Below are 49,788 nucleotides of genomic sequence, written 5' to 3'. Positions count from 1 at the left end.
ACCCAATCGAAAGTCTCGTCAAAACCGGACATCACATACCTCTCCTCAATGCCGCCAATTGAGCCCGGAAGCGTGCGGCGATCAAGGGCTTGGCAGGCCTATATCGCAGGGGCGCGGATTGGCGGATTGCCGAGGCGCACGGCGGTGCTAGACAGGCCCGATGAGCGAAGTTCCCCAGTTCGAAACCGTCCAGCTCGTCCGCAAGGGGCGCCGGCTCGACATCGTCCTAAACCGGCCTGACGCGATGAACGCGGTCAATCTGCAGTTGCACGACGAGCTTGCAGAGGCGCTGCACTTCGCGCGCATCGATGCTGCATCCGACGTGATTGTGTTGACCGGCGCTGGCCGGGCGTTTTCGGCCGGGGGCGACCTCGACCACATCCTGAAAAACGCGACGACGCCCGCGCTGTTCGACCACGAGGCAGAAGTTGCCAAGCGCATTGTCTATACCCTGCTCGATATCGACAAGCCGGTGGTCTGCAGGCTCAACGGCCATGCCGTGGGCCTCGGCGCGACATTGGCGCTGTTCGCCGACGTCATTTTCGCGTCGGAAAAAGCCAAGATCGGCGATCCACACGTTCACCTCGGCTTGGTCGCCGGGGATGGCGGCGCAGTGATCTGGGCAGCGCGGATCGGGCTTGGCCGGGCGAAGGAGTTCCTGCTTTCAGGCGATCTGCTAACGGCGCAGAAGGCTGCGGAGATCGGCCTGGTCAACCACTGCCTGCCGCTGGAAGAGCTGGACGGCGCGGTCGATGCCTTTTGCGACAAGCTGCTCACCGGCGCGCAATATGCCATCCGCGCGACCAAGGTCCTGACCAACATGGAGCTGAAGCGCGTTGCCCACTCGCTGATGGAAGCGGGCATCGCGATGGAATCGGTCAGCGTCCGCAGCGCCGATCATAGGGAAGGCGTGATGGCGCTGCGGGAAAAGCGGGCTCCGAAGTTCGGGGGCTGATCAGCCCTCCACCCGATCGCCGAATTCCTCGAACACCACGGTATAGGCATTGGCGCTGTCCGCTGCGTCGCACGGAGTCATCTTGCCTGACGCCGAAGCCGCACCGATCGCGCCCAGCGTCTGGCGGATGTCATCGCATTCGATGTCATAGATCGCCAGATAGGGCCGCTCGTCATAGCCCTGCAGCGGTGCGGCCAGCTTGTAGCGCTGGGCGCCGATGACGCCGGGCATCGCGCAGAGTTCGACCAGATGGACGTTCTGGTACCAGTCATTGAATTCCTCATCGCGGCCTTCAACGGCACGGGTCAGCGCTATCATCTTGTAGCGGGGCATTTGGGTTCCTCTCTCCCGGTTTCGGTGGCGAGACTACCCTGCGCCGGTCAATCGGCAAGCCGCTCCATGAGCGCTGCCGCCTGTTCCCGCCAGCGCGATACGCCGGCCTCCTTGACTTCGCCAAATCCGGCGACTTCGCGCGGAGATGCAGCAAGCTCGACCGCGAGGGCCAGTTTTGCCGGAGACAGCGATACGATCGCCGCGTGAAGCATCGCGAGATATTCGCCGGCCAGCGCGCGTTCCATGCGCCGCTCCGCCGTGTGGCCGAACGGATCGCACCAGCGCCCACGCAGGCCCTTCATTGCTGCGAGCACGCGGAAGAGCGGGAATATCCATCCCCCGAACGCGATCTTGCGCGGCCTGCCGGTGCGCGCGTCCTTGCCCAGCGGCAACAGCGGCGGGGCGAGCCAAACTTGCAATGTCGGCGCGCCGCCAAACCGGTCACCCAGCGCGGCGCGGAATTCCGGCGCGGTGTAGAGCCGCGCGACCTCGTATTCGTCCTTGTAGGCGATCAGCCGGGCAAGCTGGCGCGCCGCTTCGATCAGGAACGGCTCGCGGTCCGAAGTGCCCTTCGCCGCCAGCGCGGCATCCAGTTGCTCGATGTCCGAGCAGTAGCGCGCCGCCAGTGCCGCATCCTGCCACGCCGTCAGGTGCCGCGAACGGCTTTCAATCATGGCAGCAAGCGTCTTTGGCTCACCCGCGCGTTCCAACCGATCACCCGCCAGCGCGAACAGCGCCTGCGGATCGACTGCTGCCAGCCGGCCCATGGCGAAAGCATCGAGATTGTCCTGCACCTTGACGCCATTAAGCCCGATTGCCGCCTCAACTGCCTCAATCCCCACCGGCAACAACCCTTGCTGCGCCGCGAAGCCGAGCATCATCAGGTTGGTATAGATCGAATCGCCGCACAGCCGCGTTGCCAGAGACGATGCGCGCAGGGTGAAAATGCCTTCTGGCGCGATGCGTTTGCCGATGGCGGCGAGGAAGCGCGCCGATGACAGATCGAGATCGCGATTGGTCTGGAATTCGCCGGTCGGCTGGACATCGGCATTGGCCAGCAGCCGGGTATCGCCCCGCGCCATGGTCAGCACATCGGGCGCGGAGGCGACGACAAGATCGCAGCCGATGACAAGGTCCGCCTGTCCCGCGCGCAACCGCGCCGAAGGGATGGCTTCTGCAAATTCGGCGATCCGGACGTGGCTGGTCACCGCCCCGCCCTTTTGCGCCATGCCGGTCATGTCGAGCACCTTGGCCGCCTTGCCCTCCAGCTGCGCCGCCATCGCAAGCAGCGCACCCACGGTCAGCACGCCGGTGCCGCCGATGCCGGTGACAAGCATGGCGTGTGGCGCTGCGCTTACATCGATGACTGTCGGCACCGGCAGTTCAGTCACCCGCCGCGCCAGTTCATCGCGGTCGAAGCCATGGCGTGCAATCTTCGCGCCGCGCACGGAAACAAAGCTGGGGCAGAAGCCCTTGATGCAGGAATAATCCTTGTTGCAGCTCGACTGGTCGATCGCCCGCTTGCGGCCGAATTCGGTTTCAACCGGCTCGATCGACAGGCAGTTCGACTGCGTGGAGCAATCGCCGCAGCCTTCGCAGACCGCCGGGTTGATGAACAGGCGGTGGTCGGGATCGGGGGCCAGCCCGCGCTTGCGGCGGCGGCGCTTTTCGTTGGCGCAGACCTGATCGTAAACGATGGCCGAAGTGCCGGGGACTTCGCGCAATTCGCGCTGCACTTCGTCGAGGTGGTCGCGGTGCAGCACGCGCTGGCCGGGGGGCAGGTCGGCCGCCTTGAATCGTTCCGGATCGTCGCTGACCAGCACCACCGGATGAACGCCCTCAACCACCAGTTCGCACACGATCTGCTCTGGCGTCAGCGCGCCTTCAGCCGGCTGGCCACCGGTCATGGCAACCGCATCGTTGTAGAGGATCTTGTAGGTCACCCGGCTCTTCGCCGCGACCGAAGCGCGGATCGCCAGCAGGCCCGAGTGGGTATAGGTGCCGTCGCCCAGATTCTGGAACATGTGGGGCGCATCGACGAAATGCTGCGCGGCGAGCCAGGGCATCCCCTCGCCGCCCATGCCCACGGTCTGCATCGTGTTTCGCGAGGGCATGTAATGCGCGAGGCCGTGGCACCCGGTGGCGCCCATCGCAGCTGAGCCTTCGGGCACCAGCGTCGAAGTGTTGTGCGGGCAACCCGAGCAGAAATAGGCCGGGCGGCTGGCGGTGAGCGACAGACCCTTGGCGCCGTCCTCCAGCGCGGTCAGCGCAGCGTGACGGTCGCGCAAGTCAGCATCGGCCATGCCCAATGCTTCAAGGCGCTGGACCAGCGCGCGGCGCACTGATCCGGGGTCAAGCACGCCGACAGAGGAAAGTAGCGGCCTACCCTCGCCATCGGTCTTGCCGGTGAGGCGCGGAGCCTTGGCCTCGCCATAAAAGGTGTGGGCGAGTTGCTCCTCGATCACCGGGCGTTTTTCCTCGACCACCAAGACTTCCTCCGCGCCAAGGCAGGCCTCGCGCGCGAAATGCGGTTCCAGCGGCCAGACCATGCCGAATTTGGCCACGGCCAGGCCCAGCGCCTCGCACCGCGCCGCGTCCAGCCCAAGATCGTCGAGCGCCTGGGACACGTCGAGCCACGCCTTGCCCGCCGTCGCGATCACCAGCCGCGCGCCGGCCCGGCCATGGGTGATACGGTCGATCGCGTTCGCCCGTGCAAAGGCCTGCGCCATCGGCAGCCGGTGATCGACGACCAGCGCTTCTTGCTGAAGCGCGGTCATGCCCTGCCACAGGTTGAGCCGCACGCCGGACGGCGCATCGGGCATGATGATCGGAAAATCAGTTCCCGGCAGCGTTACCGTGCTCGTCAGGTCGAGCGTATCGGTCACAGCCTTGATGCCGATAAAAAGCCCGCTGGCGCGCGACATGGCGATGGCCAGCTGGCCAAGGCGTAGCAGGTCTTCGGTCGTCGCGGGATAGAGCGCCGGTACGAAACCAGCGATCAGCGTATGTTCGCTCTGGTGCGCGGTCAGCGAGCTTTTCGCCGCATGGTCATCGCCGGCAAGGATCAGCCCACCGCCCTTCGCCGCCGTACCTTCGAAATTGGCCTGCTTGATCGCCTCGCAGGCGCGGTCGACGCCGACACCCTTGGCATACCACAGCGAAAATACGCCATCGACGCGGGGCTTGCCGTACCAGTCAATCTGCTGGGTGCCGCGCAGTGCCGTCGCCGCCAATTCCTCGTTGAGGCCAGGCTCAAAGCGGATGTCGTGCGCGGTCAGCAGCTTTTCCGCTGCCCACAATTGCGCGTCGAGCGTGGTGATCGGCGATCCTCGATAGCCGGTGACATAGCCCGCCGTCTTCAGCCCCGCCGAGGCATCGCGCCGCGCCTGATCAAGCAGCAGACGCACGACCGCCTGCAGCGAGGACAGGGTTACCTGCCCTTCGCCCTGCAGAAACTTGTCGTCCAGCGATACGACATGCTTGGTCATTCAGAGCGCATCAGGGAAGCGCGATGCCGGTTTCATCATGCCCGGCGTCATTGTCCGCAAGCCCGCGATATTCACGCGGATTCTTGTTGAACACCCGCTTGAACATGCGGCTGAAATGCGCCGGGCTCTTGAAGCCGACGCCATAGGCGATCTCGCTGATCGAAATGTCGCGGGCATCGGTGGCGGTGAGCCACGAACGCGCCTTTTCCAACCGCTGCTCCCAGACCAGTTCGGAAAAGCTGGTGCCTTTGAGCCGGAGCAGGAACGAGAGGTAGCGAGGGCTTATGCCGCAGCCGCGCGCAACCATCGTGGTCGAAAGCTGCGGATCGGACAGGTGGACCTCGATGAAGCGCAGGACTTCCTCCAGCCGCCGGTCAGCGATGGTCTGGCGCGTGGCGATGCCTTCGCTGTCGGCCTTCACCGCGTTCCCGATGATCTGCAGCGCGCAATCGACCAGCGCGCGGGCGCTGTCTGGCGTCAGGTTGCCGTCGTCCTCGAACACATCAGTGAACAGGTTCTCGGCAATCGCCATTTCCGGCCGCTCGCAGTGCAGGAACAGCCCGGTATCAAAATCGCGGGTGATATGCGCGCGCAGGATGTGGGTGGGCACGGTGACGTGCAGCGTCTGGTTCACGCCTTCCTCGTCGACGTTGCATTCGATGAGGAACGGCGACATCGACCGGGTGATCGCGAAGTCGCCGGGATGGGCCACCTTGTTGCCGCACTGGTTGGACAGGCCCAGGCTGCCGCGCTTGACGAACCACAGCACGGCAAGATCCGTCGCATCCTCACGGATGTGCTGGCGGGTGCGGCGGAAGTAGCTCTTCGGGCTGGTGGTCATCCGGATGATCGAGATCGGCCCGACCGACTTGCGCTCGGCCTTGACCTCTACCGAGGGGCCTTCATCGAGCCAGTAATCGCCGAGGTAGTATTCCTGCGACCGTTCGCCGCGAAACAGTTTCTGGCATTCGCGGACGTTGCGTCGATCGAGTGAAAACAGTGTTTCTGCCATATGCCCTCTCCCAAAGGCGCCCTCTCCCAAAGGCGGTTTCAGTGCTTATCCCTTGCGACCCTTCATCGAGAGCCGCCATTCCGGGGGGTAATTGAGGTCATTGTTCTTCACCACCTTGCCGATGCCCTGCTCAAACGTGGCCCCCTTGCCGAGGTTGACGTCGTTCGCGCCGTCATCCTTCATCAGCGGCAACATGCCTTCGAGCCAGCCGGTCAGCAGGCTGCCGAAATATTCGCCGCGGTACTGCTTGTAGGCCTCGATAAAGGTCTTCTGCGCCACGACGACATCGGTTGGCCGGGTGATCGAGCAGGCATTGGCGTATTTCGCGGTCTCCGCCTCAAGGCTCTCGCGCGATACCACCGAATTGACGAAGCGGTTGCAGGTGAACATTTCGGCCGCGGTGAACGGACGGCCGGTGAACAGCATCTCCGAAAAGGCGCGCAGGCCCACGGTTTCCAGCCACTGCCACATGCGTGGCCCCCAGCCAGCATAGCGGAAGCTCGGGTGACCAAACAGCGCATCGTCCGAGGCGACGATGATGTCGGCATCGGCGCACTGGTAGAAGTGCCAGCCATAGCAATAGCCCTTGGCCTCAATGATCGAGATCTTCTTGAACTCCTGAAGCGGCCGGTTGCCCGAGCGCGCCTTGGCGTAATAGTCAGTCAGGCCATGGAGATAGCGGTAGGACCCCGGCGGCGGGTATTTCACGTCCTCATCGTCGATTTCGAGGTCGGTGAGAAAGCCGTCGCCCGGCTTGGGATTTAGATAGAGATCGCCGTGCTCGTCCAGATCGCCGCCCGAACCGAGGTGATCGCCATCGCCGCGAATCACTAGCACCTTGACGTCATCATCGATGTTCGCCTTGTGCACCAGTTCGCCAAACCGGGCGCGCATGCCGATTGTCGCCGTGTTGTGCTTGTCCATGCGGCTGAAGGTGATCGTCGCGATGCGCGTGGCTTTGTCCTTGACGTAAAGGACGTGCTGTTCGGCTTCGCGCTTGTGATCGGCGATCGTCTTCATGCTCAGGCTCTCCCTCTGGCACTATGTTTTCTTGAATGCTGGTCTGCCACAGCGCGAAAGGCAACCACCTGCAATTGGTGCAAGCCAATCGATAGCAGGCGCGGATGGCGCTGGACACGGCCCGTGCGCGTGATAGCTTCGTCGACAACAACCGGAGTCCCCGCGCAGGCGGGGTCCTCAGGCCGTGTGGCGCTAACGCGCCTGAGGTCCCCGCCGGCGCGGGGACTCGGGAGTGGCTCATGCCAGGCGAACCGTTTTTCAGTATCGATGGCCCGCTGGATGTATCCCCGGCGAGCGGACAGGTGCGTGCGGCCAACTTCGCCGGGCTGGCCCAACTGACCCGCACGCTGGGCCGCGATGCGCGTGGGATCATGGAACGTCACGGTATGGAGGCCCGCGTCCTCTCCGACCCGGAAAGCCACATCGGCGCGCAGCAACTGGCCGACGTGTTCGAATATTGCAGCGCCGCTTTCGACGACAGCTTGTTCGGGCTGCACTTCGCGCAGAACCAGGACCCGGACGTGTTCGGCTGCATCACCGCCCTCGCCCGCGCCGCGCCGACCGTGCGCGAGGGGCTCGGCGCCTTTGTCGAATACATGCCCGTAGTCCATTCGCCTGACAGCGAGGTCCTGCTGATCGAAGACAAGGAAACCGCCGAGTTCTGCTGGCAGGTCAACACTGACCTCGGCATCAACGATCAGGCGCATTACCAGGCGGCCATGCTCAACGTGAAGCTTTTGCAGATGCTCGGCGGGCCAAATTTTCGCCCGACATGGGTCAGCCTGTCCGCCGAACCGCGCGCTGCTGACCTCCCCGAGATGGAGCGTCTGCTCGGTTGCCGAGTCCACGCCCGGCGCAACCGCAATTCGATCGCCTTTCCGCTCCACACGCTCGATCAGCCGCTGCCGACGTCGAACCGGCTGCTGTATCGCCTGCTCGGCGGATATCTGGAACGGGTGCGCGACACGCAGAAGGTCGGGCTGGCCGAAAAGGTGGCCAGTTATGTGCGCGGTGCGCTGCCGGCGGGCAATTGCTCGGTCGAACGCTGCGCCGCCAAGCTGGGGCTGTCGGTGCGGACGCTGCAATCGCGGCTGGCCGAACAGGGGCTGCGGTTTTCGGAACTGGTCGAAGGCCAGCGCGAGGCCATCGCCCGCGATTTCCTGCGTGCCTCTGTGCTCTCGCTGGACGAGATTACGGAACGGCTGGGGTACGGCGACCAGACGAGCTTTGGCCGGGCGTTCAAGCGCTGGACGGGGATGACCCCGCAGGCGTTTCGGATTGCCGTGTGAAAGGAAACTTTGCCAAAGCCGTGGACGGCGTGCGCGTCCTCATTGGCATGGGTAAGCGCATGCCTGAGATTGCTCGCCGCTTGCCCTACAGTTACGCATACGCTGAACGGATCATTCTAGAGCGCTTGGACGCTCAGTTCCCTCGGGGCACTTGTGAGCGCCAACTCGTAGCCGACTTACAAAACCAAGGTTTCTGCCTTCAACACAGCGCTGACCACAAATTCGCAACGTTCAACGACAAGCGCTTCCCCGTCCAGAACGTTCTCAACATAGGCTGGCGATCCGTTGATGGCCGATTAGTTGAGATTTGGGCCGTCTTTGGAGGGCGCGGCCTTTAGCTAATCAGTCTCCATCTCCAGCACGACCCTGCCAGCCGCCTTGCCCGAGAACGCCAGTTCCATCGCCGCGACATAGTCCTCCAGCGCAAACTTTGCGGCTATCGCCGGGTGGAAGTGCCCCTCTGCGGCCAGTTGCATCACCTTCACCCGGTTCGCCGCCGCTTCCTCGGGCCGGTTGAGCGCATGGCCGCGCATCTGCACGCCGACGAGGCTGGCGCATTTGAGCAGCGGCAGGTTCGTCTTCAGCGCCGTAAGCCCGCCAGTGAATCCGATCACCAGATGCCGCCCGCCATAACCGAGTGTGCGGAAGGCAAGGTCAGTCGCCTCGCCTCCGACCGGATCGAAGACGATATCCACGTCCTTGCCGCCGTTCGCCGCCTTGACCTGATCGCGCCAGTCCGCCGCACCGGTCGTCACCACGGCATCGGCGCCGCCAGCTTTTGCAGCCGCCTGCTTTTCCGGGCTGGAGGCCGAGGCGATAACGTGAAGGCCAAGGTACTTGCCCACCTCGACCGCCGCATAGCCCGTACCGCCCGCCGCGCCGAGCACCAGCAGACTCTCGCCCGGCTTGGCAGCCGCGCGGTCGACCAGCGCGTGCCATGCCGTCTGGTAGTTGACCGGGAAGACCGCTGCCTCGGCAAATTCCATCCCCGCCGGGATCTTGCTGACATTGGCGGCATTGAACAGTGCGGCTTCGGCAAAGATGCCGCCAAGGCCCGAACCGAACACGCGGTCGCCCGGCGCGAAACCGGTGACGCCGGGACCGACAGCCTCAACCGCGCCGGCATATTCGCTGCCCGGAATGTAAGGCAATGGTGGCTTGAACTGGTATTCCCCGCGCGCGGTCAGGACATCGACGAAGGACACGCCCGCGGCCTTGATCGCTACGCGCAACTGACCTTCGCCGGGCTGGCCGGGGTCGTATTCCCTCACCGCATAAGTGTCAGGCGGGCCGAACGCTTCGGCGATCACGGCGCGGGGCATCAGTGTTGCCCCCCGTCACACCGTATCAGCGCGCCGGTGACGTTGACCGAAGCCGGGCTGGCGAGGAACAGCGCGGCAGTAACGATGTCCGACGGATCAGCCGCCACCCCGCGCGGGGTCGGGATCGGGCCTTCGCCCTTGTCGGGCCAGGCCTGCACGATATCCGTCTTGAACGCCCCCGGCGAGAGCGTGTTCACCCGCACGTACGGCGCATATTCGTGGGCAAAGCTTTCCGACATGGCGTTGAGCGCCGCCTTCGACGATCCGTAAGGCACCACCTGAGGCAGCGGCATCAGTGAGCCCGAGGAGGTCACGTTGATGATGCAACCGGAACCAGCATCGTACATCCGCTTGCCGATCTGGCTGGCGAGACGGAATGGGCCCTTGAAATTGAGGTTCACCACGGAATCGAACAGCGCCTCGCTTACCTCGTGGCTGGGCGCGCGCGGGCTCATACCGGCGTTCTTCACACGGATATCCACACGCCCGAACGCGGCATAGGCCTCCTCGATCAGCCGGTCGCAGTCGGGCCACTTGCCGACATGGGCGGAGATCGCCAGCGCCCTGACTCCCAGCGCGCGGCACTCCTCGGCGACGGCCTCGCAGTTTTCCAGTTTGCGGCTGGCGATGATGACGTCCGCGCCGCGCTCGGCAAAGGCCTTGACCATCTGGTAGCCCAGCCCGCGCGAGCCGCCGGTGACCAACGCCACCTTGCCGGTGAAATCGAACAGCGGGTCCATTAGAGGCGGTCCTGTCCAGGTACGCCCTCAGGCCGGGCATCGGGATAGCGTTCCAACGCCGCCTTGAGCCGTGTGGGGATATGTTCAGACGGGAACATACCCTCCACCGGTTTGGCCGTCTTGAGATAGGCCCGCGCGAGCTGGCTCTTGTGCGCGTCGGTCGGCCCGTCGGCAAAGGCGAGGCCCATGCCGCCGCCGAACCAGTTGGCCAGCGGCATGTCGAGGCTGATGCCCAGCGAGCCGTGGATTTCCAGCGCCTTGCCGATCACGCTCATCCACACATTGGCCATCGCGACCTTGCACATGCCGATGTGGTTGCGCGGGGTGCCGTGGGGCATCCGTCCGGCCTCGGTCTCGTCGATCAGCCATGCGGTCTTGAGCGTGAGCAGGCGAAACTGCTCGAGCTCGACCACGCTTTCAGCGATCTTGGCCTGGACCATCTGGTGATCGCCCAGCTTGCGCCCGCGCGTGACGCGGGAAACCGCGCGCTCCAGCATCATGTCGAGCGCGCGCTGGCACTTGCCGACCGTGCGCATGGCGTGGTGGATGCGCCCGCCGCCCAGCCGCGCCTGCGCGACCTTGAAGCCCTCACCCGGACGCCCAAGGATATGGTCCGCCGGGATGCGCACCTGATTGTAGCGCACGTGGCCGTGCGCGCCCTCTTCATACGGATTTTCGCCGGCAATCGCGACATTGCGGATGATTTCGATGCCGGGCGTTTCCGCCGGAACGACGAACATCGACATCCGCTCGGTCAGCGGCGCGCCCTCGGCGGTGACGGCGATGACAAGGAAAAACGTTGCAAATCGGGCGTTCGAGGAGAACCACTTCTCCCCTTCGATCACCCATTCGTCGCCGTCCAGCGTGGCCTTGCAGGTGAACACGCCCGGATCGGCCCCGCCTTGCGGCTCGGTCATGGAAAAGCACGAGACGATGTCCCCGGCCATCAGCGGGCCAAGGTAACGCTGCTTCTGTTCGGGCGTGCCGAACAGGGCGAGGATTTCGGCGTTACCCGTGTCAGGCGCCGCGCAGCCGAAGACGACCGGTGCCCAGTTGGACCGCCCGATGATCTCGTTCATCAGCGCCAGTTTGACCTGCCCGTAGCCCGGCCCGCCAAGGTTGGCGCCGAGGTGGCAGGCCCACAGCCCCTGCGCCTTGACCTGATCCTGCAAGGGCCTCGCATGATCACGCGCCGATTTCAGCGAGGGATCGAACTGGCAGCCCTGTTCCGGCCACAACAAGTCCATCGTCTCGCATTCCTCGCGGACGAATTTCGCCATCCAGTCGAGCTTGGCCTGGAACTCCGGCTCAACGCTGAAATCGATCATTTCAATCTCCGTACTTGGGCGGCAGTTTCCTTGAAGCAATTCTCGCTGATGCGGGCAAAGAAGCGGCCAACATCCTTGGGCAGGTGCCCAGCCTCGGCCGCAGCAACCTTGTACTCAAGCAGGCAGCCCGACTTGAACTTGGCGAGCACCGAGAGGTATTCGAAATCGCGGAAATCGCGACCCGTGCCGGCACAATAATAGCGGGCGAGTTCCTGCTTGGTCGGGAACAGGTTCGGGTCTTGCAGCGCGGTCGGGAACTCTTTTTCCGGATCGTCCTCGTCGCGCATGCCGCCGGTGAACCAGCCCATGTCGATCATCGGATCGCCGATGGTCGAAAGCTCCCAGTCGATCATCGCGGCAAGGCGCGGCGGCGGGCCGTGGTGAAACATCATGTTGGGCGTGCCGACATCGCCGTGGATGATGCCGGTCGATTCCTTCGCCGGGATGTTCGCGCGCAGCCACTCCTCGGTCTCGGTGAAGCCTTCGAAGTCCCGCGCTTCATAGCCGGCGTATTTTTCCGGATAGCTCTTGAGCTGACCGACCCAGCGATCGACCTGCCTTTCGAGGAACCTGCCGGGCTTGCCATAATCGCCAAGGCCAATGGCTTTGTGATCGACATTGGCCAGCTTGATCAGCCCGTCGACGATGGCGAAGGGGATGCCGTAGATATAGGGCATCCGGTCGAACGGCGGTTCGTTGTAGATCTTCTCGTCGCGCAGGTTGGGCGCCCAGCCCTTGACCATTTCCATCACGTAAAAGCGCCCGCCGATCACCTCGGGATCCTCGCAGGAGCCGTAGCAGCGCGGGTGCGGCACGTCGGTCTGGCCGAGCGCGGTCAGGATGCGCGCCTCGCGCAGCACGCCCTTTTCAGCACCCGGCGGCGGCACGGCGGGGGGCCGGCGCAGGACCATCGGCCCCTCGCCCCGGTCGAGCGTGAGAACAACGTTGGACGTGCCCCCCGACAGGATCGCCGTCCTCAACGCTCCCTTGCCGAGTTCGGGAACATTGGCATCGAGCCAGTCGGTCAGGGGACCGATCGGCGCGAGTTCGTCCAGGTTGTGCTCGATCTTGCTCATTCGCGGAATCCCAGCCCTTCGACATTTGGCGCATAGCCCGGCTGCGCAGGCTCGCGGTGCGCGGCGATGATCGCCTGATGCCGCCGCTCCACCAGCGGCGCGTGATCGGGGTGCGACATGACGTAAGGCTCGTTTGCCTCAACCGCGCGCACCACGGCGCGGCCCAGCCAGATCGGCTCCATCATGTTGGCGCTGAACACGTCCCATGAGGAATCGTCCATGCCGAGCTCTTCCTTCATCGCCATCGACATGCGGCTGCGGGTGAGGCCGGGGAACAGCACGGTTACACCGACGCCGCAGTCCTCAACCTCCTGCCGCAGCGAATCCGACAGGCCGAGCACCGCGAACTTGCTAGCGCAATAGGCGGCGAAAGTGCCGTGGGGCAGCAGGCCGTTGGTCGAGCTCGTGTTGACGATATGGCCGTTCCCGCGCGCCTTCATCGCCGGAAGATAGGTGAGCACGCCGTTGAACACCCCGCGCACATTGACCGCCATGACTCGGTCGAATCCCTCGGGCGAGAGTTCCTCCAGAGGTTCGAACTTCGTCGCAATCCCGGCGTTGTTGCACAGGATATCGAGATCGCCCGTCACCGCCTTCGCCGCTGCCCAGCTATCCAACGAGGTAACGTCGAGCGTGATGGCAGTTGCACCGATCAGGGCAGCGGTTTCCTCCGCCAACCCGCCTTCGATATCGGCGACGAAAACCCGCGCACCAGCCTCGGCAAAGGCCTCGGCCAGCCCGCCGCCGATGCCCCCGCCACCGCCGGTGACGAGGACGGTCTTGCCCGCGACCTTCACTTGCCCGCCAGCATCGCGCGCGACAGCGCCATGATCGCGTTCAGGTCATCCTGCGCCGATGGGATGCCCTTGCGGAAAGTGGCAAAGCCATGGATGTTTCCCTTGGCCTCGTAATAACTGACCGGCACGCCCGATTGTGCCAGCTTGGCGACAAAGGCGCGACCGCCGTCGCGCAGCGGATCGAAGCCGGCCGTGGCAAGAACGGTAGGCGGCAGGCCATGCAGGTCTGCTAGCAGAGAGGAATGACGCGGGCTTTTCACATTGGCGGCATAGGACTTGCCAAAATAGGCCATGTCTTCCTTCGTCAGGCCGTAATCACCCGAGAATGCGACCATCGAGGGGTAGGACCGCGACGCGTCAGTCATCGGATACAGCGGGATCATAAGCTTCACCGGCGCGGCCGCAGGCTTGTCGCGCAATGCGAGCGCGGTGAGCAGGGTGAGCGTTCCGCCAGCACTGTCGCCAGTGAGCACGAGTCCGTTGACCTCCCGGCCGAGCGCTGCGCCATTGGCGGCGATCCAGCGCGCGGCAGCCTCGGCATCATCTGGCGCCGCAGGCCACTTGTGTTCCGGCGCCAAGCGGTATTCGACCGAGACCACCGGCAAGTCGAGTTGCCGCGACATCTCAGCCGCCAGCGCGGCGTGCGTGCCGATCGAACCGACGACAAAGCCGCCGCCGTGATAGAATACCACAACTGGACCCGGCCCGCGATCCGCGCGGGAATCGAACAGACGAAGGTCCATGTTGCCGCCCGGTCCGGGCATGGTCAGCTTGCGATCGACCGCCAGCGTGCCCAGCGGCACTTCGGACGCGGCCATCATCTTTTCGATGACCTGCGGCGGTATCTTGCGCATCTGGGCGATCATCGCATCGCTCATCGGCGGGCGAGGCTGCTTCTTCAGGCCTTCGAGGTATGCCTTGGCATCGGAACGTAGCACCTGGGTTTCCGCCGAAGCGGCGGCAACCGGCTTGGCCATGACGGCGACCGGCATGGCGGCCGGAAGCAGGGCTGTGCCAAGCGCGGCAATTAGAATCGCAGTGGTACGCTTCATCAATTCTCTCCCTTGAATCGGGCCGCATCGGCCCCGCCCGCGCGCAATTGCGCTTCGAGCTGCTGGCGGAAGGCTCGCAGGCCATCGCTCAGCCTGCAAGCGGCATCGAGATCGAGCCCGGCAGAGAGCGCTTCGGCGATGGCTGCGGCGCGGGCATCTGCCTGACGCTTGAGCGCGGTGCCGGCTTCGGTTGCAACCAGCAGCGGCGCGCGCTTGTGATCGGGGTTGGGAGCAGTCTCGATCAGTCCCGCAACAACCAGCGCATTGGCCGCGCGCTGGACGATCTGGCGCGGCTGACCAAGCGACCGGCCGATCTGCGACACGGTCGGCGCGCGTTCACCCTCTACCACGGCGGTGAGGACGAGCATTTCGGATTCGCCCAGATCAACGCCGCGCCGCGCCTCGGCAAAGGCGCTCTTCAAGCGGCCGCCAAGGCGATGGAACTCGTCCATCAGGCCAATCAAAGGGTGGCGCGAATCGAAACGTCCGGACATGACCCGAACGTGTCATTTTGACATGATCGTGTCAAATCATCTCGGCGTGACCTCGATCGCCGCGACCACAGCCTTGCCGCCCTGCCCGCTGAAATCGAGCTTGAGCAAGCCGCCCTTCACCGTCACCGGGAAGCTCCTTGCCAGCCCCTTGAGCGCGCCGCCGGCCTCCTTGCCGATGGCGAAGGGCACGAGACCCGGCTTGCCGTTGGCAGTGACTGCCATGGTCGCGCTGCTGTCTGCCAGAGCGGCATCCGGCTGGAATGTGTGCACGGTCACGGTCCAGTTGCCGTCGGCGACCGGCAGGGCATAGGAAAATGCCTCGCCCTCACGCCAGTAGGCGTAGAGCTCGGGCCGGTTAGCCACGACCTTCTTCGATGGCGCGCGATTTGAACCGAAACCGCCCATGGACAGCGGAACCGTGCGCCCACCGGTGACGAAGGTGTCCGACCCGAACGGCTTGCCCGCCACTACCTGTCCGGCAAGATCGCCGGCATCGAGTGCCAGCCCGCGTGCAGTGTCCGGGCCAGTCCACACCGCCTCGTCACGCAGCACCTTACCGCCACTGTTCGCGGTAACCACCACGCGGTTCTCACCCTTGGCGAGGGCAACGCCCGGCCACAGGCAGATGCGGTCAGCACAGGCGATCTCACCCAGATCGCGCCCGTTGATGCTGAGCGAAGCTCGCTCCGCGTTGGAATAGGCCTTCACTTCGGCGGTCGGATAGGGCCGCAAGGCATGGCGTTTGCCGGTGATCCACACCATCGGTTCGGGATTCCAGTTGGCCTTCAGGAAGTAGAATGCATCCTTGCGCAGCTTGCGATCATAAGTGACCACGCCCTTGGTGTTGACGTCCACCGCATCGCCCTCACCGCGCAGGTCGCTGGCAAAGTCGAACATGTTCCACAGCCAGGTGGCGAACAGATACTTGCGGCCCTTCATCGCCAGCCAGTTCTGTTCGATGGCATAGGACTGGTATTCCTGCGGCTGAGGGCGGCCGATGAAGTTGAGGAAGCCGGACCTGATGTCATCGCTGTGCTGCGTGGTCGCACCGCCGGCGCCCCATTCGGAGATAGAGATCGGCAAGTTCGGATGTTTGGCGTGCAGGCGATCAAACTCCGCACCGGCTTGCGCCCGCGCGTCCAGATGCTGCGGCATGTACCAGCCGAAATAGCGGTTGTAGCCGATCAGGTCCGCAGCGCCTGCCAGCATGCTGCTACCATCCATGCCGAGAATTTTCAGGCCCTCGCAACAATCGGCAAAAGTCGTCGCCCTGCTGGGGTCTTCGAACTTCGCAATAGCGGCGAGATGATTCAGCAGCGGCAGCGGATCGCCCGCCACCTTGCCAAAACCTTTCGCCGAATCGACCTCGTTGCCGACAGACCACATGACGATCGAAGGGTGATTGTAGTTCTGGCGGATCAACTCCTTCAGCTGCTGCTCGGCATTGTCCCAAAGTTCCGTGCTGCCCTGTCCTCCAGCCAGTCCCGGGCTGGTGACATAGGGAATTTCGGCCCAGACAATCATCCCTGCCTTGTCCGCCTCGTCCGACCATTCGTCTGCGTGCTGATAGTGCGCATGACGAACGGTGTTGGCGCCGAGTTCCTTCATCAGCGCCATATCCTCGGCGTGATCCGCCGGGGTAAGCGCCGCGCCTTTGCCCAGCTTGTCCTGATGGCGCGATACGCCATGGAGCTGGACGTAGCCCGAACCGGGGCTCATCGGATGAGGGTTCAGGAAGAAGCCTTCGTTGGCATCGATGCGGAAGTCGCGGATGCCAAAGGTCTGGGTCACACTGTCGATCAGCTTGCCCTTTTGCCGCACTTCGACCGTGGCGGTATAAAGGTAGGGATCGCGCGTGCCGTCCCACAGCCGGGGATTGGTGATGGGCAGCGCCGCGACGGCCTTGCCCTCAACAAAACTCTCGGCGTCTTTGGCTTTTGGCGCTTCGGCAGGACATCCATGCAGACAGTCTGATGCTACGGTCACCTGAGGCGGATTGATCACCGATAGCATCGGCACCCGGTCCAGCACCAACTTACCGGCGGCATCGCGGATCGTCACCGTATAGAGTGGGCCCCGCCTGCTTCCTTTTAATGCCTTTTTCGGCGCGCGGGTGCGCGCGGAGACGTGAACAACGGCTTCGTCCGGCAGACCAGACTTGCGGAAAAGCTGACTTGTGCGCACGAACACGCCGGGTGAACCATAGTCAAGCAAGCTGATACCCGTCTCACTGGCCGTGATCAGCTGCACCTGCCGGTACAGCCCGCCATAGACGAAGAAGTCACCCGCCAGCGGGATCGTTTCACTTGTGGGCTTGCCCGATTCTGGTTTGGAATTGTCCGCACGCACGGCGATCAGGTTCGCTTGCCCCGGTTTCCACTGCAGCGTCACGTCAAAGCGGAAGCGGCCATAGGCGCCGCGATGTTCACCGACGAACTGCCCGTTGACCCAGACCCGCGCGATCTTCCCGACTGCCGCGAAATCCAGGTACTGGCGGCGGCCCTTGGCGGCGGGCGGCGCGTTGTAGGTCAGGCGGTACCAGCCGATGCCCTGCCGGTTGTCGCTCGCGGGATCACGGGTCGTGCCGTAGCTGCCGACCATGTTCCAAGTGTGAGGTACCGAGACCTTGTCCCACCCGGCATCGTCAAAACCGGATTGCGCCGGCGCATCGCCGACATCGCCGAACTGGAAGCGCCAGCCCTGCGATAACGAAACCACTTCGCGCGGCCCTGCCTCTGTTGCGCGTGCAGGCGCGCCTAGGCCGAACAGGGCGATGGTCAGAAAGACAAGGCGTCGCAGCATGGATCAGGCTTTCAGGCGCGAAAGGAAGGTGAAGCCCTTCGCCGCCGCTTCGATGCGCGGCATGGTGAACGGCGGCTCCTGCTCAAGGTAGAAATGCTCGACACCGGCAGCGCGCGCGGCGGGCAGAATACGCGCCCAATCGAGACGGCCTGAACCAACTTCGGTCGGGTCCATAGACAGCACGTAATTGGTCTGGGTGCTGGCCTTCACGTCCTTCACGTGCATCCAGCGGCAGCGGCCGGCATGCTTGCGCAGGAATGCCACGGGATCGAGTCCGCCAGCTGAGACCCAGCCGATATCGACCTCGAAATGCACGAGGCCTGGATCAGTCTCGGTCACCAGCACGTCCCAGCCGGTGGTGCCGTCCACGGGTGCGAATTCGATATTATGGTTGTGATAGCCGACCACAATGCCGAACGGCCGCAGCGCGGCGGCGCGCTCGTTCAGCGTTGCCGCGGTGCGCTGCCAATGCGCCTTGCCGGCGGCGGCAAAGCTGCGGCCGATGGCGGCCTTCATGTCCTCGCCCTGCTGCGGACGAAAGTTCGCGGGGAACGGCGCAATCGGCGCCACACCTTGAAAAATGCCCAGCGCCCCAAGATCGTCAGCGATCTTCTGCGGGTCGCTCATCAGCGAAAGCCCGCTGCCGCCCGGCATGCCTTGCAGCGGCAAATGGATTGAACTGAACCGCAGCCCGGTCCGGTCAGCCGCGGCCTTCAGCGCGGCTGGCGTCTTGCCCAGCAAACCGGGAAGCTCGAGATCGCGGTAACCGATCTGCGCCAGCCGCGAGAAGACGCCGTCGATGTCCTTCGCCGGCTCATCCCCCAGCGTGTAGAGCTGAATGCCGATGGGTTTGCCGATGCGTTCGAAAAAACCGCGCCGCGCCGCTGCCATTGCCGTCCCGGCCAACATCAATCCGGCGGCACCGGCAGATAGTCCCGAAAGGAAGTGGCGGCGACCAATTGCCGGTCTTGCGTTAGACTTGAGTGACATGCGCGCCTTATCCTCTCGACGAAAACTGGTTAGACCAGTTGCCGCATTACGCGAGGAGTCGCAAGCCCGCTTTTGCTGCCATCGCTCGCGGGCTCAGAGTGTGACCTCGATCAGCGTCGGCCCTGCCTCTCCGCAAGACCGGACCAGCGCGGCGTGAAAGTCTTCCGCCGTCTCCACCCGCGTGCCGGGAACGCCCATGCCTTTGGCCAGCGCCACGAAATCAAGCGTTGGCTGGTCGATCTCCATCATTTCCGCTGCGCGCGGGCCCGGCGTGCCGAAGCCCATATTGGCATATTCGGCCTCAAGGATCTTGTACTTGCGGTTGGCGAAGACGATCGTGGTCACGTCGAGGCTTTCGCGCGCCTGCGTCCACAGCGATTGCAGCGTGTACATCATCGAGCCATCGCCTTCGAGGCAGAACACCCGCCGTCCCTTGCAGGCCATCGCAGCCCCCGTGGCGACCGGTGTCCCAAAGCCGATTGAGCCACCCATGTTCTGCAGCGTTTCATGCGGCAACGCTCCCGCCGTCAACGTCATAGACGAGCGCCCGGTGGTGAGCGATTCATCGACGAGGATGCAGTTTTCCGGCAGCGCCGCCGCGATCGCATAGGCAATCGACACAGGATCGAGCGCGCCTTGAGGCACCGGAGTCTGGATGCGTTCCTGCCAGGCCGGCGCGATCAGATTTGCGCCCAGGGCATCGGCCAGCATGTCCAGCGCCGCCTTGCCATCCTCACCCGGCAAGGCCAGCGAATGGACCTGCGCCTCGGGATGCTTGAGCTGGCTGGGCCAGCCGGGATAGGCGAAGAAGGCAATCGGTTCGCCGGTTTCGACTGTCACGATGTGGCGGAACGGCTTGAGGTAATCGACCGCCGCTTCAACGAAATAGGGAATGCGCTCAAGCGTTACTCGGCCCGCGCCGCGCTCGATCCGGTTGGTGAAGAACTGCGTGGCGATGCTGCAGCCGGTGGCGGCGGCGATTTTTCCGGCGATTTCCGGCCCTCGCCCCCGGCAGGTCCGGTCGGCAAGCACCAGCAGGACCGGACCATCGGCATTGCGGATCATCCGCGCCACGTGATCGATGCGATCCGCCGGAGGCACGGCGCGAACCGGACCGGCAGCGGGACTGGAGCAAACCTCGCCCGCATCACCCCACGAGGCATCGCCCGGCAGGACGAGAGTCGCGATCTGGCAGTCACGAGCGGCGGCAACCGCCTGCGCCGCATCATGCGCCAGAGTGTGCGCGCCATCGGTGGTGCGCAGCCAGTGGCTAAGCGGGCGGGCAATGCCTTCAAGGTCGGAGGTCAGCGGCGCATCGTATTGCAGGTGCGTAGTCACGTGATCGCCGACGACGTTGACAATGCCCGACCGCGCCCGCCGTGCATTGTGGAGGTTCGCCAGGCCATTGGCGAGGCCGGGGCCGAGATGCAGCAGTGTCGCCGCCGGGCTTTCCTTCATCCGGAAATAGCCGTCCGCCGCCCCGGTCGCCACGCCTTCGAACAGGCACAGCACGCTTTTCATCCCCGGATTGTCGAGCGCGGAAAGGAAATGCATCTCTGACGTGCCGGGATTGGCAAAGCAGGTATTGACCCCTCCGGCAATCAGCGTCGAGACAAGGGCTTCCGCGCCGTTCATGGCAAAATCCGTTTCATCTGGAACCACATTGCCCGAGCCATAGCGGCGTGACGGCAATTGCCGCAAGCGCGGACTGAAGGCTGGGCGGCGCGCTTTGCTTACAACGACACAATTTGTATCGATCAGTTACAAAAAACTGATTGTCGCCAAGGAACAATCCGGGCCATGAATGCAGCGAAATCCAAGGAGGGTCTATGTCCTACAAGAAGCTTTTCGTGCTCGCCGCCGTTGCCGGCAGCCTTGGCCTTGGCGCCGTGACCATGGCCGCATCGCCGCAGCAGACGATTTCCGATCGCCAGGCCAATTTCAAGGTCATTGGCAAGTCTTTCAAGGCCATGCTCGATGAAGGCCGCAACCCCGCACCGAACATCGCGGTCTACCGCGTCAATGCCGATGCACTGGCCAAGGCCGCAGCGAAAATTTCGGGTCATTTCCCCAAGGGCACCGGCCCGGAAGCCGGCGTAAAGACCGCGGCCCTGCCGTTGATCTGGCAGAAGAATGCCGAGTTCAAGGGCGCCGCCGCAAAGCTGGTCGATGCATCAAAGAAGCTCAATGCCGCTGCCAAGTCTGGCAACCTTGATGCGACAAAGGCTGCGCTGATGGGCGTTGGTCCAAACTGCAAGGGCTGCCACGATCAGTTCAAGGCCAAGGGCTGATGCAGCCGCCGCTGCGCAGGACGCGGCTGTGGGATTTGCCAATCCGGCTGGTCCACTGGTCGCTGGTGGCGCTGCTGCCAGCGATGTGGTGGACGGCGGAGAACGATAACCTCAGCCTGCACATGACGCTGGGCTATGCCGTGCTCGCCATCGTGGCGTTCAGGATCATCTGGGGCTTCGTTGGCTCGTCAAACGCGCGTTTCAGCCAGTTCCTGAAGGGCCCCGGCGCGGTCGCAGGTTACTTGCGCGGCTTCTTTTCGGGCGGACCGGCCAAGGCCCACGCCGGCCACAACCCGGCTGGCGGCTGGAGCGTGATTATCCTGCTGTCGCTTCTGGCCGGTCAGGTCGGGGTGGGACTTTTCGCGCTCAATGAAGACAATGTCGGCAGTCCGCTGACCAGCTTGGTCGACTATGAAACCGCGCGTTCGCTGGCCGAAATCCACGAACTGGGCTTCAACCTGATCCTCGCTTTTGTCGTGATCCACCTTGCCGCCGTGCTGTATTATTCGCTGATCAAGAAGGACCGGATCGTGCCGCCGATGGTGACCGGATCGCGCGATCTGCCTGAGGATGTTGAAGCTCCGCGCATCGCACCGCTGTGGAAGGCCGCCGTTGTTATGGTGATTACCGCTGCCTTTGCCTATTGGATTGCCAAGGGCATGCCGACTTCGCTCGAGCAATTGACCCAACCGCCCCCACCGAGCGCTGAAGACTACATGTAATTGCGCGTGCAATATTGGCCATGCCAATTTTGCCTGTTCAGCGAGCCGAAAGTTCACTACGTCCATTGCGGCATTCAATGCCGACCCGAACTGGAGTCCCCCTCCCGATGATTACGCGTATCTTTGCCGTCTCGCTCGCGCTCGTCGCCGGTGCCTCTGGCCTTCCCGCTGCAGCTCAGGCCGGCGATCCGGGTGAAGCAGCGTTCAATATGCGCTGCAAGGCCTGCCACACAGTCGCTCCTGGCGGTGCTTCGACCGCGCTGGCGCCGAACCTGCGCGGCGTCGTGGGCCGCAAGGCTGGCGCGAGCACGTTCAAGAACTATTCGCCCGCGCTGAAGGCCGCTTCGATCACGTGGAATGCCGCCTCGCTCGATAAGTTTCTGACCGCGCCGACCAAGTTGGTGCCCGGCACCCGCATGGTGATGGCGGTGGGTGATGCCAATCAGCGCAAGTCCATCGTCGCCTGGCTCGCCAAGCAGCGCTGAGTTCAGCTTTTCAAAGGAAAACGGCCCTGCGAGAGTGGGGCCGTTTTTCGTTGGGCCATCTTTCGTCAGGCTGGCGCTGAGGCGAATTCCTCGGTGTCGATCGTCTTCTGCATATTATCGGGATAGCGGGGTCCTGAAACTGTCTGCTGGTTGATCAGCGCGCCGACTTCGTCGAGCAGCGCAGCATCGGCCTGCCAATCCTGCCGCGCCATGTTCTCGTGCAAATGGGCGATACTGGTGGTGCCGGGTATGACATGCACATTGTCTCCCCGCGACAGCACCCACGCCAGCGCCAGTTGCGCCGCCGTCACGCCTTCCCGCCGGGCGACGGCATTGAACTCATCGATCAGCGCCAGATTTCTGGGCCAGTTGTCCGCATCAAAGCGCGGGTGCGGATAGCGGATATCGCTTTCGAGCAGGGTCGAGGTATCGCGGATGCCGTTCGCCAGGGCACCGCGCCCAAGCGGCGAAAAGGCAACGAGCGCGATGCCGAGCTCAGCGCAGGTATCGCGAACCGCGATCTCGACGTTGCGCGTCCACAGCGAATATTCGGTCTGCACCGCCGCCATCGGGTGGACCACATGGGCCTCGCGAATATGCGCGGCGGACCATTCCGACACGCCGTAGGACAGGATCTTGCCCGCCTCGATCGCGCGGGCCAGAGCGCCAATCGAATCCGCGATCGGAACCGACGCATCGAAGCGGTGCAGGTAGAACAGATCGAGGTGATCTGTCTTGAGCCGCGCCAGACTTTCATCAAGCGACTTCAGCACCGCATCGGGGTGGCAGTTCGTTCCGCGCTTCGGCCCGTCAAACATGATGCCGGTTTTCGACGCGAGGAAGAACTCATCGCGCCGGTGCGCCAGCGTATTGCCGATCAGCGTCTCGCAGCGGCCGGCGCCATAGATGTTTGCCGTATCGAAATGATCGATGCCCAGATCGAGCGCGGCCTCGAGCACTTTTGCCGCATCTTCCGGCGCGGGCGGCACGCCATAGCCATGGGTCAACCCCATGCAGCCGAGGCCGAAGGGATTGACTTGCCGCCCCGCCAGAAGCCGCTTCATGACCAGCCGTCCTGCGCCTCAAGGCTGGTAGCGAGCTCACCGATCACGCGGTAGCAATCGAGGACCTGCGCGACGGACGAATTAGGCTCACGCCCTTCGCGGATGGCGGCGACGAATTCGCGGTCCTGCAGTTCGATGCCGTTGTTGCTGACCGCCACGCCGGTGAGGTCGATGGGTTCTTCCTTGCCGTTCACCAGATCGTCGTAGCGCGCGATATAGGTCGCGGTGTCACCGATGTAGCGGAAGAAGGTGCCCAAAGGTCCGTCGTTGTTGAACGACAGCGATAGCGTGCAGATCGCGCCGCTTTCGCTCTTCAACTGGATCGACATATCCATCGCGATGCCAAGTTCAGGATGCTTCGGACCCTGCATGGCATGGGCCGAAACAATTTTGCCCGCCTGATAGGCGAACAGGTCAATCGTATGCGCGGCGTGGTGCCACAACAGGTGATCGGTCCACGACCGCGGTTGGCCCTTGGCGTTCATGTTCTTGCGGCGGAAGAAGTAGGTCTGGACGTCCATCTGCTGGATGTTCAGTTCGCCCGCGACGATCTTGTTATGCACGTACTGGTGCGAGGGATTGAAGCGGCGGGTATGGCCGACCATGCAGGTAAGCCCGGTTTCCCTGGCCTTGGCGACAACCGCCTCGGCATCGGCCCAGGTATCGCACAGCGGGATTTCCACCTGCACGTGCTTGCCGGCATTCATGCAGGCAATCGCCTGTTCGGCGTGCATCTGGGTCGGCGTGCAGAGGATCACCGCATCAACATCGTCGCGCGCAAGAGCGTCGGCAAGCTCGGTCGACGAATGCCTCGCGCCGTACTTTTCGGCAACGGCAGCGGCCTGTTCGCCGGTGCGGCTGATGATCGAGACGATCTCCACGCCATCGATATTCTTCAGGCCATCGAGGTGCTTTTCGCCGAATGCGCCGGCACCAGCCAGAGCGATGCGGAGGGGTTGGGTCATAGTTCAGGCTCCAGAACGAGATGGCCGATGGCCGTATTGCTGCAAGGGATATGATAGTGGCGGTGAAGCGTTTTCACACGCTTGCCCAGCGCGCCGCGCATGATCAGCCACATGACCATTTCAATGCCTTCGCTGCCGGTTTCTCGCAGATACTCAATGTGCGGGATATGGCGCGCGTCGTCGGTGCCGGATTCCAGCATGTCCATGAAGCGGTTATCCCATTCCCGGTTGAGCAGCCCGGCGCGCGGCCCCTGAAGCTGGTGGCTCATGCCGCCGGTGCCCCAGATCTGCACGTTGAGATCCTCGGGGAAGCTGGCGACTGCGCGGGCAATCGCCTCACCCAGCGCCCAGCAGCGGTTTCCGGAAGGCACCGGGTAAGTGACGACGTTCACAGCGAGTGGGATGATCTTCGCAGGCCACTTTTCCGGCTGGCCGAACATCATCGACAGCGGTACGGTCAGGCCGTGATCAACGTCCATCTCGTTGATGATCGTCATGTCAAAATCGTCGAGGATCAGGCTCTGCGCGATATGCCAGGCAAGGTCGGGCGCACCTTCGACATCGGGCACCGGGCGCGGCCCCCAGCCCTCATCCGCCGGCTTGTAGCTTTCACCGCAGCCAATCGCGAAAGTCGGGATGATGCTGGCGTCAAAGGCCGAGGCGTGATCGTTGTAGATCAGCACGATGACATCGGGCTTCTCGGCCTTCTCCCACTCGCGCGTCCATTCATAGCCCTTGAAGATCGGGCCGAAATAGTCGTCCTGCCACTTGCCCTGATCAACCGCGACGCCGAGCAGCGGCACATGGCTGGAGCCTACACCGGCGGTAATGCGCGCCATGTCAGTAGCCTCCTTTGATCGACCGGTTGCCCTCAGGCGAGCGGCCGCCATCGAGCATCATCTGGCGGTATTCAGGGAATGTCATGTCGGTCATGGTCGAGCAGGCCTCGGCAAAGGGAATCCCGTCAGTCGAGAAGATCTTCGACAGGAAATAGATGTTCCCGCCCAGTTCCAGCAGCCGGTTGTAATCGCGCGCGAGCACGGCCTGCTTCTGGTCCTCGGTCAGCTTCCATTCGTCGAGGTAGGCGCGTTCGCCCGCTTTCCAGCGCTCGCGGTTGTCCGGCTTCATCAGGCTCATGGCGAATTGGTTGAGGTGATAGCCTTGCCGCGCGCGCGTCGCCGTGAAGACGCGCGTGCCGGGAATATCATCGAACTCGGCCAAGTAATCGTGGATCGAGACAGGGCCACTCATGCATCAAGTCCTTCGCTCTGGCGCTTCATCGCCCGGGTTATGATCTGGCGCGACCTGACGCCGCCTTCGTCGATCTCGTATGCCATCAGCCGCAGGCCGGGATTGTCGTCGATCGACTTTTGCTGCGCCTCAAGAATGGCCAGGTCTTCAGCAAAAACGCCCCCCTGCTGGCGCTTCATCCGCGCGGTCAAGCCGACATCGTCGATGTCGAAATTGCGCGCCATGCCCCAGAAATAGTGATGGGTGTTCTCGGTTTCAGGGGTCATGAAATCGACGACCATACCGCGCACACCGCTATCATGGTCCTCGATTGTCGCGCCGGCTTCGACCGGGGCCACGCCAACGTCGATCATCACGGCCGACGGCAAAAGGAAGCGGCAGACCTGCCAACGATCGACCGCGCCTTCCTTGCCGAGCGCAGAGCGCCAGAACGGCGGCGCATCGACACCCGGCATCCAGCGGGTGACGTAAACGTCCTCGCCCTCAACCCGCGTGGCAATCGGCGCCTCAAGAATTTCGGGCTGACCGATCGAGCCGACATGGACATAGGTTTCGTGCGTCAGGTCCATCAGGTTGTCGACCATCAGCCGGTAATCGCAGGCGATGTGGTAATAGTCACCGTCGAACACCCAGCCCTCGGCCGAGCATGGCCACAAGTCGGGGATCAGCGCGGGATCGGCCTTGTCGCGATCACCGATCCACACCCAGACGAAGCGGTGACGTTCGTGCGTGACATAGGCTTCGGCGCAGACCCGGCGGTTTACCGGCGCGTCCTTGAGCGGCATTTCCAGCGCCGCGCCATCGGGTCCGACCAACAGGCCATGGTACTTGCAGCGCAGCGAGTCGCCTTCTTTGACGCCCATCGACAGCGGCAATAGCCGGTGCGGACAGGCATCGCGCAGGGCGACAACCGAGCGGTCAAGCTTGCGGTAGAACAGCATCGGCACACCGCAGATGGTGCGGGCCAGCGGCGCGGAATCGATGTCGCTATCCCACCCGGCGACGTACCAGGCGTTGGTGACCCAGGTGGTCACTGTCCGCGATCCTTCAATTGGGCGTCGAGCCGCGGGAAAACCCGCCGCGCATTGCCTTCAAAAATCGCGTGCCGTTCGTCATCGGAGATATCCAGCGCGTCGACATAGCGCTTGGTATCGTCAAAATAGAACCCCGTCGTCGGGTCGATCCCGCGCACCGCGCCCACCATTTCGCTGCCGAACAGGATGTTCTTGTTGTCGATCACGTCAGCCAGCAGGTTCACCCCCGGCTGGTGATAGACACAGGTATCGAAGAACACGTTGTTCATCAGGTGACCCGAAAGGTCCGGCTTCTTGAGCATGTCGGCGAGGCCGCGGTAGCGCCCCCAATGGTACGGCACCGCACCGCCGCCGTGCGGGATGATGAAGCGCAGGTTCGGGAAACGGCTGAACAGATCGCCTTCAAGAAGCTGCATGAAAGCGATGGTATCGGCGGCGATGTAATAGGCGCCAGTCGCGTGCATCGCCGGATTGCACGATCCCGAAACGTGGATCATCGCTGGAACATCCAGCTCGCACATGGCTTCGTAGAACGGGAACCAGAATTCATCCGTCAGCGGCGGATGGCTGAAGTGGCCGCCGCCGGGATCGGGGTTGAGGTTGCAACCGATGAAGCCCTTGTCGACGCAGCGGCGCAGTTCGGCGATCGAACTCGTCATGTCCGCCTCGGGCGACTGCGGCAGCATGCAGACCCCGGCGAACACTTCGGGGTAGAGGCCGACCACCCGGGCGATAAGATCGTTGCAGACCTGCGCCCATTTCACCGCGACCGACTGATCGCCGACATGCGGCGCCATGGCCGACGCGCGTGGGGAAAAGATCGTCATGTCCGCGCCGCGTTCCTTGATCAGGCGCAGTTGGTTGGATTCGATCGTCTCGCGGATTTCGTCGTCCGAAATATCGGGATAGGGCGGCGCAGCCTCGCCCGCCTTGAACGCCGCCTTCTGCGCCTCGCGCCAGTCGTCGTGAGCCTTGGGGAGCACGGTGTAGTGGCCGTGGCAGTCGATGATCATGGTCATGCGGTCGGGCTCCTCTCGATCAGTTTTCCGGCCTGTTCACGCTGGCGGCGCACGGTGCCGGCGGTCATCACCGGCTCCACGCCGAGCCCTTGCAGGGTCTTGGCCGATTCTTCCATTTCAGCGGCGCGGCGCAGGCCATGAGTGACCATGCGCTCGATGTTGTAGTCGGCACGCTCTCGCCAAGGCAGCGCCTTTTCGCTGGCGTCGAGCGAGGCGAGCACCTCGTCCGTAACCTCGGCCTTTTCCGCGGCGAGCATCATTTCGGCGGTCAGCGCCTCGATGCCCTTGACCATGACCGAGCGGATCATCTTGATGGCGGAAGCCCGGCCGACCGCATCGCCAACCACGCGAATGTTGGTGAAGCCCGCACTTCGCAGCGCCACCTCAGCCTCAGACGCGGCCTTGCCAGCCAGCAGCAGGGAAACCGCTAGCCGCGCCGGTTCGACAGGGGCCAGCACGGCCACGTCAACATAACGCCCGCCCGCCGCCTCAACCGCCTTGGCCGCCGCCCGCTTCGTGTCAGGAGCAACAGAATTCATGTCGCACCAGATCGCGCCAGGCTGGAGCAGCGGCGCACAATCATTCGCCGCTACCAACGCCTGATCAGCAGTCACCAGGCAGAGAACCAGCTCGGCTTGCTCGAGCGCGGTGGCCGCATCAGCGCAAGCGGTAATCCCCGCCCCGGCCATTGCGGCGCGGCGTTCTGCGTGCAGGTCAAACCCGCGCGCGCCAGCGCCCCACTGCCCTGCGGCAGCAAACGTCGATCCAGCCTCTCCGAAGCCGACAAGTGCAAGCCCTTGCTTCATGGCAAGCGGACTGCGCCCTGCCCGCCTGTCGGGCAAATTCTTTGTGACCAAGCGCTATTAGATCAGGCTAAGCGGGTTCCGAATGCAGCGCTCGCGCCCTCGTTCTTGACCTCGATCAATCCGCTCCGCGTCCGCCGCGCTAGGCAGGGCCATCGGATCCCCATTCGAGGAGTTTCAGCCATGACTATTGCAGCGATGACCGGCGAACCCGGTAAGCCAATACCCGGCACCCACCTGTTCGATGGCGATGCGGCACAAAAGGGATATGCCCTCAATGCCCTGTGCTTTTCGTTCAACAGTGCCGAAAACCGCGAGGCATTCCGACTGGATGAGGCCAAATACTGCGCTCAGTTCAAGCTTACTCCCGAGCAGTTAAAGGCCGTGGCGGACCGCGACATCCTCGGCATGATCGCGGCTGGCGGCAACATCTATTTCCTCGCCAAGCTCGCCGGGATCTTCGGGCTTAACGTGCAGGATGTCGGCGCGATGCAGACCGGCCTGAGCGTCGAGGCTTTCAAACAGCGCCTGTACGATCAGGCATAAGGAGAAGCGAAATGGCGGAGATCGTCGGAGCCTATTTCACCAGCCACGTGCCCGCCATCGGCGGCGCGATCCATCGCGGCGCGCAGGAGGAGCCCTACTGGAAACCGTTCTTCGACGGCTTCCCCAAAGTCCGCGAATGGCTGGCCGAAGTGAAGCCCGATGTCGCGGTGTGCTTTTCCAACGACCATGGCCTGAACTTCTTCCTCGACAAGATGCCGACCTTCGCGGTCGGCGCGGCCGAGCAATATAGCAACGCCGATGAAGGCTGGGGCCTGCCGATCTACAAGACGATGCAGGGACATGCGCCGCTGTCGTGGCATATCATCGAACAGATTGTGGAGGACGAATTCGATCCCGTCACCTGTCAGGACATGCTGGTCGATCATGCCTTGTCGATCCCGTTCGAACTGGCATGGCCGGGTGCGGAGGAATGGCCGGTGCGGGTTGTGCCGATAGGCATCAACACGGTGCAGCACCCCCTGCCCTCCGCCAGACGCTGCCTTGCGCTCGGGCGTTCCGTCCACCGCGCGCTGCAAAGCTGGCAGGGTGCGGAGCGGATCGTCATCATCGGCACCGGCGGCCTTTCACACCAGCTCGACGGCGAGCGCGCCGGATTCTTGAACCGCGATTACGACATGTTCTGCCTCGATAATCTCGCCAGCGATCCCGATGTGCTGACCCGCGATTCAATCCATGAAATGGTTCGGATGGCGGGTACGCAGGGGGTCGAGGTGCTCAACTGGATCGCGGCGCGCGGGGCGTTGGGGCCGACAGCGCGCGAGATCCATCGCAATTATCACATCCCAATCTCGAACACGGCAGCGGCAACTCTGCTGCTTGAGACGGCCTAACCGACGGTCACCGCGTCCAGATCCTGCAGGAACTCAAGCTGGATGGCGGTCGGCCGCCACGAAGCACGCGTGGTGACCGCTATTGTGCGGTCCAGATCGTTTGGCAGGTCGGTAATTCGGTCAACCCAGCCAGCTTCTAACTCAACCGCCATTTGGTCAGGCGAAAGCAGGGTGAGGAGATCGCTCTCGATGAGCAACTGGCGGATGGTCATGACCGACCCGGATTCCACCGGAACCGGCGGCGGGGCAACGCCCGCACGGGCAAACAACTGCTCCCAGATCAGCCGCAATGGCGCACCGGGAGACGGCACGACCCACGGATAGGCGGCGAGTGCACGGGCATCTGGAGCAGTTCCGGCAAGCGGATGCCCCTTGCGCCCGATCACGACGAGATGGTCGCGGAACAGGCCTTTCTGGATCAGATCCGGTTCCAGCAGCGGCTCCCGGCTTGCGCCGATCATCAGGTCGATCGCACCGTTGCGTAGCGGATCGACAAGTTCGGCGCGCGAACCTTCGATGATCGTCACGCGCACTTGCGGATTGCGCTTGAGGAACCGCGTCACAGCGGCCGGTAGCACCCGCGCGCGCGACAGCGGCATGGCACCAATCGAGATGCGCCGCGTTTCATGCCCGCGCGCCGCGGCGAGTTCAGACAGGCCGGTCTCGATCTCCACCCGGGCCAGCCGGAAGGAGCGCGCCATGGCTTCGCCGGCATCGGTCAGGATAACAATCTTGCCGCGCCGTTCGGCCAGCGAGCGCCGGGTGGCCAGCGCAAGATCGCTGACCGCGCGGTGCAGCGATGGAAGCGACAGGCCTGTCACCATCCCGGCCCCTGAATAGCTACCCGAATCCGCCAGCGCGAGCAGCGCCCGCATCCGGCTCATCGTCACATGCGGGCTGGCAATATGGTCAAGCGCGGCCGCGATGCGCGGCACGAACAGGTCCGCCGCCGGGGTCGTCGCCATGCCGTTATGGCGCCGCTCGAACAGCGTCGCACCGAGCATCCCCTCGATCCGGCTGAGCGCCTGCGTTATCGCCGGCTGGGTGAGATTCACTGCCTGAGCTGCGGCATTCATAGTGCCGAGTTCCGCGATTTTCACGATCGCGCGCAGGTGCCGCAGGTTGAAATCCCAGATTTCCATGGCAACCATCTTAGCGAAATCTAATCACGACGCCAGACTTGTGCTTTCACCTGTCCCCGGTGAGGACTAAGCCTTGATCCAAAGCCGAACTTGCCGAGGAGAGAAGCCGTGAGTGGAATTGTCGTGCAGAAAATTGAGCGCGCGCCCATCGAGGTGGTCAACGGCCTGGCCGAATGCGGCGTTGCGACGGTCCACGAAGCTCAGGGCCGCACCGGCCTGCTCGCCAGCTACGTGCGCCCGATCTATTCCGGGGCGCGGATCGCGGCTTCGGCCGTCACGATCTCCGCCGCTCCCGGTGACAACTGGATGGTCCATGTCGCCATCGAACAACTGCAGGACGGTGACATCCTGCTGCTCGCGCCAACCTCCCCTTGTGAAGACGGATATTTCGGCGATCTGCTCGCCACATCGGCACAGGCGCGCGGGTGCCGGGGGCTGATCATCGACGCTGGTGTGCGCGACGTGCGCGACCTCACGGAAATGCAGTTCCCCGTCTGGTCGAAGGCCATCTTCGCGCAAGGCACGGTCAAGAACACGCTGGGTTCGGTCAACGTGCCGGTGGTCTGCGCCGGGGCGCTGGTCAATCCGGGTGACGTGATCGTTGCCGACGATGACGGCGTCTGCGTTGTCCCCCGCGCCAACGCCGCAAAGGTGCTCGAAGCCGCCCGCGCCCGCGAAGCCAACGAAGCCGACAAGCGCGCCCGGCTCGCCGCCGGGGAACTGGGCCTCGACATGTACAAGATGCGCGAGCGGTTGGAGGCTGAGGGGCTGAAATATGTCTGAGCCTGCCCCTTCAGGAAAAGTGGGAACCGGTTTTCCGCCCGGAAGGGGCAGCAAACAAGGACTCTCCGCACCATGCATGTGGATGCGTGGCGGTACGTCCAAGGGCGGATACTTCCTGAAGTCGGACCTGCCCGCCGAAACGGCGACCCGCGATGCTTTCCTGCTCGCCGTCATGGGTTCGCCCGACCCGCGCCAGATCGACGGCATGGGCGGAGCTGATCCGCTGACCAGCAAGGTCGCGGTCGTCTCGAAATCGGCGCGCGAGGGGATCGATGTCGATTACCTTTTCCTGCAGGTGTTCGTCGATCAGGCCATCGTCACCGATGCGCAGAACTGCGGCAATATTCTCGCTGGCGTCGGGCCATTCGCCATCGAGCGCGGACTGGTGGCGGCGACGGGCGACGAAACGCGCGTGGCGATCTTCATGGAGAACACCGGTCAGGTTGCCGTGGCCACGGTGCAGACGCCGGGGGGCATAGTGACCTATGCCGGAGACGCCGCCATCGATGGCGTTCCTGGAACCCATGCCCCCGTACCGACCCTGTTCAAGGATACCGCCGGCTCTTCCTGCGGCGCGCTGCTGCCCAGTGGCAATGCAGTCGATGTGGTCAATGGCGTGCCGGTCACGCTGATCGACAACGGCATGCCCTGCGTGGTGATGAAGGCCGCCGATGTGGGCATCACCGGCTATGAGGACCGCGACTGGCTCGATGGCAATGTCGAACTCAAGGCGCGGATCGAGGCGATCCGGTTGGCCGTGGGCGAAAGGATGAACCTTGGCGACGTGCGCGAGAAATCGGTACCCAAGATGATGCTCGTCGCTCCGCCGAAGGATGGCGGCGCGATCTGTGTGCGCAGTTTCATCCCGCACCGCGCCCATGCGACGATCGGCGTTCTCGGCGCAGTCAGCGTGGCGACGGCCTGCCTGATCGGCGGATCACCCGCTGCCGAAGTGGCCGTGGTGCCAGAGGGCCGCACCAAGACCCTTTCGGTCGAGCACCCGACCGGCGAAATGAGCTGCGTGCTTGAAGTAAACGAGGCGGGCGATGTCGTCTCCGCTGCCCTGCTGCGTACCGCGCGCAAGCTGATGGATGGAGTGGTTTTCGCATGACCGACCGTATCACTTCCTGGCACGCCAATCCCAGCAAGCCGCGCTATACGCCGCCACCGGGCGCGGTTGACGCCCATTGCCACGTGTTCGGCCCAATGGCGCAGTTCCCGTTCAGCGCGAAGGCCAAGTACCTGCCCGAGGACGCCGGCCCAGACATGCTTTTCGCCCTGCGCGACCACCTGGGGTTCGCGCGGAATGTCATCGTTCAGGCGAGCTGCCACGGCACGGACAATTCCGCGACGCTTGATGCCATTGCCAAGTCGAACGGAAAGGCGCGCGGCGTGGCCGTGGTCGATCCGGCGATCAGCGAGGCTGAGCTCGCCGCGCTGCACGACGGCGGCATTCGCGGCATCCGCTTCAACTTTCTCAAGCGGCTGGTCGATGATGCGCCGAAGGACAAGTTCCTTGAAGTGGCAAACCGCCTGCCGAAGGGCTGGCACGTGGTGATCTATTTCGAAGCCGACATCCTCGAAGAACTGCGCCCCTTCATGGACGCGATCCCGGTGCCGCTGGTGATCGACCACATGGGCCGTCCAGACGTGCGGCAGGGCCCGGATGGGCCAGACATGAAGGCCTTCCGCGCCTTCCTCGATGCGCGCGACGATGTGTGGTTCAAGGCTACCTGCCCCGACCGGCTCGACGCGATCAAGGAAGGCGGCGCTGGCGACCCGTGGAACGCCTTTGCCCACGCCGTCGCGCCGCTGGTTGCCGACTATCCGGGCCGGGTGCTCTGGGGCACCGATTGGCCGCATCCCAACATGGATACCGAGATCCCCGACGACGGCCATCTCGTCGACATGATCCCCCGTATCGCGCCAACTGTGGAACTTCAGCACAAGATGCTGGTCACCAATCCGATGGCGCTATATTGGTATGATGAATAGCAAAAACCGGAGAGTGAAATGACTGCACGCCCCTTCCGCGCTGACCACGTTGGCAGCTTCCTGCGCCCCAAGGCACTGCTCGAAGCCCGTGCCGCGTTCAAGGCCGGAACCATCGATAAGGCGGCGCTTCGCCTGGCCGAGGATGCGGCGATTGCCGATGTCGTGAAGATGCAGGAGGACCTTGGTTTCAAGGGCGTGACCGACGGCGAATTTCGCCGCACCTTCTTCCACACCGACTTCCTGCTGCAACTGGACGGCGTTGACGAAGCCGGCGGCACGCAGGTTCATTTCCACCGCCATGACGGTCACGAGCTGGAATATGCCCCGCCGGTCATGACCATCACCGGGCCGCTTCGCCACGCGCGTGACATTCAGCGGGCCGACTTCGAATACCTCGCCTCTTGCGCCACCCAGACGCCGAAGGTGACGATCCCTTCGCCAACGATGCTGCACTTTCGCGGCGGGCGCGAGGCGATCGATGCCGGGGCCTATCCCGATCTCGATCAGTTCTATGAGGACCTGTCCGCCGCATACCGCGCAGAAATCGCCAGTCTTGCCGATGCCAGGTGCCGCTATCTCCAGCTCGACGATACCAACCTCGCCTATCTTTGTGACGATACCCAGCGCGAAAACGCGCGCCGCCGCGGCATGGATCCTGACGACCTGCCCCGGCTCTATGCCAAGGTCATCAACGATTCGATCCGCGACCGGCCGGCCGACATGACCGTCTGCGTCCACCTGTGCCGCGGCAATTATCGGTCAAGCTGGGCCGCAGAAGGCGGTTACGAACCAGTCGCAGAAGTCCTGCTTAACGAACTGGCAGTCGACGGTTATTTCCTGGAATACGACGATGCCCGCTCAGGCGATTTCGCTCCGCTGCGCTTCCTGCCCAAGGGCAAGCGCGTGGTGCTCGGCCTCGTCACCACCAAGCTTGGCGAGCTGGAAGACCCGGCCAGCATCAAGGGGCGCATTGACGATGCGGCAAAGTTCGCGCCGCTCGACCAGCTGGCGCTGAGCCCGCAGTGCGGCTTCTCCTCGACCGTCCACGGCAACGAGGTCAGCTTTGCGCAGCAAAGCGCCAAGTTGCAGCTGGTAATGGACGTGGCGCAGGACGTTTGGGGCGAGGTCTGAAACCTCGCCCGCAAGGCACTCAAATCACACCGGAAGTCCGACGTAGTTCTCGGCAATTGCCGTCTGCGCGGCGACGCTTGAGGCGATGTATTCCAGCTCGGCGACCTGCATCTTGCGTTCGAACGGGCCGTCATCGGGGAAGCGATGCATGAGCTTGGTCAGCGACCATGAGAAGCGTTCGGACTTCCAGACACGGGCCAGCGCGCGCTCCGAATAGCCGGCAATTGCATCGGCATCGCCCCGCTTGAACCAACCTGCAAGCGCCTCGCAAGCATAGTGCACGTCACTTGCGGCAAGGTTTAGCCCCTTGGCTCCCGTCGGCGGCACGATATGCGCGGCATCGCCGCACAGAAGCAGACTGCCATGGCGCATCGGTTCGAAGACATATGAGCGGAGCGGCGCGATCGATTTTTCGAGTGCCGGCCCGCGCGTCATGTTCGCGGCGGCATCGGGGCCGAGGCGGATCGCCAGTTCGTCCCACAGGCGGTCGTCGCTCCAGTCCTCGACCTTTTCGGTCAGCGGCACATCGATGTAATAGCGGCTGCGGGTGTGGCTGCGCATTGATGCCAGCGCAAAGCCGCGTTCGTGGTTGGCGTAGATCAGCTCGTCATGGCATGGCGGCACGTCAGCGAGGATGCCGAGCCAGCCGAAGGGGTAGACCCGCTCAAAATCGCGGGCCGCGCTGGCGGGGATCGCCTTGCGGCTGGGGCCGTGAAAGCCGTCGCAGCCGACGATGAACCGCGCGTCAACGCGGCCGGCGCTGCCGTCCTTCATCCACGTGACATAGGGCGCATCGCTTTCGATTTCGTGCACCGCCACGTCGCCGACGCCGTAAATCACTTCCAGCCCGCGCGAGGGGGCGGCTTCCATCAGGTCGCGGGTGATTTCGGTCTGGCCGTAGACGACCACGGTCTTGCCGGTGAGGCCTTGGCAATCGATGCGGATCAGGCGTTCGCCATCGGCCAGGTTGAACCCGCCTTCGACCAGCCCTTCCGCCTTGAGCCGGGCATCGAGGCCGAGCCGTTCCATGAGGCCGACGGTCACCTGTTCGAGCACCCCGGCGCGGATGCGCGAAAGGACATGGTCGAGGGTCTGCCGCTCGATCACGACGCAGTCGATGCCCTCGGCCTTGAGCAAGTGGCCGAGGAACAAGCCCGCCGGTCCTGCACCGATGATGGCAACCTGGGTCTTCATGGCAAACTCCCGTCCGCTGCCGGCGCGCGCCGCAGCCTGTCATGCTTTCCAACAGCATGCCGGCGGCAAAGTCACGGCTATTAGGCATAGCGATCGCAGTTCTTATCGAGCCCCCTTGCCCGGCATCTCACTCGGCGTTATAAGAATACAAATTCTATTTATAAACGGGAGAGAGCGATGTTGCGTTTTTCACGCCAGCTTGATTACGGCCAGCCCGCGCCGGACTTCGCGCTCCCCGATACCGATGGCCAGATCCGCACTCTTGCCGATTTCGCTGGCGGAAAGGCGCTGCTGGTGGCCTTCATCTGCAACCACTGCCCGGTCGTGTTGCATATGCTGCCCAGCCTGTGCGACTTTGCCCGCGAATACCAGGCAAAGGGACTGCAGGTAGTCGCTATTTCGTCGAATTGGCCCGATGAGTTTCCGGAAGACGATTACCCGCACATGCAGGCCTTTGCGAGGGAATGGGACCTGCCCTTCCCCTACCTCCACGACGAAAGTCAGGACGTCGCGCTGGCCTATAACGCCATCTGCACGCCCGATTTCTTCCTCTACGATGGAAGCCGCAACCTGTCCTATGCTGGGCAGTACTGCCCTTCCCGGCCGAAGCTGCCGCACCCGCCGCTGCCCGGTGTACCGCCCATGCGGACGGACCTGCCGGTGACAGGCGAGGATATGCGCCGCGCGGTCGATGCCGTGCTGGCGGGCACATCGATCCCGGTCGAGGACCAGACGCCCAGTTCTGGTTGTTCGATGAAATGGCAACCCGGCAAGGACCCGTGGTGGGGCTGAGGCGGTGACCATCGTCGCGCGCCACTGGGTACCCTCCGCCGCCGTCGTCCCGCAGGAGCGGGGCAGCGAATTCCTCGCCGCGGTTGACGGGGCGGAATGGTCCGAAGGCATCGGCTTTCACCGGGGTTTCTTCTCCACCTTCCGTATTCGCGCGGGCAAGGCGGTGTGGTTCCACTTCCCACTGCCCACCCCGGTCGAACTGGGGGGCGAGCCGGTTTTCCTCGCCGAAGTCTCGCTGCTCTGGGAGTGTCTGGAAGGCGCCAAGATCGGCTGGATGTGCCTGCAACACGGCGGCATGGAGCGGATCGAACTGACCCCGCGCCTGACCGAGCCGGACTCCGTCGCGGTGCCCCACGAAGTGCCCGAGGAATGGCGCGCTTATCACCCGACAGGCGATCGCCGCCTGACCGAAATCACCCTGCCCGCGCCGCTTGCGCTGCGCTTTGGCGTGCAGCTTTGCGTGATGATCACCGCCGATGATGCCGATGCGACTGTCCGCTTCTATGGCGCAGGCGCCGCCTTTTCCAACCAGCCCTGATTCCGCACAAAAAACGGGCCCCCGCGAGGGGACCCGTCAGTTGCAGGAAATCGTTTCTGGAAAACGAGGGGACAGCGCCGAAGCGCCGCCCCCTGCCCCCATACGATCAGAAATCTACGCCGACGCGGATGCCGTAGGTACGCGGCGTGCCGAACTGCCAGTTGAAGATGTCATCCGGACCGGCCGATACGAAGCTGCCGTAAGTCAGCGGACGGGTGTCCTCGATGTTCTTCACATAGGCGGTCACGCTGAAGCGGCCATTCTCGGGCTTGTAGACAAGGCTGGCATCGGTCTGCGTGAAGGCCTTCTGCTGGCCATCGCGGTAGTTGTAGAAGTCGGTGAAATAGCTGCTCTTGAACGTGGTGTTCACGCTGGCGGTCACCGTGCCGGCATCAGCCAGGCGGAATACGTGGTCGTATCCTGCCGTGATGATGAACGAAGGCGAAAAGCCCGGACGGTTGCCCGCAAAGTTCGGCTGCTGCACGCCGGCTAGGTTCGGATCGAGATCACCGATGCCGTTCCGGTCAGCGCCCGTGCCGGGGACCGTATAGACGTTGAACTGGGCAAACAGTTCGCCGTAACGGGCCTTCAGGTAGTTGAACGAAGCGTGGAACGTATCGTTATCGCTCAGCTTGATATCTGCCGAAGCTTCGATGCCCCAGATCTTTGCGCTACCGGCGTTGAAGGTCTGGCCACCGATGGTGGTGTCCAGCAGGACCGAAACCTGCAGGTCCTTGTAGTCGTAATGGAACGCACCAAGGTTGAACTGGTGCTCGCCAGCCGGGCCGAAGCTCTGCTTCCAGCCGGCTTCAATCGCCATGTTGGATTCAGGCCTGTAATCGCCGACCGAGTCGAAGCCGCCGCCTTTGAAGCCGGTCGACGCCTTGGCGAAGAACAGCGTGTCGGGGTTGGGCTTGTAGTTGATGCCCGCCAGCCAGGTAGTCTTGCTTTCGTCCATGGCGAGGTTGAGCGTCGAGGCGAACTTCAGCGAAGAGAAGGTCTTGCGTCCCAGACCAGCGCCGAGCAGCGCGGAGTCCGGTGCACCTGGTCCAAAGGGCGAAGCATTCTGATAGACGGCCTTGCGGCTGTTGTCCGTGTAGCGCAGGCCGCCGACGAGGGTCAGCTTGTCGCCCAGCGGAACTTCGACCTGGCCGAAGACCGACTTGGATTCGCTGCTGACGTCGCGTCCGAAGTACGAAAGGCAGGTGCCAGCCGGTCCGCCGATCGGCAGGCCGAAGCACGATTCGCTGTAGACGTCTTCCTTGAAGTAGAACCCGCCGACCTGGTAGATGATGCCGCCGATGTCACCGTTGAGGCGCAGTTCGTGGCTCTGCGTATCGGTTTCGAACTCGTAGTTGATTGAGCGATAGGAGACCGGCAGCGTGATCAAGGCACCCGGGTTGCCCGACAGGCTGCGATAGCCGCCAATGTAGGTCAGCGTTGCCGCGTCGCTGAATTCATAAGCGAGACGACCACGAAGCGCCCAGGTTTCCTGTCCTGTCTTGCCAAGGCCGAAGCCCGGCGCCGCATAAGTGCTGCGGTTGATCGAAGCGAGGTAGTTGGTGCTGTTGGGGATGCACAGTGTCTGGCTGTAGGCTGTGGCAACGCGGGTGTAGCCGTTCAGGTTGCAGCCCGGGCCAACGGGGGCCCTGCCGCCCGAGTTGAGGTCGGCCGCGGCAAATGCCTGCGGGGTGTATTCGCGATCGGCATATTCGGCCGCAAGGTTGATCGAAAGCTGGCTGGTCGGGTTGAAGCGCAGTGAAACGCGGCCACCATAGGCCTTGTTATCGTCCGAACGGCCACCGGCGAATGCCGGGAACGGGCCGAAAGCCGCAGCAGCCGGGTGGAAAACGTAACCGTCGCGCTCGTCATAGAAGCCGGCCACGCGGATCGCCGCGGTTTCGCCGAGCGGCAGGTCAATACCTCCATCGACGCGGATCGCGTTGTAATTGCCATAGCTCGCCGTCGCGTTGACGCCGAAATCGTTGCCCGGCTTGCGGGTGATGAAGTTGATCGCGCCGCCGGTCGAGTTACGACCGTAGAGCGTTCCTTGCGGGCCGCGCAGCACTTCGACGCGGTCGATATCGAACAGCGACGTGCCTAGCGCCTGCGGGCGGTTGATGTATTCGCCGTCGATGTTGACGACGACCGAGGTGTCCTGCGCTTCGTCGTTCGATGCAGTGCCGACGCCGCGGACGGTGACCTTTACTGTGCCCTGATCCTGGTTGAGCTGGACCACCGGGGCGATCTTGCTGATGTCGTTCATCGAGGAGAAGCCGGACTTCTGCAGCTCTTCAGCGCCGACCACGTCGATGGCGATAGGAACGTCGTTGACGTCCTGCGCGCGGTTCTGCGCGGTAACGACGATGACGTTGTCATCTACCGTTTCCTGAGCCTCCTGAGCCCAGACGGGCGTGGCGGTTGCTGCGCAGCAAACGCTGGCAAGCAAGACGTGACGGAATAGAGATTTTTGCATTCTGGTATCCTCCCCTTGTTGACCTGTGCACCTATCCTGGTGCCGCAGCGTCAAATTAGAACGCTATAAATTAGAATGTCCATTTCATGTATGATAGCGCAGAAGTCAAGGGTTTCGCATCGAAAATGGCGATAGGCAGCTATTTGATCCATCAATGTCACAATGGCGCCTGGACCGAAAAATCATGACCAACACACTGCCTTAAAGAGATATTTCTTCAGATTGGCTGCGCCGTCACTTCGAACATCTCGCGGGTCGCCTTGGTCATGTCCACAGGGGGGCCACGACCGATCTGGCCAAAGCAGATGGCGAGGCTGGTGCTGACGATGTATTCGCAGCGGTCGAACCGGCGCTGGCGATAGGCGGCGAAGGCCTGCTCGATTTCAGGGTGGGCGTCGATTTCCTCGGCCAGCACGATGGCATCCTCGATCGCCATACCGCCGCCCTGCCCCAAGTGCGGCGTGGTCGCGTGGACGGCATCGCCCAGCAGCACGACACGGCCCTTGTGCCACGGCCCGCGCACCATCATCCCTTCGAGCGGGCGATAGACGACGCCATCGTTGTCCGTGATCTGTTCTGCCAGTGCAGTGATGTAGGGCGCGGCCCCGGCAAGTTTCGCGCGCATGGCTGCGGCCAGTTCCTCATGCGGATAGCGCGGGTTGCCCGGCTCGGGCGTAGTGACGAACATGTACATCACTTCCGGGTTCATCGGCACGAGGCCGATCCCGGTCGGGCCGTTGAAGGCGCGCAGGCAATCAACCTCGGGATCGCGCGGGAAATTGTAGCGCCACACGCCCTGCCCGGTGAATTCGGGGGTTTCGGAATTAGGCAGAATTGCTGCGCGGGTCTGCGAATAGACGCCGTCTGCTCCAACCACGAAATCGTATGTGCCTGAGGTACCGTCCGAGAACGTGACTTCCACCGCTGCGCCGGTGTCGGTTATCCTTTCAGCCGTCACGCCCAGCCGCACCTCTGCCCCCACCGCCTTCGTGCGCCGGGCGAGCAGGTCATGCAGCGCCGGCCGGCCCATGCCGAGGTTGGGCGGATAGCCCTCGGCAAGTTTGGGTGAAGGCACCCGCGCGACCCGCGTGCCATTGGGCGCATAGATCTCCACCGCATCAAACCCGAAGCCCGCCGCCAGATAATCGTCGCGGATGCCAAGGTCCGCCACGGCGCGCACCACGTTGGCCTGTTGGGTGATGCCGACGCCATAGACCGACCATGCCGGATCGCGCTCGATTACCGTAACGCGGTGGCCACGCTGGCCAAGCGCGATGGCGCTGGAAAGCCCGCCGATACCTCCGCCGATGATCAGGACATCCTTCGCCACGCGCAATTCCTCTCTCCATTTACGGCCGGCCTTGACGGCTCCGCGATTTAATAGAATATCTGTTTTAATAAGTAGCGGACGTCAAGCCGCAAGGCGCTTCGCAGCAGGGGCTGCGCAAGAGCCGCCCATGGGAGCGGGTGGATGACACCAGCGCAAGACGTGAACGACAGGCCCGGCGCGGTGCGCCTGTCCCCGGCGGAAAGGCTCAGCTACGGGTTCGGCGACCTCGGTTTCAGCCTGCCTTACAACATGGTGAGCGGCGTGCTGCTGTTCTATTACGTCAACGTTATCCGCCTGCCCGCTGCCGCCGTCGGCACGATCTTCTTGATCGCACGGTTGATGGATGCGGTGATCGACATGGGCGTGGGCATCGCGGTCGATCGCACGCGCAGCCGCTGGGGGCGGACGCGGCCCTATTTCCTGCTGATCGCCCTGCCCTATGCCGCAGTCTATGTCGCACTGTTCTCGATGCCGGACTGGAGCCAGCAGGCGCAGCTTGTTTACGCCTTCGTCACCTTCAAGGCGCTGGGCATCCTGATGTCCTTGGGCGCAATCCCCTATACTGCGCTGCTTCCGATGATGACCAACGACACTGGCGAGCGGCTGAAGTTGAGCGGGATGCGCTCGCTCGGCACCTCGCTGTCGGTCGTGCTCGGCACCGCCGTCGTCGCCCCGCTGCTGGCCGCGTTCGGCGGGGAGACCAATCCTGACGGTTACCGCAAGGTGGCGATGATCTTCGCGGTGATCTCGATCGTCGCAATCCTTGCGCTGTTCGCCAATTGCCGTGAGCGGATCGATCAGCGCAGCAATGAAAATGCCCCGCTGATACCGGTAATCGGAGAGATGCTGCGCAACCGCGCCTGGCTGGTCGCGTTCTTCTTTTGCCTGACCTATTTCGTGCGCTTTGGCGGGATGATGGCCGTGACCTTCAATCTGGCGATTGACGTGCTGCGTGCGCCGTGGATGATCGGCTGGATGCTGCCCGGCGTAGCGGGAACCCTGCTGCTGTCCGCCTTTGTCGGGCCGCCGATCTTTGCGCGCACCGGCATCCGCAATGGCTGTCTCGCCTCGGTCCTGATCGCCGCCGCCCTGTTCCTGCTGCTGCCACTGTTCGAAAGCCAGCCGGTGCCGTTCCTGACGATCTACTTCGCCGCCTGCCTCTCGACTTCAATCACCATCACCGCCGCCTTCACGATGATCGCCCAGACCGTCGACTATCACGAAGAGCACTACGGATCGCGCAACGAGGGCCTGCTCTCCGCCGGGGTGAGCCTGGCAACCAAGGTCGGCATGGCGCTGGGCACTTCGGGGATTGCCTTCATGCTCGCGGCATCGGACTATTCCCCCGATGCGGTAAGCGAGACCGCACGCAGCGCGATCCGCTGGACCTATTACGGCGGCACGGCGGCGATGCTGGTGCTGCAGGCCGTAGTCGTGTGGTTCTGGCCGATGGATGGCCGCAAATCGGGCGTTGCGCCCGCAGGAGAATGACAATGAAGTTGACCCGGCGCGGCGCAATCGGCGCAGGGCTGGCGAGCGCGCTGGCCTCTGCCACCGGGCTTGGCGCAGCCTCCCCTCGAATGATTCCCCAACGCGCCGCGGCACGGGTGATCGTCGACAACGACTTTTCCGGTGATCCTGACGCGTTGCTCGCGCTCGCGCATCAATTGCTCGCCCCGCGCACGCGGGTGCCGCTGGTGACATCGTCGTTCATCAACGAGGAGTTCAAGGTCCCCGGCGTTATCCCCGGCCAGACGGCGCGGCAGGGGCATGACATTGCGGTCGAACTCATCCGCCAGCTCAAGCCCGGCCAGTCACCGCTGGTGGTTTCCGGCGCGGAAGGCGCGATGAAGCCCGGGCGCGAACCCGGTGCGGCGGCCCGAGCCATCGTCACCGAAGCGATGCGCGATGATCCCTTGCCGCTGATCTTTTCCTGCGGCGGACCGATCACCAACCTCGCCGAAGCCCTGCGGCTTGAGCCAGCTATAGCCGGACGGATGCAGGTCATCTGGATCGGTGGCGGCGGCTATCCCGATGGCGGCTGGGAATACAACCTGGCGATGGATGCCGAAGCCGCGCGTGCGGTGATCGAACAGAGCAAGATACCGTTCTGGCAAGTGCCGCAGCCGGCCTATCGCCAGATGGGCTATTCGGTGGCGGAGATGGCGGCAGACTTGCGCCCGATCTCGCCCTTTACGCGCTGGCTCTATGACCGCTTCACCAATCCGCCCGACTTCGTCGACGTCGGCGGGGCATGGCCGATGGGCGATAGCCCGCCAGTCCTGTTCAGCGCACTGACGACCGAGACGAGCCTGTCGCGCGAAATTCCGGCGCGGCGCATTGGCCCGGACTTCAAATACGGCGACGTTATCCCCGGTCGCACCCTGCGCGTGTTCGAAACGCTTGACGCGCGCATGACCCATGCCGATTTACTCGCCCGCCTGAAGCTGCATGCCGGCAAGGTGAAATGACAACGAACTGCTTTTCCGGGAGAACCTGATGCGTTTCAAATCGGTTGCCGCCGCCCTGCTGCTCGGCCTTGGAGCAATGCCAATGACCGCCATTGCCCAAACGTCGCCGCCTCCCGGACCGCCTCCGGGTTTTGTGCCGCCCAAACGTATCGCCATCCAGCCTGAACCCGGCGCTATCCCGCTTTATTCGGGCGTCGCGCCCGGCTCCGAAAGCTGGAAGCAGAAGGAAGTTTGGACCGGGATGGGCAACCAGGTCTGGATTCGGAATGTCACCCGCCCGACGCTCACGCCATTCTTGCCAAAGAAGGGCAAGGCGACCGGCGCGGCGGTGTTGGTCGTGCCCGGCGGAGGCTTCCGATTCGTTTCGGCCAGCAGCGAAGGCTGGGGTGTGGCACGCTGGTTCGCGGAGCGCGGCGTCGCCGCTTTCGTGCTCAAGTACAGGACGATGGAAACGCCCGATTCCGAAAGCGAATTCATGGCCTCGATGTCCAGGCTGTTCGCACCGCGAACCACTTCCTATGAAGTTCCTCCCGACATGACCGCAGCGACTGACATTGCCAGCGCCGACGCGCAAGTCGCCCTGCGCATGATCCGCGCCAATGCCGGCAAGTGGGGCGTTGACAGCAAGCGCCTTGGCATGATCGGCTTTTCTGCTGGCGCCATGACGACGATCCGCACCACCTTGCTCGACGCGTCCGATGCTCGGCCCGATTTCGTCGCGCCGATCTATGGCTCGATGCGTGCCGTGACGCCGCCGAAGAACCCGCAGCCGCTTTTCGTCGCGCTCGCCTCGGACGATCCGCTGTTCAACAAGGAAGGCTTCGGACTGATCGAATCGTGGCAAGAGGCCGGCGGGCCGGTTGAGCTGCACTATTACGCCAACGGCGGTCATGGATTCGGTAGCCAGACCCAGGGCACGACCAGCGATTTGTGGTTCAACCAGTTCATGGCCTGGATGAAGGCCAAGGGCCTGCTCAAGGCGAAACCGTAATACCAGCGGCCCCGGGCGCCGTGCCCGGGGCGCCTTGGCGTTCGCTCAGGCGCAGAGCTCGCGGATGTAGGCCAGCGCCTCACTCGTCGGACGGGTGGGTGAACATTCGAGGCCGATCAGCCCCGTGTAGCCGACCTGTTCGAGCAGGCCGAGAATCGCCTTCCAGTCGACCGTGCCGCTGCCCGGCTCGCCGCGCCCCGGAGCGTCGGCAATCTGCACGTGACCGACAAGGTGCGCGATCGGCGGCAGGATGGTGAACGGGTCTTCGCGCTCGGTAATCGAGTGATAGATGTCATAAAGCAGCTTGACCGAGGGGCTGCCCACGCGTTCGATCACGCCAACCGCGTCCTCGGTCATGGCGAACAGCACGCCGGGATGGTCGAAGCGGGTGTTCACCGGTTCGAGCAGGATGGTCACGCCATGCGCCTCTGCCACTGGCTGCACGCTGGCGATGGCCTTGGCGACGTTAGCCAGCTGCATCGGACGGCGCAAGAAAGGCACGGCCGATCCGGACGGCACGACCACGTTCCTGCAACCGAGAATCTCGGCATCCTTCGCCGCCTGCGCGAACATTTCGCGAAAAGCATCGTGGTTCGGCTCAAGGCAAATCTGCTGGCGCGGATCGGTGACCACGCCGACCAGCGAGCAGCCATTGACGTCAAGCGCCTTGCGGAGCGAAGGCACGTCGCGATTGGCCGTGGTGAAGATTTCCACCTTGGTGAAGCCCGCCGCGGCAGCCGCCGCCATGCGGTCCTCAAGCCGCTCGCCGGCTTCAAGGAACATGTATTCAAGGTTGACCGAAATTTCAAAAGACATGGAGATTCTCCGTGAGGCCTACATGAGGCCGAGTGACCCGCCCGCCGCGGCATAGGCGCGGAAGGCTTCGAAACGTGCGGGCGAGGATACGACGGGACGCATCCCGGGTTTGTCGCCGATCACCATGACGCTGGTGCTGGCGGGGCTGACGCGGGACCAGGCGCTTCCCTTGAGGGACGGATTACCGCTGCGCATGAAGGCGAGCAGGCGGTCCTGCCATTGGCGCGAGACGGCAGCATCGGCAGCAGTGAAGCTGCGGTCGCCGTGACCCAGCTGACCGAAGATATAGGGCAGCCCAGAGGAATGGAATGCCCCCCATGCCATGCCGCCGCGTGCTGGCGGATAGGGATGGTCGTAAAGGTAGGCGTGGATCCGCTGACCCGATGACCGGGCGCGTGCCTGCGACCACAGGATCAGCCCCGTCAGATATCGATCGCGGCTGATCAGCAGGTTGGAGGCGGCGGCGTCCTCGGCGGTCGCATGGGGATAGAGCGCCAGCAGCTGGTCCGCTGATGCGCCATAGCGGCGGCGCACGGACTTCTCGAAGTCAGCGGGCGTGCGCACGGAAAGGTCGATCATCTCCGCGGCATTGTACCCGCCGAGCAATGGCACCGACGAGACGACCGGGGCCTTGGGATCGGAGGGATCATGCGGCAAGACATAGCCGTCCAGATGCGGGCGATAGACCAGCGGCGGCGGCCCGCCTCCCTCGACCGGAATAACCTTTGCCGCGTCGATCAGATTGTCAGCCGGAACCGCGCGCAGGGCCGCAACAGTGGGGGCGCCCAGCCGTTCGCCCAGTCTGTTGCCGTTGGCTTCCCCAGCTTTCAAAGTCGTCAGGTCCACGCCCATGCTCGGCCCGCTGAACGAGACCGCCTTGGCGAAGAGGCCCTTGCCCAGCGGTGAGACCATCAGGTCATTGACCGAAGCTGCGCCCGCGCTCTCGCCCGATACCGTCACGTTCGCCGGATTGCCGCCGAAGCGCGCGACGTTCTGCTGCACCCAGCGCAAGGCCGCGACCTGATCGAGCAGGCCGAAATTGCCCGAGCTCTGATGCGGTGATTCCGCGCTCAATTCCGGATGGGCGAGGAAGCCCAGCACGCCAACGCGGTAGTTGATCGTGATGACCACCGCTCCGCGCGCGGCGAGCTTGCTGCCGTTGTAGATCGGCAGACTGCCCGCCCCGCCCTGGAACGCACCGCCGTGGATGAAGACCAGCACCGGCAGGCCTTTTGCCGCGCCTGCCGGCTTCCAGACGTTGAGCGTCAGGCAGTCCTCGCTGATTGGCCCGCCGGCGACGAATTCCTGCGAGTAGGGGCCCCAGGCCCCGGCCAGCGACTGGTAGCAAGTCGCCCCGTAGCGAGTGGCATCGCGCTCCCCGCGCCAAGCCACTGCCGGCTGCGGATCGCGCCAGCGCCCCTCGTCTACCGGCGGCGCAGCATAAGGGACGCCGAGGAAGGCTTCGGCCTTGCCCTCAACCTTCCCGCTCAGCGCGCCGGACGAGGCCTGAACAACCGGGTCGGCCAGCGCGGGCGTGGCGAGCAGCAAGGCGGCGATGCGCGCGTCCAACGGCGCTTTCGCGGCGGCAACCTGCGGCAGGAGGGCAAAGGCAGAGGCAATCAGCAGCATGCGGGTTTTCATGGCGTGGCTCCTCTGGCGACAGGCGGACGGGTGAAAATGGCGACGGCGGCAAGCAGCGCGATCAGCACGCCGTTCTGCGGCAAGGCGGCGGTCTCGCCGTGAGTCAGGTGGACCAGCGCGGCGACTGCCTGATTGGCGATGAGCAGGAGCGCGGACCAGCGCGCGATGTTGCGGCGGCGGGGCACGAAAATGGAGAGCAATCCGGCGGCCAGCCCCATCTCGCTCAAGCCGACCAGCCGGCCCGCCCATTCAGGCAGGAACACCGTCCACGCGCCGAACCGCGCAAGGTCAGCGAGCGAAGCGAAAGCCTTGTTCCAGCCGACGAAGGCGAAGAAGGTAGCGAGCAGCAAACAGAGCACCGCGATAAGCGCGCGGCACACAGCGGATGGCATTTTGGCGATTCTCTCCCGGCCGTTATCGTGAGTAACAATAATACGAATTCTAATTCTGTCAATTCCAAGGCCGGTCGGGATTTCTGCGGAAAATTGGCACTTGACCGGACCGCACAATTATAAGAATATAGGTTCCAATTAGGGCTATGGCCTGAGGGGAGACGATGCCAGCCGGATGCAACCGGCCCACCGGATTCCCGCTCCCGACAGATGTGACCCCCAAGTGGAGAGGTGATTCGTGACCAGTAAAATCAAGCGGGGCGTCAGCCTCTATTCCTTCCAGAACGAGACGTTCCAGGGCAAAATGACCCTTGAAGACTGCATCCGCACCTGCGCCGATCTGGGCGCGCGCGGCATCGAGGTGATCGGTGAGCAAAGCTTCTGGGGCTGGCCCGAAGTCGGCGTCGCCCAGGAAGATATCACCAGCTGGCACGCGCTGATCGCCAAGTATGACTGCGTCCCCGTCAGCCATGACTACATGCTCGATTACAAGCGCTACAAGGACCAGCCGATGCCGTTCGACGAGCAGGTCGCCAGCGTCAAGAAGGACATCGATTTCGGCGTTATGCTGGGAACCCCCTTCATCCGCAGCCTCGTCTCGATTGCGCCCGAAGTGCTCGTCGCCGCTGCGCCCTATGCCGAGGAAAAGGGCATCAAGATGCTCACCGAGGTTCACGCCCCGCTCCACTTCGACCACCCGTGGATCATCCGCATGGCCGAAATGTTCCAGAAAAGCGGCTCGCCGGCGCTGGGCTTCCTGCCCGACATGGGCATGTTCCTCGACAAGTTCCCGCCGGTGTGGCGGGCCAAGTTCGAGCGCGTGGGTGTCCCGGCGAACATCGCCGACTACATCGTCAAGGCCTACGAAGACCGTGTGCTGTCGGAATATGTCATCCTTGAGGTGCAGAACATGGGCGGTGTCGGTCCGGCGATCGGCATGGCCGAAACGCTGCGCCACAACGCCGCGTTCGATCCCAAACGCATGCTCGATTACATGCCGATGATCCACAACATCCACGGCAAGTTCTACGAAATGACCGATGATTATGTGGAGCCGAGCATCCGTTATGATGAGATCGTCGCCGTGCTCGATCAGGGTGGCTATGATGGCTACATCTGCTCGGAATACGAAGGCAACCGCTGGATCGAGGACGCCGAGGAACCGGATTCGGTCGAACAGGTCCGCCGCCAGCAAGTGATGCTCGCCCGCCTGCTTGGCGAACCCGAAACCCCCGCCCTCAAGGCCGCAGCATAAGGAATCCGTGCCATGATGGACAAATTGATGATCGTCGAGGACAGCCTCGAAAACGTTGATGGCGGCTTCGCCTTCCTCGGCCGCCTGCCCTATTACCGCGGTCTTGGTCTTTCGATGGTCGAGGACATCCAGATCACCATCGACGGCGAGAAAATCGCTCGCGAAGACGTGCGTTTCTCGGTGCGCGGCAAGACCTACACGCTCGACCAGATGGAAACCGTCTATGACGACCGCTGGAACTTCGGCGAGAAGGCGAAGATCATCGCGCTTAAGGCCGGCGGTCTGGCACCGGGCCAGCACAAGCTGGAAATGGCCGTGCGCAACCGCGTGAGTTACTTGCCCTTCGTGCCTACCACGAAGTGCGTGAAAGAGGTGGCTCTCGCCGCGTGAAGCGGGCGTTGAGCCTTCTGCTGCTTGCCCTCGTCCCCGTCATGGCGGCGAGCGGCAAGCCGCATGACAACCGGGCGATCATCACCGATTTCGCCCGGATGGTTTATACCGAGCGCGATGTGGCCGGCGCTTTTGAAAAATACGTTACTCCCGATTATATCCAGCATAACCCGGGCTTGCCGGATGGCCGCGAGGCAGCCGTTGCCGCGCTCGCCCCGATGTTCGCAGACCGGGTGAAGACCTTCACGATCAAGCGCATCGTAGTTGAAGGGGGCATAGCCGTAATTCACATCCACGTCCGCCCCACGCCGGAAGCGCGCGGCGCGGCGGTGTTCGACATGTATCGCCTGAAGAACGGCAAGATTGTCGAGCATTGGGACGCGATCCAGCCGATCCCGGGGGAATCCAAAAACCGGCACCCGATGTTCTGATTTCAGGCCGCCGCCTCCGCACGGCGCATCTGCATCAGCTTGCGCCGCGCGCGAATGGCGGCGGCATCGCTTGGCAGGATGACCGGACGCGCTTCCCAGAAGTCCTGTCCCGCCATCGCGACGGCCTGTGCCGCAACCATCGGCTCGTCTTCTTCAAGGAACACCCGCCGCGCCTGCCTCGCCTCTTCCTCACCCGGCGGGTGCGTGAAGAAGTAATGCGTCGACGTCTCGGTCTCGGGTGTCAGGATGTGCGGGTTGGCCATCGGCGGCACCAGTGGGTCAAGCTGCGTT

47 protein-coding genes and 1 pseudogene are annotated in these 49,788 nt (G+C 63.6%); 19 read left to right on the top strand and 29 right to left on the bottom strand.

The features are described from left to right. Positions 1 to 160 precede the first annotated feature (160 nt). The gene (locus tag RMO89_RS19050; protein ID WP_310535152.1) at positions 161 to 955 is read left to right on the top strand and encodes an enoyl-CoA hydratase/isomerase family protein; all 795 of its coding nucleotides are present in this window, start codon (positions 161 to 163) and stop codon (positions 953 to 955) included. On the opposite strand, the gene RMO89_RS19045 is transcribed toward RMO89_RS19050, so the two are convergent. The 4 genes from RMO89_RS19045 to RMO89_RS19030 are packed head-to-tail and all read right to left on the bottom strand — an operon-like array spanning position 956 to position 6,808. After that, positions 956 to 1,288, bottom strand: coding sequence for a hypothetical protein (locus tag RMO89_RS19045; RefSeq protein WP_310535150.1), 333 nt, complete (start codon positions 1,286 to 1,288; stop codon positions 956 to 958). A gap of 47 nt (positions 1,289 to 1,335) precedes the next feature. Continuing rightward, entirely contained in the window at positions 1,336 to 4,776 is a 3,441-nt protein-coding gene (locus RMO89_RS19040; RefSeq protein ID WP_310535149.1) for an indolepyruvate ferredoxin oxidoreductase family protein, read from the bottom strand. 10 nt (positions 4,777 to 4,786) lie between these two features. Beyond that, complete coding sequence (locus RMO89_RS19035) at positions 4,787 to 5,788, bottom strand: AraC family transcriptional regulator (protein ID WP_310535148.1); 1,002 nt, start codon at positions 5,786 to 5,788, stop codon at positions 4,787 to 4,789. A gap of 45 nt (positions 5,789 to 5,833) precedes the next feature. Continuing rightward, entirely contained in the window at positions 5,834 to 6,808 is a 975-nt protein-coding gene (locus RMO89_RS19030; RefSeq protein ID WP_310535146.1) for an enoyl-CoA hydratase/isomerase family protein, read from the bottom strand. Positions 6,809 to 7,047: 239 nt separating this feature from the next. Between RMO89_RS19030 and RMO89_RS19025 the strand changes: the two genes are divergently transcribed. Next, positions 7,048 to 8,097: an AraC family transcriptional regulator ligand-binding domain-containing protein gene (locus RMO89_RS19025; RefSeq protein WP_310535145.1), complete on the top strand. Its 1,050-nt coding sequence runs from the start codon at positions 7,048 to 7,050 to the stop codon at positions 8,095 to 8,097. A gap of 338 nt (positions 8,098 to 8,435) precedes the next feature. Here RMO89_RS19025 and RMO89_RS19020 read toward each other — a convergent pair whose 3' ends face one another. From RMO89_RS19020 to RMO89_RS18975, 10 genes are all read right to left on the bottom strand, one after another. After that, on the bottom strand, positions 8,436 to 9,419 hold the full coding sequence (locus tag RMO89_RS19020) for an NADPH:quinone oxidoreductase family protein (protein WP_310535144.1): 984 nt from the start codon (positions 9,417 to 9,419) through the stop codon (positions 8,436 to 8,438). Next, the gene (locus tag RMO89_RS19015; RefSeq protein ID WP_310535143.1) at positions 9,419 to 10,159 is read right to left on the bottom strand and encodes an SDR family oxidoreductase; all 741 of its coding nucleotides are present in this window, start codon (positions 10,157 to 10,159) and stop codon (positions 9,419 to 9,421) included. Before RMO89_RS19015 ends, RMO89_RS19020 begins: the two co-directional genes overlap by 1 nt. Next, a complete protein-coding gene (locus RMO89_RS19010) occupies positions 10,159 to 11,487 on the bottom strand; it encodes an acyl-CoA dehydrogenase family protein (protein WP_310535141.1) in 1,329 nt (442 codons plus the stop codon). Before RMO89_RS19010 ends, RMO89_RS19015 begins: the two co-directional genes overlap by 1 nt. Further along, positions 11,484 to 12,563 carry a phosphotransferase family protein gene (locus tag RMO89_RS19005; protein WP_310535140.1) on the bottom strand — a complete coding sequence of 360 codons (1,080 nt, stop codon included), beginning with the start codon at positions 12,561 to 12,563 and terminating at the stop codon, positions 11,484 to 11,486. Before RMO89_RS19005 ends, RMO89_RS19010 begins: the two co-directional genes overlap by 4 nt. Next, positions 12,560 to 13,360 carry an SDR family oxidoreductase gene (locus RMO89_RS19000; RefSeq protein WP_310535139.1) on the bottom strand — a complete coding sequence of 267 codons (801 nt, stop codon included), beginning with the start codon at positions 13,358 to 13,360 and terminating at the stop codon, positions 12,560 to 12,562. The genes RMO89_RS19005 and RMO89_RS19000 overlap by 4 nt, the downstream gene beginning before the upstream one ends. After that, positions 13,357 to 14,412, bottom strand: a complete 1,056-nt coding sequence (locus RMO89_RS18995) for an alpha/beta hydrolase (RefSeq protein WP_310535137.1) — start codon at positions 14,410 to 14,412, stop codon at positions 13,357 to 13,359. The genes RMO89_RS19000 and RMO89_RS18995 overlap by 4 nt, the downstream gene beginning before the upstream one ends. Then, positions 14,412 to 14,906: a MarR family transcriptional regulator gene (locus tag RMO89_RS18990; RefSeq protein ID WP_310535136.1), complete on the bottom strand. Its 495-nt coding sequence runs from the start codon at positions 14,904 to 14,906 to the stop codon at positions 14,412 to 14,414. Before RMO89_RS18990 ends, RMO89_RS18995 begins: the two co-directional genes overlap by 1 nt. 36 nt (positions 14,907 to 14,942) lie before the next feature. Continuing rightward, the gene (locus tag RMO89_RS18985; RefSeq protein WP_310535135.1) at positions 14,943 to 17,708 is read right to left on the bottom strand and encodes a glycoside hydrolase family 2 TIM barrel-domain containing protein; all 2,766 of its coding nucleotides are present in this window, start codon (positions 17,706 to 17,708) and stop codon (positions 14,943 to 14,945) included. Positions 17,709 to 17,711: 3 nt separating this feature from the next. Then, positions 17,712 to 18,698, bottom strand: a complete 987-nt coding sequence (locus tag RMO89_RS18980) for a sugar phosphate isomerase/epimerase (RefSeq protein ID WP_310535133.1) — start codon at positions 18,696 to 18,698, stop codon at positions 17,712 to 17,714. 93 nt (positions 18,699 to 18,791) lie between these two features. Further along, the gene (locus RMO89_RS18975; protein ID WP_310535131.1) at positions 18,792 to 20,333 is read right to left on the bottom strand and encodes an acetolactate synthase large subunit; all 1,542 of its coding nucleotides are present in this window, start codon (positions 20,331 to 20,333) and stop codon (positions 18,792 to 18,794) included. Between the two features lie 194 nt (positions 20,334 to 20,527). Between RMO89_RS18975 and RMO89_RS18970 the strand changes: the two genes are divergently transcribed. The 3 genes from RMO89_RS18970 (at position 20,528) to RMO89_RS18960 (ending at position 22,196) form a co-directional block, all read left to right on the top strand. Next, positions 20,528 to 20,989, top strand: coding sequence for a cytochrome c (locus RMO89_RS18970; RefSeq protein WP_310535129.1), 462 nt, complete (start codon positions 20,528 to 20,530; stop codon positions 20,987 to 20,989). Further along, the gene (locus tag RMO89_RS18965) at positions 20,989 to 21,711 is read left to right on the top strand and encodes a cytochrome b/b6 domain-containing protein (protein WP_310535128.1); all 723 of its coding nucleotides are present in this window, start codon (positions 20,989 to 20,991) and stop codon (positions 21,709 to 21,711) included. Before RMO89_RS18970 ends, RMO89_RS18965 begins: the two co-directional genes overlap by 1 nt. A 107-nt stretch (positions 21,712 to 21,818) precedes the next feature. Further along, positions 21,819 to 22,196 carry a c-type cytochrome gene (locus RMO89_RS18960; RefSeq protein WP_310535126.1) on the top strand — a complete coding sequence of 126 codons (378 nt, stop codon included), beginning with the start codon at positions 21,819 to 21,821 and terminating at the stop codon, positions 22,194 to 22,196. A 65-nt stretch (positions 22,197 to 22,261) separates the two neighbouring features. On the opposite strand, the gene RMO89_RS18955 is transcribed toward RMO89_RS18960, so the two are convergent. From RMO89_RS18955 to RMO89_RS18925, 7 genes are read right to left on the bottom strand one after another with little or no spacing between them, the layout of a single operon-like run. Then, complete coding sequence (locus tag RMO89_RS18955) at positions 22,262 to 23,260, bottom strand: aldo/keto reductase (protein WP_310535125.1); 999 nt, start codon at positions 23,258 to 23,260, stop codon at positions 22,262 to 22,264. Continuing rightward, positions 23,257 to 24,225: a Gfo/Idh/MocA family oxidoreductase gene (locus tag RMO89_RS18950; protein WP_310535124.1), complete on the bottom strand. Its 969-nt coding sequence runs from the start codon at positions 24,223 to 24,225 to the stop codon at positions 23,257 to 23,259. Before RMO89_RS18950 ends, RMO89_RS18955 begins: the two co-directional genes overlap by 4 nt. After that, positions 24,222 to 25,064 carry a class III extradiol dioxygenase subunit beta gene (locus RMO89_RS18945; protein ID WP_310535123.1) on the bottom strand — a complete coding sequence of 281 codons (843 nt, stop codon included), beginning with the start codon at positions 25,062 to 25,064 and terminating at the stop codon, positions 24,222 to 24,224. The genes RMO89_RS18950 and RMO89_RS18945 overlap by 4 nt, the downstream gene beginning before the upstream one ends. A 1-nt stretch (position 25,065) precedes the next feature. Next, positions 25,066 to 25,476: a protocatechuate 4,5-dioxygenase subunit alpha gene (gene ligA / locus RMO89_RS18940; RefSeq protein ID WP_310535122.1), complete on the bottom strand. Its 411-nt coding sequence runs from the start codon at positions 25,474 to 25,476 to the stop codon at positions 25,066 to 25,068. Then, positions 25,473 to 26,510, bottom strand: a complete 1,038-nt coding sequence (locus tag RMO89_RS18935) for an aromatic ring-hydroxylating dioxygenase subunit alpha (RefSeq protein ID WP_310535121.1) — start codon at positions 26,508 to 26,510, stop codon at positions 25,473 to 25,475. The genes ligA and RMO89_RS18935 overlap by 4 nt, the downstream gene beginning before the upstream one ends. Then, on the bottom strand, positions 26,507 to 27,529 hold the full coding sequence (locus RMO89_RS18930) for an amidohydrolase family protein (RefSeq protein WP_310535119.1): 1,023 nt from the start codon (positions 27,527 to 27,529) through the stop codon (positions 26,507 to 26,509). Before RMO89_RS18930 ends, RMO89_RS18935 begins: the two co-directional genes overlap by 4 nt. Further along, a complete protein-coding gene (locus tag RMO89_RS18925; protein WP_310535118.1) occupies positions 27,526 to 28,335 on the bottom strand; it encodes a DUF1932 domain-containing protein in 810 nt (269 codons plus the stop codon). The genes RMO89_RS18930 and RMO89_RS18925 overlap by 4 nt, the downstream gene beginning before the upstream one ends. 180 nt (positions 28,336 to 28,515) lie before the next feature. On the opposite strand from RMO89_RS18925, the gene RMO89_RS18920 reads away from it, so the two are divergent. Both RMO89_RS18920 and RMO89_RS18915 read left to right on the top strand, forming a co-directional pair. Beyond that, the gene (locus tag RMO89_RS18920) at positions 28,516 to 28,878 is read left to right on the top strand and encodes a protocatechuate 4,5-dioxygenase subunit alpha (protein WP_310535116.1); all 363 of its coding nucleotides are present in this window, start codon (positions 28,516 to 28,518) and stop codon (positions 28,876 to 28,878) included. 11 nt (positions 28,879 to 28,889) lie between these two features. Next, positions 28,890 to 29,729: a class III extradiol dioxygenase family protein gene (locus RMO89_RS18915; RefSeq protein ID WP_310535114.1), complete on the top strand. Its 840-nt coding sequence runs from the start codon at positions 28,890 to 28,892 to the stop codon at positions 29,727 to 29,729. Here the strand turns inward: RMO89_RS18915 and RMO89_RS18910 are convergent. After that, positions 29,726 to 30,871, bottom strand: coding sequence for a LysR family transcriptional regulator (locus RMO89_RS18910; RefSeq protein ID WP_310535112.1), 1,146 nt, complete (start codon positions 30,869 to 30,871; stop codon positions 29,726 to 29,728). The two genes, RMO89_RS18915 and RMO89_RS18910, sit on opposite strands and share 4 nt — an antisense overlap. A 108-nt stretch (positions 30,872 to 30,979) precedes the next feature. On the opposite strand from RMO89_RS18910, the gene ligK reads away from it, so the two are divergent. The 4 genes from ligK to RMO89_RS18890 all read left to right on the top strand — a co-directional run bounded on the left by ligK (position 30,980) and on the right by RMO89_RS18890 (position 34,780). Beyond that, a complete protein-coding gene (gene ligK / locus RMO89_RS18905; RefSeq protein WP_310535110.1) occupies positions 30,980 to 31,654 on the top strand; it encodes a 4-carboxy-4-hydroxy-2-oxoadipate aldolase/oxaloacetate decarboxylase in 675 nt (224 codons plus the stop codon). 76 nt (positions 31,655 to 31,730) lie between these two features. Next, a complete protein-coding gene (locus RMO89_RS18900) occupies positions 31,731 to 32,765 on the top strand; it encodes a 4-oxalomesaconate tautomerase (protein WP_310535109.1) in 1,035 nt (344 codons plus the stop codon). Further along, positions 32,762 to 33,649: an amidohydrolase family protein gene (locus RMO89_RS18895; RefSeq protein ID WP_310535108.1), complete on the top strand. Its 888-nt coding sequence runs from the start codon at positions 32,762 to 32,764 to the stop codon at positions 33,647 to 33,649. Before RMO89_RS18900 ends, RMO89_RS18895 begins: the two co-directional genes overlap by 4 nt. 18 nt (positions 33,650 to 33,667) lie before the next feature. Beyond that, complete coding sequence (locus tag RMO89_RS18890) at positions 33,668 to 34,780, top strand: 5-methyltetrahydropteroyltriglutamate--homocysteine S-methyltransferase (protein WP_310535107.1); 1,113 nt, start codon at positions 33,668 to 33,670, stop codon at positions 34,778 to 34,780. A gap of 24 nt (positions 34,781 to 34,804) precedes the next feature. Here the strand turns inward: RMO89_RS18890 and pobA are convergent, their stop codons facing one another. Continuing rightward, positions 34,805 to 35,974: a 4-hydroxybenzoate 3-monooxygenase gene (pobA, locus tag RMO89_RS18885; RefSeq protein WP_310535106.1), complete on the bottom strand. Its 1,170-nt coding sequence runs from the start codon at positions 35,972 to 35,974 to the stop codon at positions 34,805 to 34,807. Positions 35,975 to 36,151: 177 nt separating this feature from the next. Between pobA and RMO89_RS18880 the strand changes: the two genes are divergently transcribed. Next, entirely contained in the window at positions 36,152 to 36,766 is a 615-nt protein-coding gene (locus RMO89_RS18880; protein ID WP_310535105.1) for a thioredoxin family protein, read from the top strand. 4 nt (positions 36,767 to 36,770) lie between these two features. Further along, positions 36,771 to 37,304 carry a hypothetical protein gene (locus RMO89_RS18875; protein ID WP_310535104.1) on the top strand — a complete coding sequence of 178 codons (534 nt, stop codon included), beginning with the start codon at positions 36,771 to 36,773 and terminating at the stop codon, positions 37,302 to 37,304. Between the two features lie 106 nt (positions 37,305 to 37,410). On the opposite strand, the gene RMO89_RS18870 is transcribed toward RMO89_RS18875, so the two are convergent. Both RMO89_RS18870 and RMO89_RS18865 read right to left on the bottom strand, forming a co-directional pair. Then, positions 37,411 to 39,780, bottom strand: a complete 2,370-nt coding sequence (locus RMO89_RS18870) for a TonB-dependent receptor (protein WP_310535103.1) — start codon at positions 39,778 to 39,780, stop codon at positions 37,411 to 37,413. A gap of 217 nt (positions 39,781 to 39,997) precedes the next feature. Next, positions 39,998 to 41,110, bottom strand: coding sequence for an FAD-dependent oxidoreductase (locus tag RMO89_RS18865; RefSeq protein WP_310535102.1), 1,113 nt, complete (start codon positions 41,108 to 41,110; stop codon positions 39,998 to 40,000). A gap of 141 nt (positions 41,111 to 41,251) precedes the next feature. On the opposite strand from RMO89_RS18865, the gene RMO89_RS18860 reads away from it, so the two are divergent. From RMO89_RS18860 to RMO89_RS18850, 3 genes are read left to right on the top strand one after another with little or no spacing between them, the layout of a single operon-like run. After that, positions 41,252 to 42,601: an MFS transporter gene (locus RMO89_RS18860; RefSeq protein WP_310535101.1), complete on the top strand. Its 1,350-nt coding sequence runs from the start codon at positions 41,252 to 41,254 to the stop codon at positions 42,599 to 42,601. Between the two features lie 2 nt (positions 42,602 to 42,603). Beyond that, positions 42,604 to 43,581, top strand: a complete 978-nt coding sequence (locus RMO89_RS18855) for a nucleoside hydrolase (protein WP_310535100.1) — start codon at positions 42,604 to 42,606, stop codon at positions 43,579 to 43,581. 28 nt (positions 43,582 to 43,609) lie between these two features. After that, positions 43,610 to 44,572 carry a dienelactone hydrolase family protein gene (locus RMO89_RS18850; protein WP_310535099.1) on the top strand — a complete coding sequence of 321 codons (963 nt, stop codon included), beginning with the start codon at positions 43,610 to 43,612 and terminating at the stop codon, positions 44,570 to 44,572. A 45-nt stretch (positions 44,573 to 44,617) separates the two neighbouring features. Here the strand turns inward: RMO89_RS18850 and RMO89_RS18845 are convergent, their stop codons facing one another. The 3 genes from RMO89_RS18845 to RMO89_RS18835 are packed head-to-tail and all read right to left on the bottom strand — an operon-like array spanning position 44,618 to position 47,421. After that, entirely contained in the window at positions 44,618 to 45,388 is a 771-nt protein-coding gene (locus RMO89_RS18845; protein ID WP_310535098.1) for a TIM barrel protein, read from the bottom strand. Positions 45,389 to 45,406: 18 nt separating this feature from the next. Continuing rightward, positions 45,407 to 47,029, bottom strand: a complete 1,623-nt coding sequence (locus RMO89_RS18840) for a carboxylesterase family protein (RefSeq protein ID WP_310535096.1) — start codon at positions 47,027 to 47,029, stop codon at positions 45,407 to 45,409. After that, positions 47,026 to 47,421: a DoxX family protein gene (locus RMO89_RS18835; RefSeq protein WP_310535095.1), complete on the bottom strand. Its 396-nt coding sequence runs from the start codon at positions 47,419 to 47,421 to the stop codon at positions 47,026 to 47,028. Before RMO89_RS18835 ends, RMO89_RS18840 begins: the two co-directional genes overlap by 4 nt. 238 nt (positions 47,422 to 47,659) lie before the next feature. On the opposite strand from RMO89_RS18835, the gene RMO89_RS18830 reads away from it, so the two are divergent. From RMO89_RS18830 to RMO89_RS18820, 3 genes are read left to right on the top strand one after another with little or no spacing between them, the layout of a single operon-like run. Further along, a complete protein-coding gene (locus RMO89_RS18830; RefSeq protein ID WP_310535094.1) occupies positions 47,660 to 48,676 on the top strand; it encodes a xylose isomerase in 1,017 nt (338 codons plus the stop codon). A gap of 12 nt (positions 48,677 to 48,688) precedes the next feature. Then, a complete protein-coding gene (locus tag RMO89_RS18825; protein WP_310535093.1) occupies positions 48,689 to 49,066 on the top strand; it encodes a DUF6379 domain-containing protein in 378 nt (125 codons plus the stop codon). Between the two features lie 8 nt (positions 49,067 to 49,074). Further along, a complete protein-coding gene (locus RMO89_RS18820) occupies positions 49,075 to 49,497 on the top strand; it encodes a nuclear transport factor 2 family protein (protein ID WP_310535092.1) in 423 nt (140 codons plus the stop codon). Between the two features lie 2 nt (positions 49,498 to 49,499). Here RMO89_RS18820 and RMO89_RS18815 read toward each other — a convergent pair. Next, positions 49,500 to 49,788: pseudogene (locus tag RMO89_RS18815) on the bottom strand (aromatic ring-hydroxylating dioxygenase subunit alpha); the annotation flags it as partial.

Origin of the sequence: Novosphingobium sp. (assembly GCF_031424035.1) — a bacterium.
Classification (GTDB): domain Bacteria; phylum Pseudomonadota; class Alphaproteobacteria; order Sphingomonadales; family Sphingomonadaceae; genus Novosphingobium.
This window is presented reverse-complemented; position numbering and strand designations above follow the sequence as displayed.

Excerpts from the sequence above, each read along its gene's own strand:
- RMO89_RS19050 (WP_310535152.1), top strand. The coding sequence starts at position 161 with ATGAGCGAAGTTCCCCAGTTCGAAACCGTCCAGCTCGTCCGCAAGGGG.
- RMO89_RS19045 (WP_310535150.1), bottom strand. The coding sequence starts at position 1,288 with ATGCCCCGCTACAAGATGATAGCGCTGACCCGTGCCGTTGAAGGCCGC.
- RMO89_RS19040 (WP_310535149.1), bottom strand. The coding sequence starts at position 4,776 with ATGACCAAGCATGTCGTATCGCTGGACGACAAGTTTCTGCAGGGCGAA.
- RMO89_RS19035 (WP_310535148.1), bottom strand. The coding sequence starts at position 5,788 with ATGGCAGAAACACTGTTTTCACTCGATCGACGCAACGTCCGCGAATGC.
- RMO89_RS19030 (WP_310535146.1), bottom strand. The coding sequence starts at position 6,808 with ATGAAGACGATCGCCGATCACAAGCGCGAAGCCGAACAGCACGTCCTT.
- RMO89_RS19025 (WP_310535145.1), top strand. The coding sequence starts at position 7,048 with ATGCCAGGCGAACCGTTTTTCAGTATCGATGGCCCGCTGGATGTATCC.
- RMO89_RS19020 (WP_310535144.1), bottom strand. The coding sequence starts at position 9,419 with ATGCCCCGCGCCGTGATCGCCGAAGCGTTCGGCCCGCCTGACACTTAT.
- RMO89_RS19015 (WP_310535143.1), bottom strand. The coding sequence starts at position 10,159 with ATGGACCCGCTGTTCGATTTCACCGGCAAGGTGGCGTTGGTCACCGGC.
- RMO89_RS19010 (WP_310535141.1), bottom strand. The coding sequence starts at position 11,487 with ATGATCGATTTCAGCGTTGAGCCGGAGTTCCAGGCCAAGCTCGACTGG.
- RMO89_RS19005 (WP_310535140.1), bottom strand. The coding sequence starts at position 12,563 with ATGAGCAAGATCGAGCACAACCTGGACGAACTCGCGCCGATCGGTCCC.
- RMO89_RS18995 (WP_310535137.1), bottom strand. The coding sequence starts at position 14,412 with ATGAAGCGTACCACTGCGATTCTAATTGCCGCGCTTGGCACAGCCCTG.
- RMO89_RS18990 (WP_310535136.1), bottom strand. The coding sequence starts at position 14,906 with ATGTCCGGACGTTTCGATTCGCGCCACCCTTTGATTGGCCTGATGGAC.
- RMO89_RS18985 (WP_310535135.1), bottom strand. The coding sequence starts at position 17,708 with ATGCTGCGACGCCTTGTCTTTCTGACCATCGCCCTGTTCGGCCTAGGC.
- RMO89_RS18980 (WP_310535133.1), bottom strand. The coding sequence starts at position 18,698 with ATGTCACTCAAGTCTAACGCAAGACCGGCAATTGGTCGCCGCCACTTC.
- RMO89_RS18975 (WP_310535131.1), bottom strand. The coding sequence starts at position 20,333 with ATGAACGGCGCGGAAGCCCTTGTCTCGACGCTGATTGCCGGAGGGGTC.
- RMO89_RS18970 (WP_310535129.1), top strand. The coding sequence starts at position 20,528 with ATGTCCTACAAGAAGCTTTTCGTGCTCGCCGCCGTTGCCGGCAGCCTT.
- RMO89_RS18965 (WP_310535128.1), top strand. The coding sequence starts at position 20,989 with ATGCAGCCGCCGCTGCGCAGGACGCGGCTGTGGGATTTGCCAATCCGG.
- RMO89_RS18960 (WP_310535126.1), top strand. The coding sequence starts at position 21,819 with ATGATTACGCGTATCTTTGCCGTCTCGCTCGCGCTCGTCGCCGGTGCC.
- RMO89_RS18955 (WP_310535125.1), bottom strand. The coding sequence starts at position 23,260 with ATGAAGCGGCTTCTGGCGGGGCGGCAAGTCAATCCCTTCGGCCTCGGC.
- RMO89_RS18950 (WP_310535124.1), bottom strand. The coding sequence starts at position 24,225 with ATGACCCAACCCCTCCGCATCGCTCTGGCTGGTGCCGGCGCATTCGGC.
- RMO89_RS18945 (WP_310535123.1), bottom strand. The coding sequence starts at position 25,064 with ATGGCGCGCATTACCGCCGGTGTAGGCTCCAGCCATGTGCCGCTGCTC.
- ligA (WP_310535122.1), bottom strand. The coding sequence starts at position 25,476 with ATGAGTGGCCCTGTCTCGATCCACGATTACTTGGCCGAGTTCGATGAT.
- RMO89_RS18930 (WP_310535119.1), bottom strand. The coding sequence starts at position 27,529 with ATGACCATGATCATCGACTGCCACGGCCACTACACCGTGCTCCCCAAG.
- RMO89_RS18925 (WP_310535118.1), bottom strand. The coding sequence starts at position 28,335 with ATGAAGCAAGGGCTTGCACTTGTCGGCTTCGGAGAGGCTGGATCGACG.
- RMO89_RS18920 (WP_310535116.1), top strand. The coding sequence starts at position 28,516 with ATGACTATTGCAGCGATGACCGGCGAACCCGGTAAGCCAATACCCGGC.
- RMO89_RS18915 (WP_310535114.1), top strand. The coding sequence starts at position 28,890 with ATGGCGGAGATCGTCGGAGCCTATTTCACCAGCCACGTGCCCGCCATC.
- RMO89_RS18910 (WP_310535112.1), bottom strand. The coding sequence starts at position 30,871 with ATGGAAATCTGGGATTTCAACCTGCGGCACCTGCGCGCGATCGTGAAA.
- RMO89_RS18900 (WP_310535109.1), top strand. The coding sequence starts at position 31,731 with ATGTGGATGCGTGGCGGTACGTCCAAGGGCGGATACTTCCTGAAGTCG.
- RMO89_RS18895 (WP_310535108.1), top strand. The coding sequence starts at position 32,762 with ATGACCGACCGTATCACTTCCTGGCACGCCAATCCCAGCAAGCCGCGC.
- RMO89_RS18890 (WP_310535107.1), top strand. The coding sequence starts at position 33,668 with ATGACTGCACGCCCCTTCCGCGCTGACCACGTTGGCAGCTTCCTGCGC.
- pobA (WP_310535106.1), bottom strand. The coding sequence starts at position 35,974 with ATGAAGACCCAGGTTGCCATCATCGGTGCAGGACCGGCGGGCTTGTTC.
- RMO89_RS18880 (WP_310535105.1), top strand. The coding sequence starts at position 36,152 with ATGTTGCGTTTTTCACGCCAGCTTGATTACGGCCAGCCCGCGCCGGAC.
- RMO89_RS18870 (WP_310535103.1), bottom strand. The coding sequence starts at position 39,780 with ATGCAAAAATCTCTATTCCGTCACGTCTTGCTTGCCAGCGTTTGCTGC.
- RMO89_RS18860 (WP_310535101.1), top strand. The coding sequence starts at position 41,252 with ATGACACCAGCGCAAGACGTGAACGACAGGCCCGGCGCGGTGCGCCTG.
- RMO89_RS18855 (WP_310535100.1), top strand. The coding sequence starts at position 42,604 with ATGAAGTTGACCCGGCGCGGCGCAATCGGCGCAGGGCTGGCGAGCGCG.
- RMO89_RS18850 (WP_310535099.1), top strand. The coding sequence starts at position 43,610 with ATGCGTTTCAAATCGGTTGCCGCCGCCCTGCTGCTCGGCCTTGGAGCA.
- RMO89_RS18845 (WP_310535098.1), bottom strand. The coding sequence starts at position 45,388 with ATGTCTTTTGAAATTTCGGTCAACCTTGAATACATGTTCCTTGAAGCC.
- RMO89_RS18840 (WP_310535096.1), bottom strand. The coding sequence starts at position 47,029 with ATGAAAACCCGCATGCTGCTGATTGCCTCTGCCTTTGCCCTCCTGCCG.
- RMO89_RS18835 (WP_310535095.1), bottom strand. The coding sequence starts at position 47,421 with ATGCCATCCGCTGTGTGCCGCGCGCTTATCGCGGTGCTCTGTTTGCTG.
- RMO89_RS18825 (WP_310535093.1), top strand. The coding sequence starts at position 48,689 with ATGATGGACAAATTGATGATCGTCGAGGACAGCCTCGAAAACGTTGAT.